The following is a 55,411-nucleotide window of genomic DNA, read 5'->3' as shown; positions in this document are numbered from 1 at the left end:
GTGTCGGTGGACAACCTGTTCAACAAGTTCTACTGGCGCGACGCGGGCGAGCAGCAGGGCGACGCGTACCTGTTCCCCGGCGCGCCGCGCACCGCGCGCGTGTCGTTGACCTATGATTTCTGATCGACGGCGTCGATCAGCCAATGGAGAACCTGGCATGACCCGGATCACGCTGATGCTCGAGTACTTTCACCCGTGGACCAATGCAGCGGGCTTCTATTTGGCCCGCGACGAGGGGTGGTTCGCGGAAGAGGGGCTCGACGTCGAAATCGTCGTTCCCGATCCGGCGCGCGGTGACGCGCTCGGGCATCTCGCGCGACACGACGTGGACTTCGGCGTGTTTCCGAGCAATCGCCTTTTCGTGCAGCGCGAGGCGGGTCACCCGCTCGTGAGCATTGCGGCGATCAACCATCGGGCGCTGGAGACGATCCAGACCGTGGCCGCGACGGGCATCGCCCGACCCCGTGATCTCGCCGGACGACGTCTGGCAATGAATCCGACGCCGCGCGGGATCGCGATGGTGCGCCATCTCGTGGCACATGACGGCGGTGATCCGGATGCGGTGACGATCGTCGACAGCGGCGTGCGTGAACTGCCGCCCGAGAGCTTTCTCGAGGGCGTGGCCGATGCGTCGTTCGGCAGCTATTGGGCATGGGATACGCTATTCGCATCGAGCGTACCGGACGGCGAACGCCGCATCTGGCCCGTCGATGAAATCGGTGCGCCGGCCTATCACAGCTACCTGCTCGGCGCGCACGAGGATACGCTGGAAACGCGCGGCGAGCTGGTGCGCGGCTTTCTGGCGGCGGCGCGACGCGGCTATCTCGCTGTCGCGCGGGAGCCGTTGCGAGGACTGCCGTCGCTCGAACGCGTCATTCCTTATTTTCCGACATCGCTGCTGCGCCGCTCGCTGCCGCTGATCGGTTCGACATGGACGCACGAGGGCGTGTGGGGCGTGCAACGCGAGGCGCTCCTGAATCCCTACGCGCAGTGGCTCGGCACACATGGCGTCTTGCGCGATGCCTCGCAGAGCCGTTACGCATTCACCAACGCGTTCCTGCCCGACGACACCGGTCGCTGAGCTTGGGCCGCGTCAGGCGGCCGCCGGCGTTTTATTCAAGACAAGGTAACTGACACATATCATGTCCGCACTCGAAATCATCGGCGTCGCCGTCAGCGCGCTCGCCATCTGGCTCACGGCGCGTCGCAAGATGCTGTGCTGGCCGATCGGGCTCGCGTCGGTGGCGCTGTATGGCTGGATTTTCTTCGACGCCAGGCTGTATTCGGATGCGCTGCTGCAAGGCGCGTTCGCCGCGCTTCAGCTGTACGGCTGGTGGCGCTGGCTGGCGCAGCAACGGCACGGCGACGATGCGGGGCGCGATGGCCCGCGAACCGTCGCGCCCGTCGGCGGCGTGCGCTTCGCACGGCTCGCGCCCGACCTGATCGCGGCGGTGAGCCTGAGCGCATTGCTCGGCGCGGCGATGGCTCGCTATACCGACGCCGCGCTGCCGTGGATAGACGCATCGCTCGCGGCATTCAGCCTCGTTGCACAACTCTGGACCGCGCGACGCTACATCGTTTCATGGACGTTGTGGATCGCCGTGGATGCTGTCTATGTCGGTGTATTCATCTACAAGGGCCTGTATCTCACGTCGGGGCTCTACGCGTTGTTTCTGGTTCTGGCGGCGCTCGGCTGGCGTGACTGGTCGCGTGCGGACACCGCACGGGAGACGTCGTACGTTGCATCGGGAAGCCGCATCTGATGGCATGCGATAGGACGAATCCAATGAAGTACCACACCGGACGCGCTCCGACGCCTTCCGTGAAGGCAGAGATGAACACGGGCGCACGCGATACGGGCGTGCTGGACGTACCGCCGCAATTCACCGTCGACGGCGAGACGTCGGTGCGCGATTGGCCACTCGTTACGCGTGATGACGTCGAACGGCTGTTCGCGGATTACGCAGACCTCGCGCCGCTCGCGAAGATTGCCTGGCATAGCCCCCGGCCGTTTTCGGCAGCCGTGCTTGCGCATACGCTCGATGGCCGCACATGGTTCGTGAAACGTCACCACGCCCGTCTGCGCAGCGCGCGTGGCCTCGCAGAGGAACACGCATTCATCGCGCACTTGCGCAACCGCGGCATGCCGGTACCCGACGTGCTGGCGGATCGTGCGGGCCGCACGGCGATTGCGTGTGGCGACTGGACGTGGGAGGTTCACGCGGCTGCGCCAGGGATGGACGCGTATCGCGGCGTGATGTCGTGGAAACCCTTCTTTCATCCGACCCACGCATGGTCGGCCGGCCGCACGCTTGCGCGCCTGCATCGGGCCGCGGCCGACTACGACGCCCCCGCCCGCGCATTGCAGCCGCTCCTGTCGAGCTTTCGCGTCCTTGGCAGTGCGAGCCTCGACGCCGCGCTCGACCGTTGGGTGGACGCCCAACCGGGACTCGCGCGGTCACTGGCATCGCGCGACTGGCGTGCCGATGTTGCCGAAACCATTGCGCCTTTGCACGCACGGCTCGTGCCGTTGCTGCCGGCGCTGCGACCGCTTTGGACGCACGGGGACTGGCACGCGTCGAATCTGCTTTGGACCGATGCATCTCCCGGCGCACAGGTACGTACGGTACTTGACTTTGGCCTGGCGGACCGGACTTGCGCCGTCTACGATATCGCACTCGCGATCGAGCGCAATACGATCGACTGGCTCGCCGCGCCTGCGGCACGCGCAGTCCAGTACGAGCATATCGCCGCGTTGCTCGACGGATACGAGTCGCTGGCGCCGTTGAGCGAGGCGGAGCACGAAGCGCTGGTCGCGCTGCTGCCGATCGTCCATACGGAATTCGCGTTGCTTGAAGTCGAGTACTTCGAGGATATTCTGGCGGATGCCGCAGGTGTCTCTGCCGCGTATGACGGCTATCTGATCGGTCACGCACGCTGGTTTCGGAGCCACGACGGGCAGCGGCTGCTCGCATGGCTACGGGCGCGGCGTCACAAGGAGGTGGGCAGATGAGTGGTGGAGCGTCCTTTGGACTGGAAAACCCGGCGGCAGATGCCGCTCGACGCGCACGTATCCTGGTCGGCCCGGACGAGCTTGCGGCTTGTCTCGATGAACCGGACGTGGTCGTGCTGGATGCCCATGTGGAGTTGCCGCCGCCGCGCTTCGACGGAGATTACCGGGTGACGAGCGGCCACGACGGTTGGCTCGCCCAGCGCATTCGGGGCGCACGCCATGCCGATTTCACGAGTGGTTTGAGCGCGCCGCACGAGACGCTTTCATTCATGCGACCCGCGCCGGCGGTGCTCGCGCGCGAACTCGCTGCGCTTGGCGTGACCAGCACGTCGCGCGTGGTGGTATACGACCGTGGCGACGGCTTGTGGTCTGCGCGGCTCTGGTGGATGTTGCGCTGGATCGGTCTCGATGCCCGGGTGCTCGATGGCGGCTGGCGAGCGTGGCGAGCGGCGAACCTGCCGGTCGATACGGGGCCAGCGAGCGCGGTGAAGCGAGGCCGCCTCGACGTGCGCGAGCGTGCGGGCATGTGGGCCGACCGTGCTGACGTGGAAGCAATGCTCGCAGGCTCGGTACGCGCCTCGCTTGTTTGCGCGCTGTCGGCCGAGGTCTATGCCGGAACGGCGCCGAGCCGTTATGCCCGGCGCGGACATATTCCGGGGAGCGTGAACGTCCCCGCGCGGAGTTTGCTCGACGCTACCGGGCGTTACGAAACGGCGCCCGGTCTGCTGCGCGCGCTGGGTTCGCTGGATGCCGCGCACCCTGTCTGCGTGTACTGCGGCGGCGGCATTTCCGCCGCGGTGAATGCCCTCGCACTCACGCTGGCGGGGTACGACAAGGTCTCCATCTACGATGGTTCGTTACAGGAATGGGCGGCCGATCCCGCTTTGCCGCTCGTCTCGGTATTCCGATAACGCTCGGCATGCGCGAGATGCACTCGTCGAGTCAATTGACGAGGGCAGGGTCGCATTGGCGCGCCCGGCCACACACCCGATGCTCGCCCGCTCATGCCGCGCGGGCGTGCCGGTTCGGCGGATACGGCAGCCCGAGATGCTCGCGCAGCGTCGCGCCTGCGTAATCGCGCCGGTACACGCCGCGCTCCTGCAGGATCGGCACGACCCGGGCAGCGAACTCGGCGAACGCGGCGGGCGTACCGCCGCGTACGATGAAGCCGTCCGTCGCACGCGCGTCGACCCACGCCTGCAACCCGTCGGCGACCTGCTCGGGCGTGCCCGCGAAACTCGGGCGCGGCGTGGCGGCCTCGAGCGCGACCTCGCGCAGCGTCAGGCCGCGTTCGGCGGCGTCGCGCTTGATCGAGTCGGTCGTGCTGCGGAACTGGTTGCTGCCGAGGTCGCCGAGGTCGGGAAACGGCGCATCGAGTGCGTACTGCGAGAAATCGTGGTGATCGAAGTAGCGGCCGAGATAGTCGAGCGCGTTGTCGATCGTCACGAGCCGCGCGCGGCGAGCCGTCGCTGAACGTCCGCGTAGAACGCCTGCGCGAGCGGGATCGTCTCCTGGCGCGTGTAGATTGCGTCCGCGTGTTCCGCCGCGACGCCCTTGCCGTCGTCCGACGCGCCGGCCTGGAACAGGATCGGGCGCCCTTGCCGCGAGCGGCCGATGTTCAGCGGGCCGGCCACCGAGAAGAATTCGCCGACATGATTCAGCGTGTGCAGCTTGGCCGGATCGAAGAACACGCCGCTTGCCTTGTCGCGCACGAATGCATCGTCTTCCCACGAATCCCAAAGCCCTTTCGTCACCGTCAGGAATTCCGACGCGATCCGGTAGCGCAGCGCGTGCTCCGGGTGTGCGCCACGCGAGAAATTCTTCGCTGAACCTTCGAGCGGCGACGTGACGACGTTCCAGCCCGCGCGGCCGTCGCTCAGATGATCGAGGCTCGAGAACTGTCGCGCGACGGTGAACGGATCGCTGTACGACGTCGACAGCGTGCCGACCAGCCCGATCCGCTCGGTGACGAGCGCGAGCGCCGACAGCAGCGTGAGCGGCTCGAAGCGGTTCAGGAAATGCGGAATCGACTTCGCGTTGATGTGCAGCCCGTCGGCGACGAACAGCAGGTCGAATTTGGCCGCCTCCGCCTGCCGCGCGAGCGTGCGGACGAAGTCGACGTTGATGCTCGCGTCGGCGACCGCATCCGGATGGCGCCATGCGGACATGTTGCCGGATGCGCCCTGGATGATGGCGCCGAGATGGATCTGGCGGGGAGTAGTGTGGATCGGTTGACTCATGGTGGCGGTTCGGTGAGGACGGGCAAGGTTCATGCGAGCGCGGCGAGCGGCGGCGCGGCATGCGCGCCGGCCAGCGGCGGCAGTGTCGGCAGCGCATCGAGCAGCGATGCGGTGTACGGGTGCGACGGCGCGCCGAACACGCGCTCGACCGGGCCGCTTTCGACCACCCGGCCGCCGCGCATCACGAGGATCCGGTCGGCGACGTGATGCACGACGCCGAGATCGTGCGAGATGAACAGCATCGCGGTGCCGTGCTCGGCCTGCAGATCGGCAAGCAGATCCAGCACCTGCGCCTGGATCGACACGTCGAGCGCGCTGACGGGCTCGTCCGCGACGAGCAGCGCCGGGTTCGACGCGAACGCGCGCGCGATCGCGACGCGCTGCCGCTGCCCGCCGGACAATTCGCGCGGGTAGCGGTCGATGCAGCCGGCGCCGAGTTGCACCTCGTCGAGCAGTTGCAGCACGCGGCGGCGGCGCGCATCGCCGCGGATACCGGCCGCGTCAAGGCTTTCGCCGACGATCTGCCCGACCGGGTAGCGCGGGTCGAACGAGCTGTACGGGTCTTGCGCGATCAGCTGGAGCCGGGCGCGCCGCGCGCGCCGTGCGGCTTCCGGCACACCGCTCCACGGCTGGCCGTCGAGCGCGACGGAGCCGCTGTCCGGCTCGACGAGCCCGAGCACGATGCGCGCGACCGTGGACTTGCCGGAACCGGATTCGCCGACGATGCCGAGCGTCTCGCCGCGTGCGAGCGTGAACGACACGCCGTCGACCGCGGCCGGCGCGGTGCGATCGCCGTAGCGTTTCGTCAGCGCGTCGACGGCCAGTACCGGTGCATGCGCATCGATGCGCTTCGGCGGCAGCGGAACGCGCGCGGCAGTCGCGAGCCGGAACCCGCGCGATGCCGGGGTGGGAATCGCCGCGAGCAATTCGCGCGTGTACGGATGCGCCGGCGCGGTCAGCACGTCGCGCGCCGGCCCCTGTTCGACGACCTGGCCGGCGCGCATCACGAGCACGCGATCGGCGAGCTCGGCGACGACCGCGAGATCGTGGCTGATCAACAGCACCGCGTCGCCGGCATCGCGGCGCGCGCGCAGCAGCGACAGGATCTGGCGCTGCACGGTCATGTCGAGCGCGGTGGTCGGCTCGTCGGCGATCAGCAGCGATGCGCCGCCCGCGATCGCGGTGCCGATCAGCACGCGCTGCCGCAAGCCGCCGGACAACTGGTGCGGATACTGCGGCAGCCGCCGCTCGGGGTCGTCGATGCCGACCGCGCGCAGCAGGTCGGCGCTGCGCGCCACGACGTCGCGCCCGCGCGTGTCGCGCAGCGCCTCGGCCACGAGGTCGCGCACGCGCCACAGCGGATCGAGCGACACCAGCGCGTCCTGCAGCACGTAGCCGATCCGGCGCCCGCGTATCGCGCGCCAGTCGCGCTCGCGATGGCCGCGCGCATCGGCGCCGGCGATCTCGAAGCGGGCGGCGTCGAGCACCGCGTGTGGTCCGTTCAGCCCGACGAGGCTGCGTGCGGTGACCGACTTGCCGGAACCCGATTCGCCGACGAGCGCGACGCATTCGCCGGCATGCACGGCGAGCTCGAGCGGCCCGACGACGGGCCGCGTGCCGTGCGCGCCGCGAAAGCCGATCGTCAGGCCTTCGATGCGGACCAGTGGTGCGGCGCGCGCCGGCGTTGCCGGCGCAGTGGATGCAATCGTGCTCATGCTGCCTCCCGGCGTTCGAAGCGGGCCTGCCAGTAGCCGCCGAGCGCATTCACGGCGATCACGGCCGCGGTGATCGCGAGGCCGGGCCACACCGCGATCCACCACGCGTTGTACAGATAGTTGCGGCCCTCGGCGAGCATCAATCCCCATTCCGCCGCGGGCGGCTGCGGCCCCATGCCGAGGAAGCTCAGTCCCGACGCGCCGATGATCGCGGTGCCCAGTCCGATTGTCGCGAGTACCGGAACCTGCGCGATCGCGTGCGGCAACACGTGCCGCCACACCAGCACCGCCGGTGCGAGGCCGAGCGTGCGCGCGTGCTCGACATGGCCGGATGCCGCGACGACGAAGGTCTGCGCACGCACCACGCGTGCGAAGCGCGGCACCGACGCGACGCCGAGCGCGAACACGAGATTGACCGCGCCGGGGCCGGTGAACGAGATCAGCATCAGCGCGAGCAGCAGGTCGGGGAAGGCGGACACGACGTCGAGCACGCGCGTGATCAGCTCGTCGAGCCAGCCGCGCGCGAGGCCTGCGAACAACCCGAGCACGGTGCCGCACACGGTCGCGACGCCGATCGCGGCCGCGCTGATCGACAGCGAGTAGCGGGCGCCGTACACGACCCGCGAGAAGATGTCGCGGCCGAGCTGGTCGGTGCCGAGCCAGTGCTCGGCGCTGCTGCCGAGCTGCGCGGACAGCGGATCGGCCGCCAGCGGGTCGTAGTGTGCGAGCCACCCGGGTGCGACGACGGCAACCACGTTCAGCAGCAGATAGACGGCGGCGAGCGCGAGGCCCGGGTGGCGGCGCAGCCAGCCGGCGGCGCCGGATGTCGCCGGGGCGCGCAACGCGAGATCGACGGGAGTGGACATCGAAGCCTCCGGTTCAGCGGGCTGCGCGGCGATCGCGCAGCCGGGGATCGATCAGCAGGTACAGCAGGTCGACGGCGGTGCTGAGCGCGACGTAGATCGCCGCGGACAGGATCGCGATCGCGAGGATCACCGGCATGTCCTTCGACAGCACGGCGTCGACCGTCACCTTGCCGAGACCGGGCCGGCCGAACACCTGTTCGGTGATCACCGCGCCGCTCAGCAAGCCACCGACGAGCCAGCCGGCGAGCGTGACGGCCGGCAGCGCCGCGTGGCGCAGCGCATGGCGCACGCGCAGCGCGAGCCCGCCCACGCCCCACGAACGCACCGTGAGCGCGTACGGTTCGTCGAGCGCGCGCTCGATGCCTTGCCGCAGCACGCGGCCGATCACCGCGCCCTGGGCGAGCCCGAGCGACAGCGCGGGCAGCACGAGCGACGCGAAGCCGCGATCGCCGGCCACCGGGAACAGCTTCAACGTGAAGCTGAACACGAACAGCAGCATGATGCCGAGCCAGAACGAAGGCGTCGACGCGAGCAGCAGCTCGATGCCGGACGCGGCACGCCCGGCCCAGCGGCGGCCGGCGGTCAGCACCGCGAGGCCGACCGAGAACGCGATCGTCACGACGAGCGCCGCGCCCGTCAGCTTCAGCGTCGGCCACAGCTGGCCGAGCACGAGCGGCGCGACGTCGGTGTTCAGGATGTACGAGCGGCCGAACTCGCCATGCAGCACGCGCCACAGGTAATGCACGTATTGCAGCGGGAGCGGCTCGTCGAGTCCCCATTCCTGGCGGATCGCCGCTTCGATCTCCGGCGTGCTCAGTTGCTCGCCGATCAGGATGCTCACGATATCGCCCGGTGCGAGATGCACGGCCGCGAACGACAGCGTGACCGCGGCCCACAGCACGAGCGCGCCGGTCGCGAGCCGCGTCGCGACCGGCGAACGCGGCCAGCGGCGCCAGGCAGCCGGCGGTCGTGCGGCCGGCCGCGCGTCCGGCACGGGGACGGGAGCGGAAGGCGAAGGGTTCATGTGAAATCTCCTGTCGGTTCGGCGCGGTGTGCGGGGCAACGCGGTCGACGCGCGCCCGCTTACTTCTTCACCCACACGTCGTACGGGTTCTCGGGCATCTGCGCGAACGAGCGGAAGCGCAGCCCCTGGACCGCCTTCGCGGCGGCGATCTGGTCTTCGGGCTCGTACAGCGGCACCGCGTACGCCTGCTCGTTGATCGCGAAGTGCTGCAGTTCGCCGTACAGCTTCTTGCGTTCCGCGACGTTTTGCGTGCGCGCGGCCGCCTGCAGCCAGCGGGTCAGCTCGGGCGCCGCGGCACGGCTGTAGTTCAGCGCGCCGCCGCGATCGACGGGCAGGTAGTGGCCTTCGATGTCGATGCCGTCCGGCGGCGTGTTCGAGTTCGCGATCGAGCCGAACTTGCCGCTCTTGCGCGCTTCGACGTACGTGCCGTCGTCGACGTACTGGATCTTCAGGTCGACGCCGAGTCGCTGCCGCGCCTGCGCCTGCAGTGCCTGCAGCAGCACGTCGCGCTGGTCGCGCACCGTCGCCTGCGCCTGGATCACCGCGATCGTCAGCCGTTCGCCGTTCTTCGTGCGGTAGCCGCCGCTGTCGCGGACGTTCCAGCCGGCTTCGTCCAGCAGCTGATTCGCGAGCTTCGGATTGTTGCCGTAGGTCTTCTCGATCGACGCGTCGTAGAACGGATCGATCGGCGACGTGATGCCCCATGCGCGCGTGCGTTCGCCGCGATAGATCGACTGCACGATGCCGCTCGTGTCGAGCCCTTCGAGCAGCGCGCGGCGCACTTTCACGTCCTGCGTGGGACCGTACGCGACATTCAGGAACAGCGAATAGGGCGTGCCGGTGTTCAGTGCGCTGCGGTAGGTGAAATCGGCGTTCTTGCGGATCAGCGCCGCGTCGTTGCCCGACACGCCTTCGATCACGTCGACCTGGCCCGACAGCAGCGCGCCGGTGCGTACCGACGATTCGGGCAGGAACCGGTAGACGACCCGGTCGAGATACGCGGGGCCCTGGTGGCCCGCCGTCGGCGGCGCCCAGCGATAGTCGGGATTCTTCGCGAACTCGATTTCCTGTCCTTTCACGTAGCGGCGCAGGATGAACGGGCCGGTGCCCGCGATATCGGTGCCGCCCGACTTCAGGCTTGGCCGCTCGAACGCGTTCGGCGACAGCAGCGGCAGCCGGCCGGCGAACGTCAGGAACGGCGCATACGGCGCGTCGAGCGTGATCGCGACCGTGCGCTCGTCGGGCGTCTTCACGTCCGCGACGTGCGAGATCAGCCGCGCGAGCTGGCTGCCGGCCGAGTACGACAGTTCGCGCGCATTCAGGAAGTTGCGGGCGACGGCCTTCGCGTCGAACGGCGCGCCGTCGGTGAACTTCACGCCGTCGCGCAGCGTGAACGTGTAGGTCTTGCCGTCGGCGGAAACCTTGTAGCCGGTCGCGAGCCACGGCACGTAGCTGCCGTCCGGCTTCTGCGCGAGCAGGCTTTCGTACGCGTTGCGCAGCAGCAGCTCGACCTTGTCCTGGCCGTTCAGTTGCGGATTCAGCGTGCGCGGCTCCGTCTCGACGCCCCAGGTCAGCGTGCCGCCGGAGACGGGCGTGCCCTGTGCGAAGGCCGCGTACGGCAACGCGAGCGCGAGCAGCACTGCGGCCGAAGCGGTGCGGCGCGAAGCGCGGAGAGTGGAATCCGGAAATGCGAATGTCATGCGTGGAAGCCTTTTACGAAGGAGGTAGCAGGGGGGGGTGCGAAGCCCGGCGGACGGGGCGTCACGCGTTCGCGTGGAGCGGCGCGCCGTGCGCGTTGGTATCGTCCGCCGCCGGGTCCGGACAGAGATCCGGGATCAGGATTTTGCGCAGCCAGACGAGCGGCGTGCCGAGCGCGTTCGTCGAGCGATCGAACGGCACGTAGCCATTGCGTTCGTAGTACGGCTGCAGCCACGGATGGTTGGTCGCGGTCGCGAGACAGGTCGCGGGTGCCTTGAGCTGCGCCGCGAGGAACTGCGTCTCGACGTGCGCGAGCAGCGCGTTTCCGAACCCCCGCCGCTTGAGCGCGGGGGCGACCGCGAACCAGTGCAGGAACGGATACGGCGTGCGATGGCGTTCGCCGGATACCCACGGAAACCGCACGGTCAACGTGGCCGCGAGGGTCGGACGGCCTTCCGGTGTCGCGTGTTCGAGCACGAACGTGGTTTCGCGCGCGACGGTCTGCGCGACGCGTTCGATCGGCGAGCGCGTGATCGTGAAATGCACGCCCTGCGGCACGAGCGGCGCATACGCATCCTGCAGCAGCACATAAAGGGCCGGCACGTCGGCGGCGCCGGCGATGCGGATCGTATCGGTCATCGCGCGGTGCCCTCGAAGTCCGGTTGCCGTGCCGTCGCGCGCTCGCGCGAACCGTGCGCATCGGGCTGGTGCCGCGCCGCCGCCGCGCCGCGCTCGTCGGCCGACGCGCCGGCCAGCAGCCGCAGCGACGCAATTCGCGGTGCGGCATCGGCGAGCGGCGTGTCGACGATGAATTCGGCAACGCCGTGGCGGCGATGCAATGCATCCAGTTCGTGCAGCACGTCGTCGCGCGTACCGTGCGCGATCCGTGTTTCGCGCGGATCGATCCGGTGCGGGCCGCCGCCGGCTTGGCGGATGTAGGCGTGCGCCTGTTCGAGGCTGCCGACGTTGACGGCGGGCGTGTCGCCCACCTGCACGCGAAAGCCCTGATGTCCGTGCGCGAGTTGCGTGGCGGCGTCGCGGGTTGTCGCGACGATCGCGGAGACCGCGAGCAGCGGCGTGCGGCCGCCGGACGCGCTTCGATACGCGTCGAACGTGCGTTCGAGATCCGTTGCGGACGCATTCAGGTGCGACGCATAGACGAACGTCCAGCCGAGCCGTGCGGCGAGTTCCGCGCTTTGCACGCTCGCACCGAGCAGGAACGGTCGTGCGGGTACGGGCGGCAGCGGCGTCGCGTGCGGTGTCGCGCTGTCCGCGTCCGATGTGTCGGGCCGTGTGCCGTCGTGTCGAAGATGACGATTCAGCGCGTCGGCCAGATCGGCGAACGACGCGCGCCGGGCCGGATCGTAGCCGGCCTGCAGCGCGCGCGTCGACAGCGGCAGGCCGCCCGGCGCCTTGCCGATACCGAGATCGACGCGGCCCGGTGCGAGCGACGCGAGCAGGTTGAAGTTCTCGGCGATCTTGTACGGACTGTAGTGCTGCAGCATCACGCCGCCCGAGCCGACGCGGATGCGCCGCGTATGCGCGAGCACGTGCGCGATCAGGATCTCCGGCGACGGGCACGCGAGCGCGGCGGTGTCGTGATGCTCGGCGAGCCAGTAGCGGTGATAGCCGGCGGTGTCGGCGAAGCGCGCGAGCGATACGCTGCGCGCCAGCGCGTCGGCGGCCGTTTCTCCCGGCGCGACCGGGCTCTTGTCGAGCACGCTCACGCGGAACGGCAACGCGGACAGAGCGGACGGAGCGGACGAATCGGAGTCGGAGCGGATGGCGTCGAACGTCATGATGAAGCGATCGGCGCGAGTCGGAGCGGCCTGATCAACGGGTTTGGCATGCCGAATTATTTTGCGCCGCCGTTCGCACGGTCAAACAATCAAGAAGAATATCGAAAGCCGAAAATATTCGTTCCGGCCGCCCGGGGCGCTTGCGTTATGGTCGGTGGCTGCGCGCCCCGCGGCGCGTTCCCGGCGCATGCGGGACGGTCCGGCGCGAGCGTGCTCGCCGTCGCGATGCCGGCATGCGGCCGCCGATCAAACGAAATCACGAGGAGTGCAGATGAACGATCCACGCGAACGAAACGCGACGCGCAGCGCACGCCATCGCGCGACGAGCGGAGCCGCGTCATGAGCGGCGCACGCAGACGACTGAAGACGCTCGTCGGCGCGGCGAGCGTGCTGTACGCACCCGGCGACCCGGATGTCGCGCACGGTGTGCGACGCGCGGCGTCGCTCGCACGCAAGGCGGAGGCCGAGAAGATCACCGGCCTCTTTACCGCCGACCTGCTGCAGGCCGATGCGGCCGGCCTCGCCGGCACCACCGGCAGCCAGGAGCCGATCGTCGCGCTGGCCGCGCTGAGCCAGGCGACCTCGGCGATCGGCCTCGTCGCGACGGTATCGACCACGTATCACCATCCGTACAACCTCGCGCGGCTGATCGGCACGCTCGATCACGTGAGCGGCGGGCGGGCCGCGTGGAACGCGGTCACGTCGTCGGTCGGCGAGGAGAATTTCGGCGATGCGGCGCTGCCCGACCCCGAACGGCGTTACGCACGGGCGGCCGAATTCGTCGAAGTCGTCAACGCGCTGTTCGATGCGAACGATCCGGACGCGACGCGGCGCGCTCAGGGCGGCGGCATTTCGGTCGACCCGCGCAAGCTCGGCGCGATCGACTACCACGGCGAGCACTTCCAGGTGCAGGGGCCGCTGAACGTGCCGCCGTCGCCGCAGCGCAGGCCGGTGCTGTTTCAGGCCGGGCAGTCGGCCGGCGGCGTAGCGCTTGGCGCGCGGTACGCGGAGGTCGTCTACACGTCTCAGCCGACGCACGACGATGCGCGCGCGTTCGTCGGCGCGCTGCATCGGCAGGCCGCCGCGTTCGGCCGCGGCGACCGGCTGCCGCTCGTGATGAACTCGTTTCATTCGGTGATCGGCGAATCCGATGCCGACGTCGCGCGACGGTTGCGCGACAAGCATGAACGCATCGATTACGAACAAGGCAGGCTGAAGCTCGCCGACATGCTCGGCGGCGGCGTCGACCTGCGCGACCTGCCGCTCGACCAGCCGTTGCCGGCGTCGCTGCTGCCGGCCATCGACAGCGTGCATCGCCGGCGCGGGCGGGTTGCGATCTTCGTCGGCTATGCGCGCCAGCGGCTGACGCTGCGCGAGCTGATCGTCCGCGCCCAGGAGACCGGCCACTGGTTCGTCGCCGGCACGCCTGAACAGCTCGCCGACGCGATCGAGGCGCGCTATCGCGCGGGGCTCGTCGACGTGCTGTCGCTGCACGGGCTCGGCCAGCCCGACCAGGAAGACCTGCTGCTCAACGGCTTGCTGCCCGAGCTGCGGCGTCGCGACCTGCTCGATACGGACTACGTGGGCGGCGATTTCCGCGCGAACCTGGAGCTGCCGGCTTTGCAGCGCGAAACGGCGCTGGCGTGAGCGGGCGAACGGCCGAACGGTGCACCGTGCTTCTCGTTCGGCGGTGCGCCGTTGCGCCATATCGCGCAATCAGATATCCATCGAAAAAATAACCATTTGGTACACGCTTGCGCGCGCTTTACAGTCTGGCCTCCTGCCGGCTGCAACGCCGGTCGTTTCGACGTTATTTCAGAAATTCGCCACATGAATCGTTTGATGCGTTCCAGGGTCCGCCGTGCCGCGGCCGCGCTGTTCGTACTCGGCCTCGTGCCGGCTTCCCATGCAGCCCAGCCGACGTTGCGCGTCGGCATCGACGCCGAGTCGTATCCGCCGTTCTTCTCGAAGGACGCGGCCGGCAAGTGGAAGGGCTGGGAAATCGACCTGCTCGATGCCGCGTGCGGCAAACTGAACGTGCGCTGCGAGCTCACCGACATTGCGTGGGACGGCCTGATTCCGGCATTGCAGAACCGCAAGATCGACGTGATCTGGTCGTCGATGACGATTACCGGCGAACGGCAGAAGGCGATCGATTTCAGCCGTGCCTATTACGAGTCGCCGACGGTGTTCGTCGGCGCGAAAAGCGACCGGCGCCGCGTCGATTGCGCGGTGCCCGCGAGCTTCAAGGGCCGCGTGATCGGTGTCGAGGCCGGCACGAACTTCTCGGCGTTCCTCGACTCCCGCTTCAAGCCGGACGCGCAGATCAAGGCCTTCGACAAGTTCGACAACGCGCTCGCGGATCTGGTGTCCGGCCGGGTCGACTACGTGCAGGAAGGCAAGGGGCTGTTTACGGCATTCCTCGCGTCGCGCGACGGCAAGGACTTCGAGATCAAGGCGACCTGCGCGGACAATCCGGTGCTGGGCCTCGGCATCGGCGCGGGCGTGCGCCAGGGCGATGCGCTGCGCGGCAAGCTGTCGACCGCGATCGCGCAACTGCAGCAGGACGGCACGTGGGATGCGATCACCGCCCGCTATCCGAACCTGAAGGGCACGATCGAGAAGGGCCGCTGACGCGATGGCCGCGGACGATTCGCTGCTCGCGTTGCTCGCATTCGGCGACGGCGGCTATGGCCGCGTGTTCGCGGGCGCGTTCGCGCTGACGTTCGGCGTCGCGGCAGCGTCGTTCGGCACCGGCGTGCTGCTCGCCATCGCCGGCGCGCTCGGCAAGCTGTCGCGCCACGCGCCGCTCGCGTGGCTCGCGCGGCTCTACACGACGCTGGTGCGCGCGCTGCCCGAGCTGTTGTGCCTGCTGCTCGCGTTCTATGCGCTCGCGCCTGCCGTCGAGGCCGCGCTGCACCGCGGCGGCCTCGCGCCCGACGGCTTCGCGTTCCCGCCGTTCCTCGTCGCGGCGCTGTCGCTCGGGTTCATCCAGGGTGCGTATCTGACCGACATCTTCCGCGCGGCGCTCGTCAATGTGCCGGCCGGGCAGATCGAAGCCGCGCACGCGTACGGGATGACGCCGTGGCAGACGTTCGCGCGCATCCGGCTTCCGGCCGCCGTGCGGCTCGCGTTGCCGGGCACGGGTAACGTGTGGCTGAACGCGACCAAGGATGCGTCGTTCATCAGCGTGCTCGGCTCGTTCACGGATCTGCTGAAGGCGAGCCAGCTCGCGGCCGGCGCGACGCGCCACTACGTATTCTTCTATCTCGTCACGGCCGCGCTGTTCCTGTTGCTGAGCATCGCGTCGACGGGACTCTTCGCGGCGCTCGAGCGCCACGCGAACCGTGGCACGAGGCGCGCAACCGCATGATCTTCTCGCTGCCATTCCTGCTCGACACGGTGATGCCGAAGCTGCTCGCCGCGGTGCCGACGACGCTCGCGCTGACGCTCGTGTCGGGCGCGGCCAGCGTGCTGCTGGGCGTGCCGCTCGCGCTCGCCGCTGGCGCGCGCCATGCGCCGCTGCGCTGGTCCGCGCGCGGCTGGCTCATGCTGATTCGCGGCACGCCGCTGCTCGTCCAGCTCTATTTGCTTTACTACGGATTCGGGCAGATCGTGCCGCGCGAATGGATGCGCGACAGCTGGGCGTCGCCGCTGCTGCGCGACGCGTTCTGGTACGCGATCGTCGCGTTGAGCGTGAACGAGAGCGCGTATGTCGCGACGATCCTGCGCGGCGCGATCGCCGGCGTGCCGGCCGGCGAGATCGAAGCCGGGCACGCGTACGGCATGACGCGCGTGCAGGTGCTGCGCCGCATCGTCGGCCCGCGCGCGTGGCGGCTCGCGCTGCCCGCGCTCACCGGCGAGGCGATCCTGCTGCTGAAATCGACCGTCCTCGCGTCGACCGTGACGGTGTTCGACGTGATGGGAACGGCCAATACGCTGCGCTTCGAGACGTTGCGCGTGTACGAGCCGCTGGTCGGCGCGGCTGTCGTCTATGTCGTGCTGGTCGCGCTGCTCACCATTCCGGCCGCTCGTCTCGAGAGGCATGTCAATCGCCACCTGACGCGCACCCCCGACGCTCGCGTCCCCGTACGCCGCCGCCGCGCGTCGCCGGACGCGTGGGCGGCCCCCAACTGATTCCTGGTAACGAACCTGACGATGTCCGATCCTCGCCCCTTGCTGTTTTCCCTGTATGAACAAGCCAGCGTCGGCTGCGGCGGCGCGCCGAGCCTGTGGACCCATCCCGCCGACGAACGGCTGCGCGCGAATACGCTCCCGTTCTGGTCGAACCTCGCGCGCACGGCCGAGCAGGCCGATCTCGACATGCTGTTCTTCGCGGACGTGCTCGGCCTGTACGACGTCTATGGCGGATCGGCCGACGCAGCGGTCCAGTGGGCGGTCGAGGCGCCCGCGAACGATCCGATGATGCTGATTCCGGCGCTCGTCGCGCAGACCGAGCGGCTCGCGTTCGGCGTGACGGCGAGCACGACCTACGAGCACCCGTTCGCGCTCGCGCGCCGCTTCAGCACGCTCGATCACCTGAGCAACGGCCGGATCGGCTGGAACATCGTGACGTCCTACCTGACGAGCGCGGCGCGCAACTTCGGGCTCGACCGGATGATCGGCCACGACGAACGCTACGCGCGCGCGGAGGAGTTCCTCGACGTCGTGTACAAGCTGTGGGAAGGGAGCTGGGCGGACGATGCGGTGGTCGCCGACAAGCAAGCGCCGCGCTATGCGCGCGGCGACCGCGTGCGGCCGATCGCGCACGAAGGCACGCACTACCGCGTGCAGGGGCCGCACGTCTGCGCGCCGTCGCCGCAGCGCTCGCCCGTGCTGATCCAGGCCGGCTGGTCCGGGCGCGGGCGCGAGTTCGCGGCGAAGCACGCGGAGGTGGTGTTCGTCGCGAAGTCGAATCCGCACGAGATTCGTGCGGGCCTCGACGAGATTCGCCGGCTCGCGACGGAGCGCGGCCGCGCGGCGGACGACGTGAAGTCGCTGACCGTGCTGCGGATCGTGACCGCGCGCTCGTCGAGCGACGCGAAGGAGAAATACCACACGCTGCAGCAGCACTATCACCAGCACGCGCAACTCGTCAGCTATGCGGGCGACACCGGCATCGACATCGACCGCTATGCGGACGACGAACCGCTGACGACGCACACGGAAGGGCTCACGTCCTACGTGGTGCGGCCCGACGGCAGCGGCAAGCCGCTCACCGCCGGCGACGTGCGGCGCAAGTTCGCGAGCGTCACGCGCGGCACCGACCTGATCCTCGTCGGCTCGCCCGACGAGGTCGCCGATCAGCTCGCCGAGCATGCGCGCCAGTCGACGACGAGCGGCTACATGCTCAATCCGCTGATCAGCCCGGGCACGCTCGACGATTTCGCCGAGCTGATCGTGCCGGAACTGAAAAAGCGCGGCCTGTACCGCACGACGGCGCCGGCCGGCACCTTCCGCTCGCGGCTGAGCGGCCGCGACCGCCTGCCGGACACCGCGCACGGCGCGTCGTTCCGGCAAGCCGCCATCCGCATCTGACGGACGGTGACGCGCCGGTCGATACGGAACGACTATCAGGGGAGGGGCGTGACGTGAACCACGACGTGCTGTTCCGGCTGCAACCGCGCCGTGCCCGACAGGGGCTTCCGGCATGAATTCGACGGCGAACGAGAATGCCGGTTCGGTGCGCGAAGGCCGAACAAGTCGATCGGCGTCGTCGCCCGTCCTGAGCGCCGCCGGCATCGCGAAGCGTTTCGACGCGACCGTCGCGCTGTCGGCGTTGAACCTGACGATCGACGCGGGCGAAGTGGTCGCGCTGATGGGCGCGAACGGCGCGGGCAAGTCGACCTTCGTCAAGATCCTGAGCGGCGTGCTGCGGCCGGACGGCGGCACGCTGACACTGCGCGGCCAACCGTACCGGCCGGCGTCGCCGCACGCGGCCAAGCGGCTCGGTGTCGCGACCGTACACCAGTCGGTCGCCGACGCGGTCGTGCCGACGCTGTCGATCGCCGACAACCTGCTGCTCGACCGGCTGTGCGATCGGGCGTCGCCGTGGCGCGCGACGCCGGCCGCGCGGCGTGTCGCGGCGCGACCGCTCGCCGCGCGGGTTGGGCTCGACGTCGACCTGGCCGCGCCGCTCGCGTCGCTGTCGCTGGCGGACCAGCAACGCGTGACGTTGGCGCGCGCGCTCGGCGCTCAGCCGTCGCTGCTGATACTCGACGAGCCGACCGCCAGCCTGTCCGCACCGGAGGCCGAGCGGCTCTTCGCGCTGCTGGACGCGCTGCGCCGCGATGGCGTGGCAATCCTGCTGGTGTCGCATCGGCTCGGCGATTTGCGGCGCATGGCCGATCGCGTGGCGATCGTCCGCGACGGCCGCATCGTCGCGGATCTGCCCGCGCCCGTCGATCTGGATGCGGCGGTGCAGACGATGATCGGGCGGCCGTTGCCGAACACGCGTGAGCCGGTGCCGGCCCGCGCCGCGCCGCGCGAACCGGACGCGGCATTCAGCATGCGGCGCATCCGGCTGACGCCGGCCAGTACGCCGTTCGACCTCGACGTGCGGCGCGGCGAGATCGTCGCGATCGCGGGGCCGGTGGGCGGCGGCAAGTCGCGCCTCGCCAATACGATCTTCGGCGCCGCGCGCGCGGTGGCCGGCGACATGACGCTCGACGGGCGGCCGTGGCGGCCGCGTTCGCCGGCGGATGCGATTCGCGCCGGCGTCTTCCTGGCCGGCGAGGACCGCTGGCGCACGTCGCTGTTTCCCGACAGCGTGCCGTTCGCATCGATCGCGGGCACGATCGGCTTTCCGTTTCTGGCGCGCTGGTTCGCGCGCGGCCCGGTGGGCAGGGCGCGCGAACGCGCGGCCGCCGCGGCGGCGATCGCGCGGTTCGGCATCCGCTGCACCGGCCCGGACGATCGCGTGGCTCACCTGTCCGGCGGCAACCAGCAGAAAGTCGTGCTCGCACGCTGGCATGCCGAACCCGCGCGGCTGTTGCTGCTCGACGAGCCGTTTCAGGGCATCGATGCCGGCGCGCGGGCCGATATCGTCGATACGTTGCGGCGTCATGCGCAGGCGCGCGCGACGATCGTGTTCGTCAGCGATCTCGAGGAAGCTGCCGAGATCGCGGATCGTATCGTGCGGTTCGATCGCGCGACGCTCGATGACCCGCCTCCGACGTCCTCCACCTTGCGTGACTGCTCATGAAAACCGTGACTTCTTCCGCCGGGCACGATGCCGCGCCCGTCGAACGACCGCGCGCCGCGGCGGCCCGCGTCCGCGACGCACTCGAGCGCACGGGCATCCTGCTCGTGCTGATCCTGCTGGTGATCGGGTTTGCGCTCAGGGAGCCTGCGTTCCTGAACGTCGACAATCTGTTCAGCATCCTGCAGTCGGTATCGATCGTCGCGTTGCTCGGCATCGGCGTGACGATCACGCTCGCGGCCGGCGGTTTCGACCTGTCGGTCGGCAGCGTGGCCGCGACCGCGCAGATGGCGGCCAGCTATGTGCTGGTCGTGTGGCACGGCGGCACGCTGGCGGCGGTGTTCGCCTGCGTGACGCTCGGCGTGGCCGCCGGGTGGTTCAACGGCGTGCTGATTACGCGCCTGCGCGTTCCCGACCAGCTCGCGACGCTCGGCACCTTGTTCCTGATGGCCGGCCTGCAATTGATTCCGACCGGCGGCCGTTCGCTCGCGACCGGCTCGGTGCTGCCCGACGGCACGGACGCGACCGGCGTGTTCCCCGACGCCTTTCTCGCGCTCGGCCGGCTGCGCGTGTTCGACGTGGTGCCGCTGCCGGTGCTGCTGCTCGCAGCGGTTACGGCCGTGGCCTGTGTCGCGATGGAGGCCACCCGATGGGGCCGCGTGATCTACGCGATCGGCGGCAACGAAACGGCCGCGCGGCTCGCCGGCGCGCCCGCCGCGCGCTACCGGGTCGCCGCGTACGTCGTATCGGGGGCGATCGCGTCGCTGGGCGGCGTATTGATCGCCGCGCGGGTCGGTCGCGGCGACGTGAGCGCCGGCCACTCGCTGCTGCTCGACGCGGTGGCCGCCGCGCTGATCGGTCATGCGGTATGGGGCGCGAAGCGGCCCAACGTGTTCGGTACCGTCGTCGGCGCGGTATTCGTCGGCGTGCTGCTCAACGGGCTGACGATGCTGAACGCGCCGTACTACATGCAGGATTTCATCAAGGGCGCGCTGCTCGTGCTCGCGCTGGCGTTTACGTTCGGCATTGGGCGCCGCACGGATGCGCGAGCGTGATGCGCATGCCGCGATGCGCCGCAGCGGCTCGCTTTGATCGGCCGGCTCACGGAGCCGGAACGGTTTGTCATCCTAAGTCATATCCATTTCCGAATCGCTCGGTTTGAGTTTGCGTGCGGCGCTGATAGATTGGGCCGATATCGTCCTATCTGGAGACAGGCCCGCCATGCGCTCGTTGCTTCGCCGGAAATCGCGCGTCGATCTGAAGATCGGTGCATGCATGCTGTGGTTCGCGACCGCGCTGGGCGTGCCCGCCGCGCAGGCCGGTCCGCTCAAGGGCGCGCCCGCGCCGTTCGACAAGGGCGGCGTGAAGATCGCGCTGGTCAACTATCTGTCGACCGGCGACTTCTTCCAGGCCTACGAGGCCGGTGCGCAGAAGCAGGCGCGTGCGCTCGGCGTCGATCTGCGCATTTACGAGGGCCGGCAGGATGCGGCCGAGCAGCGCGAGCAGATCCAGCAGGCGATCAGCGTCGGCGTGTCCGCGATCATCGTCAATCACGGCCTGCCGGAATCGCTGAAGGACGTCGTGCAGCGTGCGCTGGACAAAGGCATCAAGGTCGTCGCGTTCGACGTCGACCTCGGCAACCCGAAGGTGCCGCAGATCGAGCAGAACGATCGCGACCTCGCGAACCTGCTGCTCGGGCAGGCCGTCAAGGACAACGGCGACGCGTTCTCGGCCGGGTACGTCTACGTCGCCGGTTTTGCGCCGCTCGACCGGCGCGATGCCGCGTGGCGCGACTTCAAGCGCGCGCACCCGAAGGTGCGGGAGAAGGCGCGCTGGGGCACCGTCGACAATCCGATCGCGCAGTCCGTCGCGAATCAGGCGGCCGCGGCGTATCGCGCGAATCCGGATATCCGTGTCGTCTTTGCGCCTTACGACGAGTTCGCGCGCGGCGCGAAGCTCGCCGCGGACGAAGCGAAGCTGGCGTCGAAGATCCGCATCTACAGTGCCGACATCTCGACGGCCGACATCGAGGCGATCCGCGCGCCGAACAGCGCGTGGGTCGCGACCGCCGCGACCAATCCCGCGGTCGTCGGCGCCGTGTCGGTGCGCGCGGCGGCACTGCTGGTGGCCGGCCAGGATCCGGGCGCGCGCATCGCGGTCAAGCCGACGCTGATCACGCGCGACGATCTCGTGAAAAACGACATTCGCACCGTGGCCGAACTCGGCGCGAAGTTTCCTGCGTTCCGCGCAAGCGACGCGGCGACCGCCGCATGGATTCCGGCGGCCGACTAATCGCCTCGGCACGCGGCGAATCGATCCGTCGCCCGCGTGCAGCCTACCCCTGACTCGACCATGACGACACTCAACGACTATCTCGCACAAAAACGCGATGCGTGGCACGCGAAGCAGCAGGCGGCCCGCAACGATCCCGATTTCAAGGCGACGCCGCTGAAGGCGACCGTGCGCGCGCTCGGTCGCAGCGGCGTGCGCGAGATCCGGATTCGCGACTTCCAGGTGATCAGCGACAGTCCGCCCGACTTCGCGGGCTACAACCTCGGGCCCGCGTCGCCGGAGTTGCAGCTTGGCGTGCTCGGCAGTTGCCTCACGCATATCACGTTGATCCAGGCGGCCGAGCGCGGCCTGAAGATCGATTCGATCGCGGTCGAGGTCACCGGCGACCAGCATCCGCTCGCACAGCAGCCGGGGTTCGAGCATGTCCCGGTATTCCCGCACAACATCCGCTATACGCTCGACATCGTGTCGCCCGAGCCGTCCGAGGCCATCCGCGCGCTGCATCAGGCGGTCGAGGCGGTCTGCCCGATCTTCAACCTGCTGAGGCTGCCGCAGGAGATCGACGGCGAATTGCGGCATACGCAGGGTTGACGCGCGGGAGCGGCGATGCGTCTGCGGCCATTCCTGCTGTTTGATTTGCCTTCAGCATGAAGCAAGAAATCTGGCCCGATTTTTAACGTCCATTGGGTGTTCGGGCGGGACACCGCAGATCCTGGGTTGGAGGACGGGGCGGCAAGCCTTGCGGGCATTGGCTCACGGGACGGGCACGATCCAAACTTAAACGATTTGTGACCCCTTTCCGCCGCAAAATTTTGCACAATGGCGGCAGCGCGGCATTGCGCCGCGATTCGCCCCGGGCAGGCCGGCTTGCCGGACCTGGCCGGCCGGAACCGCCGTTCGAGACCGAAGACCGCCGCCGACGTGCCGCCGCCGCCGCCATGGACCACCCCAAACGCATCCTGATCGTCGAAGACGACGCCGACATCGCCGACGTGCTGAGCCTGCACCTGCGCGACGAGCGCTACGAAGTCGTGCACAGCGCGGACGGCACGGAAGGGCTGCGCCTGCTCGAGCAGGGCAACTGGGACGCGCTGATCCTCGACCTGATGCTGCCGGGCGTCGACGGCCTGGAAATCTGCCGGCGCGCGCGCGCGATGACGCGCTACACGCCGATCATCATCACCAGCGCGCGTTCGAGCGAGGTGCACCGGATCCTCGGCCTCGAACTCGGCGCCGACGATTACCTGGCGAAGCCGTTCTCGGTGCTCGAACTCGTCGCGCGGGTCAAGGCGCTGCTGCGGCGCGTCGACGCGCTCGCGCGCGATTCGCGGATCGACGCCGGCACGCTCGACGTCGCCGGGCTGTCGATCGACCCGATCGCGCGGGAAGCCGCCGTCGACGGCACGCGCATCGACCTCACGCCGCGCGAGTTCGACCTGCTGTATTTCTTCGCGCGGCATCCGGGCAAGGTGTTCTCGCGGATGGACCTGCTCAATGCCGTGTGGGGCTATCAGCACGAAGGCTACGAACACACGGTGAACACCCACATCAACCGGCTGCGCGCGAAGATCGAGGCCGATCCGGCCGAGCCCGTGCGGATCCTCACCGTGTGGGGGCGCGGCTACAAGCTCGCCGCGCCGGACCAGCGGGACACGTGATGAAGCTGACCCTCACCCAGCGGCTGTCGCTCGTGTTCTCGATCCTGCTGCTCGCGTGCTCGGGTGCGTCGGCGTGGCTGCAGATCCGCGCGAACGACATGCGCGAGAAGGAAGTCGTGCAGGGCCTGTCGCGCGATCTCGCCGCGCACATCGCCGGCAGCACGCCGCTGATGGACGCGAACGGGCTGCGCCCGGACGCCGTGCGCACGCTGTTCGGCCAGTTGATGGGCGTGAACCCGAGCGTCGAGGTGTACCTGCTCGACAACGCGGGGCGCATCAAGGGCGACGACGCGCCGCCCGGCCACGTGAAGCGCGAGCGCGTCGATCTCGCGCCGGTGCAGCGCTTCATCGCGGGCGAGCCGCTGCCGATCCTCGGCGACGATCCGCGCAGCCCCGACGCGCGCAAGGTGTTCAGCGCCGCGCCGCTGCAGCGCGCAGGGCAGCCGCCGTCCGGCTATATCTACGTGGTGCTGCTCGGCGAAGCGCACGACCGGCTGGCCGCGCGCGTCGACGCCGGCAACGTGCTGCGCACGACGCTGTGGTCGATGGCGGTCGTCGCGCTGCTCGGCCTGCTCGCGGGCCTGATCGCGTTCAGCTTCATCACGCGCCCGCTGCGCCGGCTGACCGACGCGATGCGCCGCTTCGACGCGAACGCCGCGCCCGATGCGCAGCCGCCGGTGCCGCGCTCGCCACCGGGGCGACGCGGCGACGAGATCGCGGTGCTCGAATCCGCGTTCGCGCAGATGGCCGACCGGATCGGCGACCAGTGGCGCGCGCTGACGCGCCAGGACCAGCAGCGGCGCGAACTGATCACGAACATCTCGCACGACCTGCGCACGCCGCTGACGTCGCTGCACGGCTATCTGGAGACGCTGTCGCTGAAGTCCGACACGCTCGCCGAACCCGAGCGCCGCCGCTACCTGTCGATCGCGCTCGCGCAGAGTTCGAAGGTCGGCCGGCTCGCGCAGGCGCTGTTCGAGCTCGCGCGGCTCGAGTCGGGCGGCGTGCAGGCCGAGCGCGAGCCGTTCTCGCTCGTCGATCTCGTGCAGGACGTATTCCAGAAGTTCGAACTCGCCGCGCAGTCGCGCGGCATCGCGCTGCATGCGCGGATCCCGCCGCGCGTGCCGGTCGTGTGGGCCGATCTCGGGATGATCGAGCGCGTGCTGACCAACCTGCTCGACAACGCATTGCGGCACACGCCGCAGCACGGCGAGGTCGAGGTCGCGCTGACGCCGCTCGACGATCGCGTGGTGGTGACCGTGTCGGATACCGGCGAAGGGATTCCGCCGGCGCGGCGCGAAGGGCTGTTCCGGCGGCCGCAGCGGCCGATCAGCGGCGGCGCGGCGACGAGCGGCGGGCTCGGGCTGCTGATCGTGCACCGGATGCTGGCGCTCAACGGCAGCGGCATCCGGCTCGTCGATCGGGACGGGCGCGGTGCGGTGTTCGAGTTTGCGCTGGCGGTGGCGAATCCGGCGGCGGGTGAGGCGCGCTGAAGCTGACGGAAGCCAACTGAAGCCGACCCGCGCCGTTGGCGCGATTTCCGCCCGAATGCATGCGCGGAAATCGCGGCGGGCTGCCCCCGGCTCGTCGGTCGTCCGTGGCTTCGAACGATGGGGCGATCAATGCGTTTCGGTCGGACGATGTCGCGATTTCCGCATCAGGATGTCACGCTGAAAGCGCTCGGTGCCGAGCGCTGCCGTGCGAGTCGCCAACGTCAAGGCATCCTGAGCAATCGCTCGAATTCCGCCGGTATGGCCTCGAACTTGTTCACGCCGTCTGGCGGCCACGAATTGGGGCTGCAATCGCCGAGATCCACTTGGGATGGCGTCGCGGCGGGCCGGTAGCCGCGCAGGGTCAACGGCAAGTCGGTGCCGTCGCAGCGCAGGCGTGCAAGCAAGACGCCGGTACGCTTGTTCACCACCGCAGCCTCCCAGCATTCATCGGCACAGCCGCGCGACTGGTAGACGAGCTTCTCGCCTGGATGGGTCCACTTCAGTTCGAACGGCCCCGAAGTCTGCGCATGCGCGGATGCGCAGACGAGCAGCCAGGCAACAGACTTGACGCCACCGAGAAGTGCCAGGCAACGGCTATGCAACGGTTTCATGATTCGCCCTGTTCAACGCGCAAGATCGGCACGGCGGCTGGCGAAAGCGCGCCTTCTTTCGGCTGAAAAAAGGAACACGGTCGGTTTGCGCTGCCTCGGTGACGACTTCACCGATCCTGGTCCACGCCACCGGCGGTGCTCGCTGTCACCCGCCACGCTTGCGCCGCACCTCGCTCGGCGTCGTGCCGGTCCAGCGCTTGAACGCGTGGCGGAACCCCACCGCGTCGCTGAAGCCGAGCGTCAGCGCGATGTCCTCGGTGCTGAGCGTGGTGGTGCTCAGGTAATCGATCGCGAGCGCCTTGCGCACACTCGTCAGCAGTTCGCTGTACGACGAGCCTTCGGCGTCGAGCTTGCGGCGCAGCGTGCGCGACGTCATGCACAGCGTATCGGCGATCGCGTCGATGTCCGGAAACTGCCCGGGCGTGCGCGTGAGTTCCTGGTAGACGCGCCGCGTGACGCCGGCCTGGCTGCGCAACTCGTCGAGCAGGCGCGCGCAGTGCGACGACACCTGCGCGGCGGTGATCGGGTTCGCGAGCTGCGGCGCGCGCGCGAGCCACGCGGCCGGGTAGCTCAACGCATGGTGCGGCTGGTCGAATGCGATCGGGCATTCGAGCGCATCGGCGAGCTGCGCCGCGTGCGCCGGCTCCGGCTGCGCGAACTGCGCGCGGGCCGGCACGCACCACGCGCCCATCACGTCCTTGATGATCGTCACGTGCAGCGCGAACTGCATGTCGATCAGGAAGCGGTACAGCGGCAGGTCCGGCCCGGGCAGCGCGGCTTCGTGCGGATCCGGGAACAGCCACGACGCGGTGTCGCCCTGTTCGACCCAGCGGATCGCGAGCATTCCGTTGGCCAGCTGGTGATATTTGACGGCGGAATCGAACACATGCGCGAGCGATTCCGAGCACAGCATCGCGTAGCCGTACATCCCGTAGCTCGACGCATGCAGCCGGTGGCCGACCTGCACGCCGAGATCGGTGCCGTCATAGCGGCCGATCGCGTTGCGCGCGGCGGTCAGGAACTGCAGCGGCGACGTGAGCGTGAACGGGTCGGCGACGGCGTCCGGCGCCAGGCCGGTGCCGTCGAGCACCGCGGCCGGGTCGAGGCCGAGTTCCTGCGCGACGCCGACGAGCACGGCCAGCTTGGCCGGCGAGAAGCGTTTCTCGCGCGACGCGGGGGCAAGCGGCGCGTCCGGCGGCGGGGCGGCGCCGGCGGCCGTCGGGGTCAAGAGCGCACTGCGCGGCATGGCTGGTTCTGCGTCCGATTCGATACCGTTCCGGGTTCGCGATTCTGCGCCGGAACACGCGGGCGCGCCATAGGGTTCACCCTGATGCGTACGGGCTTGCACGGTCCGGCAACGGCAAGCCGTCGCGCGAGCGCAAGCCGCGGCTGACCGCCCACCGCGCGTCCGCGTGTCCGTTTCGATCATCTTTTCGACCGCCCGGATCATTTCCAAAGAACGGTTGGCGGGCGATAGTTCCCGCTCAGGCGACGGCCCATGCGCATCCGGTGCGCGGGCCGCCGTGCGAACGGCGCTGCCCGGTGCCGTCCCCCGAGGAGCAGGACAATGACGAAGAGACACTGGATCGGCTCGTACGGCTCGATCCCCACCGAGATCGACCCCGATCGCTTTCCTTCCGTAACCGCGCTGCTGGACGACGCGATGCGCCGCTTCGCCGAGCGTCCCGCGTTCCGCGCGCTCGGCCGCACGCTGACCTACGCCGACGTCGACCGCCTGTCGGCCGCGCTCGCCGCGTACCTGCAGCAGGTCGTCGGCGTGCGCAAGGGCGACCGCGTGGCCGTGATGCTGCCGAACGTGCTCGCGTTTCCGGTGGCGACCGTCGCGCTCGCGCGGCTCGGCGCGATCCAGGTCAACGTGAACCCGTTCTATACCGCGCACGAACTCGAGCACCAGCTCAACGACGCGGGCGTCGAAGTGGCCGTGGTGTGCGGCGGCTCGATGGGGACGTTCGCCGACGTGGTCGGCAAGACGCGCATCCGGACCGTGCTGGGCGTGGGGCGCGGCGATCTCGGTGTCGTCGATGCGCCGGCCGGCGCGTGCGACGCGTTGCCGCCGGGCTCGATCCCGCTCGCGGATGCACTCGCCGCCGGCGCATCGCTCGTATTCGAGCCGGTCGCGCTCGGCGGCGCCGATCTGCTGCTGCTGCAATACACGGGCGGCACGACCGGGCTGTCGAAGGGCGCCGCGCTGTCGCACCGCAACCTGGTCGCGAACATCGAGCAGTTCGCGGCGATCGTGTCGGGCGCACGGCAGCCGGGCGAGGAGGTCGTCGTCACGGCGATCCCGTTGTATCACATCTTCGCGCTGACGGTGAACTTCCTGTCCTACTTCGCGATCGGCGCGGAGAACTGGCTCGTCGCGAACCCGCGCGACATGGACGGCTTCATCGACGTGCTGAAGGCCGCGCGGCCGACGGTGTTCGTCGGCGTCAACACGCTGTACGCGGGGCTCGCCGGCCATCCGCGGCTGAAGGAGGTCGACTGGTCGCGGCTGAAGCTGTCGGCCGGCGGCGGCGCGGCGGTGATCGACGTGATCTCCGCGCGCTGGAAGGCGGTGACGGGCAACTTCATCCGCGAAGGGTACGGGCTGTCGGAAACGTCGCCGGTGGTCACCTTCAACCCGCAGTCGATCGACGCGTTCACCGGCACGACCGGCCTGCCGCTGCCGTCGACCGACGTGAAGCTGCTCGACGACCAGGATCGCGAGGTCGCGATCGGCGAAGCGGGCGAGATCTGCGTGCAGGGGCCGCAGGTGATGGGCGGCTACTGGCAGAAGCCGGAAGCGAATGCGGCGGCGTTCACCGCGGACGGCTACTTCCGCACCGGCGACATCGGCGTGTTCGACGCGGCCGGCTTCCTGAAGATCGTCGACCGCAAGAAGGACATGATCATCGTGTCGGGCTTCAACGTGTACCCGAACGAGGTGGAAGCGGTTGCCACCGCGTTGCCGGGCGTGGCCGAATGCGCGTGCATCGGCGTGCCGGACGCGCGCACCGGCGAGGCCGTGAAGCTGTTCGTGGTGCTCGCGCCGGACGCGGCCGTGACCGAAGCGGAGCTCGTCGCGCATTGCCGCGCGAACCTCGCGGCGTACAAGGTGCCGAAGCTGATCCGCCTGGTCGAGCGGCTGCCGAAGTCGACGGTCGGCAAGATCCTGCGCCGGGAACTCAGCCGCGCCGACTGATGGCGCCGACGCGTCGCGCGCCCGGCGGCGCGCGGGCCGGCGCGCCGAAAGCCGAGAAAGCCGAGAAAGCCGAGAGAGCCGAGAGAGCCGAGAAAGCCCCGAAAGCCCCGAAAGCCCCGAAAGCCCCGAAAGCCCCGAAAGCCCGGCCCGGGCCGCTCAAGTACAATGCGAGCGGTTCGACCGACGGGGACGCGATGACCGGTTCAGACTCACCTTCCGCCCGGCCCGGGCAGGCGCTGCCGTCGCCGAGCGCGACGGTGCCGATTTCGCTCGTCAACGGCTTTCTGGCGAGCGCGGGCGCGCAGCGCGACGTGGTCGAGCGTTACCTGCGCGGGGCCGGCATCCCGCTCGAGCTGCTCGGCGAGCCGCACGCGCGCGTGACGGAAGAGCAGTTCTCGACGCTGTACCGCACGCTCGCGATCGACCTCGACGACGAGATGCCCGGCATCTTCTCGCGCCCGCTGCGCGGCGGCACGCTGAAGTACCTGTGCCTGAGCCTGCTCGATGCGCGCAACCTCGAAACGGCGCTGCACCGTTTCGGCCAGTTCTTCCATATCCTGCTCGACGACTTCTTCGTCGAATCGAAGCGCGACGGCCTCGTCGCGCAGGTGCTGCTGCGGCCGAACCCGGCCGTCGGCCCGATCGGCGCGCTCGGCCAGGAGCTGATGCTCAAGCTCGTGCACGGCGTGTGTTCCTGGCTGATCGGGCAGAAGATCCCGCTGCTGCGGATCGAGTTCGCGTGCCCGCGGCCGCGCCATGCGGTCGAGCACCTGTACTTCTTCACCGGCTCCGTGCAGTTCGACTGCGAACGCACGCTGATGCGCTTCAGCGCCGACTACCTCGACGCGCCGATCCGGCAGAGCAAGCGCAACCTGCGCAAGTTCCTCGCGCGCGCGCCCGGCGACTGGATCTTCGAATCGTTCAGCGAACAGCTCGTGTGCCATCGCGTGCGGCAATACTTGTCGGCGGCGCTGCCCGACCTGCCGGTGATCGAGCAGGCGGCCGAGCATCTGCATTGTTCGGTGCGCACGCTGAGCCGCCATCTGGCCTCGGAAGGCACGACGTTCCAGGCGCTCAAGGACGAACTGCGGCGCGACATCGCGATCCAGCGGCTCACCGACACGCTCGACACGATCGCGGCGATCGGCGCCGATATCGGCTTCGACGATCCGAGCGCGTTCCATCGCGCGTTCCGCCACTGGACGGGGAGTACGCCGGGGACTTACCGGCGGCGCGCGTAGCGCGGGTCGTTCAAACCCGGTTTCGATCCCGCTCCCATAACCGGCATCCTTCGCGCGCTCCCATGGACGGCTCCCCGTCGTCAGGCGTCAGCATGCGTGCGGTGTGTCGTTTTGCTTTTCGTATCGGCAATAGCGCATCGCGAAGATTCTCCACATCGCGTCGTTCGAGGTCACGAGCTGGCGGCGTCACATCGCGCGCGACGCATTCGACGGACGGGGCGAGCGCGTCGGCCGCGCGCTTCACACGCAAGCACGGCGGCCCGGTCAGCGGCTCGAACTCGCCGATACGCCGGACTGCCTGCCGACCGAAGTCGTGTGGATGATTGTCGGCAGCCACGCAAACGCGATCGTGACCAGCGTCACGCCGACGACGAGCATCGGCACCACCATCGGCCACGCGCCCAGTTGATAGCGCGGATCGGTGAAGACCGCTGCCGTCTGTCCCACGCTGAAAGCGAAGAACATCATGATGAAGCCGGACCACGATACCGCGCGGCCGGCCAGATGGGGCAGGCTGCTGACCGCCCCTGCCTGCCCGCAGGGCTGATGGATGCCGTGGCCGAGGCAATACACGCCATGCCCGAGGAGCAGCGGCCAGATGCTTCCGGGAAGCAGCGCACACCCCAATGCCTGAATCACCGCGCCGGTGAGGCTCAACGTTGCGCCTTGTCGCACCGTTCGCAGCATGCTCTGACGTCGCAGCAACAGGCGGCAGCCATACGTACTCAGCACATAGACGAACGTACCGCTCGCCGGTATCCAGCCATATCGCTGGGGCGACAGGCCGAGATGCCGGATGTAGATTGCGGGCGAGAGCAAGAGAAAGCAGAACATGCCGGTGTACGTCGAGGCGGCCAGCAGCGCCCATACCCTGAACGTGGCATTGCCGAATATCTCGCGCACGTCGCGGATCGAGCCGCTAATCGAGCCGCGGATCGAGCCCCGGCCCGAAGCGACTCGGGTGAAGCTTTCCTCGAAGCCGTACCAGCACATGACGAGCAGCCCGAACGCATACAGGCTCATCCCCGCGAGCACCCATCGCCATCCGGCCTGCTGCGTGACATACGCACCGAGAATCGGCGCGAGGAACGCCATCATCCCCATTCCCATGAAACCGCGCGCCATCACGTACGGGCCGTCGGCTGCCGAATACCGGTCGCGCACGGTCGCGCGCGCGCATACCAGGATCGCGGCCATCGCAAAGCCCTGCATCGCGCGAGCGGCGACCAGCATCGCCGCGCTCGACGCGAGCGCAGCCGCGAGCGCTGCCAGCGTGTAGAGCGCAAGGCCGCTCAGCAGCACGGGGCGGCGGCCGTATCGGTCGGCAAGACTGCCCATCGGCAATTGCCCGATACCGAATATCAATGCGAAAACCGTCAGGCTGACGCTGGCCGACCCCAGCGTCGCGGCGATTTCAGGCAGCGCCGGCAGGTAACTGTCGGTCGCCACCGGCTGGGCCGCCAGCAGAAGCGGCAACATGAGCGCGAAGTTCAGGCGGGCAGGGCGCGTGGTGTCCGGCATGACGGTTTTCGGCACGGTATCAGGCATCGGGTGAAGACGGCGGCAAAGCAAGTGCGCTCTGCCAGCGAGGGTGCAGCAGCAAGCCGGAACTGCCCGGCGGACGGGGCGCCGGACACGACGCCCCGTCGAGCGCCGGCTAGCTGCCCAGCGATCCCGGCACGTGTTCGTGCACGACGCGATGGCGCGCCATCGCAGCGACGCGCAGCCGGTCGTATTCTGCCTTGTCGACCGGTCGAGCGTTCGCTTGCCCCAGGTCGTTCATATGGACACGATGGGTCTCGCGTGCGCTCGCGGCCGCGAGCGACGCAATCACGGTGATGCCGAACGCGATCCCGCCGACGATCAGCCACACGTGGTGTGCGCCGGGCGGCGCGACCGCCGTGAACAGCGCGGGCAGCATCGCCGTGGCCGCGGTGCCGAGGTTCTGCGCGATCGCCATCGCGGAGACGCGCGTGCGGGTCGGGAAGAGTTCCGGGTAAAAGCACGGAAATACCGCGTTGTAGCCCTGGTACACGACCCCCCACATGAGCATCGACATCGCGAACGCGAGCGGCACGTTGCGGATGCTGATCGCATACAGGTAGGCGAACGCGAGCAGGCCGGCCGCCAGCGCGCCGACGATGATCGGCGGCCGGCGTCCGACCTTGTCGGACAGGTTGCCGACGAACGGAATCACGATCATCGCAACGATATTGCCCATCACCGTGATCCAGAGATAGATGTCTTTCTGGAAGCCGATGCCATACGCCGGCTGGACCGCATAGGCTGCGCCGAAGATCGTGGCGACGACCGGAATCACGTTCATCATCGACATGCAGGCCACGCGCACCATGTCGGGAAAGTGATGCCGGAAAGCGTCGGCGACGGGCGAGCCGGCTTGCGCCTGGTTGCGTACCGCTTCATCGAAGGCCGGCGATTCGTCGACCTTACGGCGAATGATCAAACCCGCAACGATGACCAGCGCGCTCAGCAGGAACGGAATGCGCCAGCCCCAGCTGTCGAATTGCGCGGACGGCATGTAGTAGGCGAGCGGCAGGAACACGGCGGCGGCCAGCACCTGGCCCGCCTGCACGCCCTGCAGCGTGAAGCTGACGAAGTATCCGCGCCGACCGAACGGCGCGTGTTCCAGGATCATCGAGCTCGCGCCGGTGATCTCGCCGGCCACGGCGAAACCTTGCAGCAGGCGAAGCGTCACCAGCAAGGCCGGCGCGATCAGCCCGGCTTGCTGATAGGTCGGCAGCAGGCCGACGCCGACGGTCGAGATGCCCATCAGGAACATGCAGAACAGCAGGACGGTTTTGCGTCCGCGCGTGTCGCCGAGATGGCCGAGCACGAACGCGCCGATCGGGCGCGACACGTAGCCGACACCGTAAGTGGCCAGCGACGCGATGATGGCGGTCGTGGGGCTGCCGTGCGGAAAGAAGATCTGCGGGAAGATCAGCGCCGATGCCGTGGCGTAGATGAAGAAATCGTAGTATTCGAGCACCGAGCCGATCCAGCCGCTGATGGCGGCTTTTCTCGATTGGTGCCTGCCGCGAGGCTCGTCTCGCAAGGTCGTGGTCATCGTCGTCTCCAGATATTGATATGTGTGCCGGGCAACGCGGGTGAAGCGGGGAGTCGTCACTGCCCGATGTGGCGACTCCGGTGTGTGACCTGACCGGGGCCCGTCGATCCGTCGCACGGCGAACCAGCGCGGTGCGCCACGCCGTGTACCCGCGAACGGTTGCGCATGGGCGTCGGTCCCGCATCGGCGGCCGATGCGGGAATCGGCCTATGCGTCGCCGAGCGCCGAGACCGCGGCCCGCAGCGCCAGCAGATAGCTCTGGACTCCGAAACCGCAAATCTGCCCGCTGACGATTTCAGCCAGCACGGAGTGATGCCGGAACGGCTCGCGCGCATGAATGTTGGACATGTGCAGTTCGACGATCGGGCACGTGAGGATGGCGAGGGCATCGCGAATGCCGTAGCTGTAATGCGTCCATGCCCCGGCGTTGATCAGCACCGCATCCTGGCGTTCCTCGAAGGCGCGATGAATGCGCTCGCACATCGCGCCTTCGCTGTTCGTCTGGAACGATTCCACCTGTACACCCAGTTCGCTCGCCAGCCCTTGCAGCCGCGCATCGATCTGCGCGAGCGTGATCGTCCCGTACTGTGCCGGGTCGCGCTTGCCGAACATGTTGTGATTGATGCCATGCAGCATCAGGATCTTCTTCATGCGAATCTCCATCGCGTGTTCAATCAAAGGGCACGGCCAGCCGATCGATCACCGAGCTGGTCTCGGGGCGTACGCCGCGCCACCACGCGAACGCTTCGGCTGCCTGTTCGACCAGCATGCCGACGCCGTCCGCAATGCCGTGTACGCCGGCGTTTTTCGCGAGCCGGAGAAACGGCGTCAGACGCTTGCCGTAGGCAAGTTCGTAGGCCGTGCCGGCCGGACTGAACACGCTCGGCGGGACCGGCGGCAGGTCGCCGGTCAGGCTCGCCGACGTCGCGTTGACGACCAGGTCGAAACGCCCCATCCGTGCGAGGTCCGCGTAGCCGCCGGCAACGAGCGGACCGCGTCCGGCGACCTGCGCGACCAATGCGCGCGCCTTGTCGACGTCGCGATTCGCGATGACCAGTTCAGCCGGTCCGGCTTCGAGGAACGGCAACAGCGCGCCGCGTGCCGCGCCGCCCGCACCGAGCACCAGGACACGCTTGCCGGCCATCGGCAGCCTGAGGTTCGCCTCGATATCGCGAACCAGGCCGATGCCGTCGAAGTTGTCGGCCAGGATGCGGCCGCCGTCGAACTTGAGCGCGTTGGCCGCGCCCGCGAGCTGCGCCCGCTCGCTGCGTTCGTCCGACATCGCGAACGCGTCGAGCTTGAACGGCGCGGTGACGTTGATGCCCTTGCCGCCGCCGTCGAAAAACGCACGGACCGTGGCAGCGAAAGCGCCTGCCGGCTCGACGGGCCCCTCGATCGCCGTATAGCTGAGGTCCTGCCGCGTTTCCTGCGCGAAGAGGCCGTGGATCAATGGGGATTTCGTGTGCCCGATCGGATTGCCGATCACCGCGTACTGGTCGGTCATCATTGGCTCGCTTTTGAATAGAGGACGCCGTCGGCCTGCATCGCGTCGATTTCGGCCGCATCGAACCCGAGGGCGCGCGCGACTTCCGCGTTGTGCTGCCCGAGATCGGGCGCGACGTCGCGTATCGTCGTATCGCAATCGGAAAACCGGAACGGCAGGTTGGGCAGGCGCAGCGTCCCGTAGCGCGGATGCTGTTGCTCGACGACCATGCCTCGCGCCTGGATCTGCGGATCGTTCAATACCTCGTCGATGCGCTGCACCTTCGCGCACGGAACGTCGATGCCGTCGAGCAGTTCCAGTACCGACGCGACGGAATGCGCGGCCACCCACGGCTCGACCACCGACAGAATCTCCGCGCGGTGCGCGTTGCGCCCGGTGCTGTCGTGAAACCGCGTGTCGGCGCCGAACTCCGCCGGGCCGCCGTGCGTCGCGATCAGCTCGGCGAAGCGTTTCCACGCATCGTCGACCTGCGCGGCGATCACGAGATCGCCGTCCGCGGCGCGGAATACGCCGTAGAGGGTCGAGGTCGGCATGTCGTGCCCGGTCTGCTCGGGCAGCACGCCCTGCAGCGTGTAGCACTGCACCGCGTATTCGTGCATCGATACCAGCGTGTCGTACAGCGCCATGTCGATGTGTTGCCCGCGGCCGCTCTTCACGCGCCCGAGCAGCGCGGCGTTGATGGCCGCGACCGCATGAATGCCGGTATACATGTCGCCGAGCGAGATGCGCAGCAGCGGCGGCCGCTCGCCGGGCGTGCCGACCATCTGCATGATGCCGCTCTTGGCTTCCGCGATCAGCCCGAAGCCCGCGCGATGCGCGTCCGGACCGGTGTGCCCGTACGCCGAAATCGAACAGTAGACGAGGCCCGGATTGCGCGCGGACAGTTCGGCATAGCCGAGCCCGAGCTTGTCCAGCGCGCCCGGCCGATAGTTCTCGATGAACACGTCGGCCGAGTCGCACAGCCGCTGCATGAACGCCTTGCCGCGCGCATCCTTCATGTTGACGCTCACGCCGCGCTTGCCCATGTTGAGCTGCAGGAAGTAGCCGCTTTGCTGGCCGTCGAGCACGGTCGCGTGCTGGCGTCCCGCGTCGCCCGAGCCGGGGCGCTCGACCTTGATGACTTCGGCGCCGAGCGCCGCGAGACAGCGCCCGACGTACGGCCCGGCAAGGAAGTGGCTGTAGTCGACGACGCGAATGCCTTCGAGTGGGCGAGCCTGCATCACAGTGCCTCCGGGCGGCGCGGCACCATCAGGCGATGCTCGCCGCGTTGAACGACCTGACCGTCCTGATTGATCAGCTCCGACGGCAGCACGACGATGCCCCAGTCCGGGCGACTCTTGCTCGCCCGCATCGAGCCGACGCGGAACGTCACGTGCAGCACGTCGCCGACCTTGATCGGCAGCAGGAAATCCCAGCTCCAGCCGAGCGACATGCCCGGCAGAAAGCGATAGTCGCTCTGCGTCTTCAGGCCGTCGGCGATGGACAGGCCGAACAGCCCGTGCGCGACGAGGCAGCCGAAATGGCTCGCGTTCGCGTATTCCTCGTCCACGTGGACGGGCGTATGGTCGCCGGTGAGGTCGGCGTACGCGAGAATGCGCTCCTTGGTCACGGTGTAGCTCGGGCTCGTGCACGTGTCGCCCTCGCGGGCGTCGTCCCAGTATTTTTCGACGATCGTCATGGTCATGCCTCCGCGCGCGGGTTGATCGCCAGCGCCTGCGCAACGCAGGAAGCCGGCCTGGCCTGGATCAGCTCGACGGCGAGCCCGTCGGGCAGGCGAAGCCAGTTGCGCCCTTGCGGCATCTCCGTCACGCCGAAGCGTTGCGCCGCGGCCAGCGCGGCCTCCAGGTCTTCGCACATCACGCCGAGATGCGCGAGCCGGCCTTCCGGGCCATCGTGTTCCGGCGCGTGGATGAACTGCAGGCCGCCGAGCGTCCAGTACTGCCGCGGCGCGTCGAGCGTGCCGTCCACTTCGCGCAGGGTCATGCCGAGCACGTCCTCGAAGAAGCGGATGTGCCAGCGGATGTCCTTGACCCAGATCGCGACGTGTTCGAGATAGGCTTTCGTGGCATTCATGCGGCGGCCTCCTGCCGTTGGCGGTCGGCCATCGCGCGTTCCAGCCCCTTGATGCAGGCGACGAGCGTTGCATTGACGGGGGTCGGCACGCCGTAGCGCTGCCCCCAGCGCACCACCGAACCGTTGATGAAATCGATTTCGGTGATCGAGCCCTTCTCCAGGCTTTGCAGCATCGACGTCTTGAAGGACGCGGGCAGCCCCTCGGCGGCGAGCGTCCAGGCCTGCTCGGGATCGGTCATCGACAGCTTGACGCCGGCCGCCTGCGCCGCCGCGATCGCCTCGGCGACGGCCGCGAGCGACGTCGCCTTCAGCAGCGGTTCGTCGTAAAGCTGCCCGTAGGTGAGGCCGGTCAGGCCGGTCAGCGCACCCGTCGCGACGTTCACCAGCAGCTTGTCCCACATCGTGCCGACGATGTTGTCGCTGATCGTCGTGGCGAGGCCGGCGGCATCGAACGCGGCGGCGATCGCCTGAACGCGCGGCGTGATGCGGCCGTCGAGCTCGCCGATATAGGTGTATTTGCCGATCACGCCGGATTCGATGTGGCCCGCGCCGCGCAGCACGCCACCGACGTAGGTCTTGCCCGCGAGGACGCGCTCGCGGCCGACGACGTCGATCAGGATGTCTTCGTGTCCGAGGCCGTTCTGCAGCGACAGCACGGTGGTATCCGGCCCCACCAGCGATTGGGCGCCGCGGATGGCCGCGTCGGTGTGGAACGACTTGACCAGCACCACCACCAGGTCGGCCACGCCGACATCGGCAGCCTGGGTCGTCGCGTGGACGCGTACGTGGCGGGTGCCGCCCGCGTCGTCGACGCGCAGGCCGTCACGGCGCATCGCATCGACGTGTGCCGGCGAGCGGTCGATCAGCCAGGTCTCGTGGCCGCCTTGGGTGAGGGTGGCGCCGATCGCGCAGCCGAGTGCGCCGGCGCCCAGAATTGCTATTTTCAATGGCTTCTCCTTTGTCGACCAGAGTTCGCGCTTTGGCGCCTTACTCTGGTCCCATGCAAAGCTGACGTATGGCATCACGATAGGAGTCGCCGCTCATGCCGACAATGCAATGGATACAATGTCGTCATTGCCCTGGACAATAACGCCACGATGCCTGCCGACCTGCCCGACCTGAAGCTGCTTCAGCTTTTCGATCTCCTGTACGACGTGCGCAGCGTCACGCGCGTCGCCGAGCAACTGGGCCAGAGCCAGCCGACGGTCAGCATCTGGCTCGGGCACTTGCGGGAACACCTGCACGATCCGCTCTTCATCCGGACACCCGGCGGCATGGCGCCCACGCCGCAAGCCGACGCGCTGATCGGGCCATGCCGGGAAATTCTCGAATCCCTGCGGCGCTTCACCGCATGGGAGATCGCGTTCGATCCGGCGACGGCCCAGCGACGCTTTCGCATCTGCATGACCGACGCGAGCCACATCACGCTGCTTCCGAGGCTGCTGGCCCATGTCCGGGCGCAGGCGCCCGGCGTCCGGCTGGAAGCCGCGCGGATCGACGGCAATACGGAACGCGCGCTCGAATCCGGCGAAGCCGATCTCGCGATCGGCTATGTGCCGTGGCTGGGTGGCGGCATTTATCAGCAGAAGCTGTACGACCAGGACTGGGTATGCCTGGCCAACCGGCATCATCCGCGGATTCGCGGCCGCCTCGGGGCAAGGCAGTATCGTTCCGAAGGACATGTCGCCATTACCGCGGGAACCGGGGCGCAACTCCTCGAACAGGCGCTGCGGCAGGCGCGCATCGAGCGGGACGTCGTGCTGGAGTTGCCGGGTTTCCTGGGCTTGGGGGCGATCGTCCAGACGACCGACCTGATCACGACGCTACCGCGTCATATCGGCCAGACCCTGGCGCAGGCGAGCGATCTGGCGGTTCATGCGTGTCCGATCCCGGTCGACGGGTTCGCGGTACGGCAGCATTGGCATGCGCGATATCACCATGAGGCCGGCAACCGCTGGCTGCGCGGCGTCGTGATTCAGCTGTTCGGTGCATCGCATTGACTTGCGGGTTCGGCGGTCGTGATGGCCGGCGGACCGGCTGGCGCTCGATTGGATGCGAAACGTCCGGCAAGGCGTGTTTTTCGACGTTTTACGTCGAGGTTCGGCGCGGTTGAGATTTTTTCAGTCGCATCGAGGCGATATGATTTCTCCAGCCCCAACACCGTCGGCCGATCCATGAAGCGCGCCAGCATCGCTGCGACGCGGCCCAGCAAGCACAAGAGAGTCGTATGCCGGACACGCCAATCGTCATCGTCGAACACGCCCGCAGGCGAGCCGCTCAAGTCCGGGCCGGCGACGTCCCCGCCGCCTTGCAGGGTGGTCCCAAATGGGTGTGCAGGATCGTGCCGGATCATGCACCGAGGTCCTGCGAAGGGCACCGATCCGTCGCAGGCACGGCTGAAACGCTCGGCCGACTGAAGCCCGCGAACGTCGCGTTGACGGACCCTGTCCCGAGCGCCGGCGGCTGGCTGGCGCGCTCGTCGACCGACGGAGCCGGCCGGTGTCGCGCCTACGCGCATCTCGGTGCGAACCGGATCCTCGAGATGGTCGGCATGCCGGGCGTCGGCCCGTGGCTCGACGAGCACGACACCTGGTGGCCCGGCGCGTACGAGTTGCCGCTGCTCGAACAGTTGTCCGCGAACGAGTCGCCTCTGCGCGACCTGCTGGGTGCGACTGCACCCGCCCATCTGCTGATGAGCCTGACCGAAGTCGACGGCACCGCGCTCGTGACCGAATCGGACGATGGCATCGAACGTCCGTTCCGAATTCCCGCGGGTGTGGATACGATCCATTTCGCGCCCGTATGTATCTGCGGGCCGGCGGCGCAGTGGCGCGAAACGCTCGTCACCGCGTTCGACCGTGTCCGGCATCTGGTCGGGCTCAGGTCGGCCCGCCCTTTCTATCTTTGACGCAAGCCCCCGTTCTCCGGCAAACCACGCGATGACCGACGCACTCGACTCCTTCGACCGCAAGATCCTGAATATCGTCCAGCGTGATTGCAGCGCGACCGCGGATGCCATTGCCGAACGGATCGGCCTGTCCACGTCGGCCGTGCAAAAGCGGCTGAAGCGCATGCGCACCGAAAAGATCATTTCGGCGGAAATCGCGGTGGTCGATCGCGCGGCGGTCGGCCGGCCGATGACGTTCATCGCGGCAATCGAGATCGAACGCGAAAACTACGAGACGGTCGCCAGGTTCCGCGAGTGGTCGAAGGCGCACGACGAGATCCAGCAGATCTACTACGTGACCGGCTCCGCCGACCTGATCGCGATCATCACCGCACGCGACGTCGAGGCGTACGACCGGCTGTCCGCGCGGATCATGCAGAGCAATCCGATGATCCGCCGGATCAACACGAATGTCGTGCTGAGTGCGGTCAAGGTCGGGCTGTTCGTGCCGGTCGACAAGGACGGCGACGACGAACCGCCGGCCGCCTGACGGACTGGTTTCGCGCGGGACGGGCGATCCGTCCGTCCCGCATGACGAATCGCAACGGGTGACGGCTTGAATCGGGCGAAACGCATAATTTGAAAATCGATTCGCATAACTAACCTGTGTCGTGTGGTCAATGAACAGGAGATGATCGAGATGGAACTCAAACTGGCACTGGTCGGTTTCGGCGGAGTCAATCAGGGACTGGTCGAACTGCTCAAGAAGAAGCGCGCGATGCTGGGTGCGGCGGGACTCGACGTATCGGTGACGATGGTCGCCGACCTGCGGCTCGGGATCGCGACGAATCCTCGCGGTATCGCGCTGGACGTCCTCGACGAAACCGCCCGGCGGGGCGTCGATGCCGAAGCGCTGCGTCGCGATCCCGGCACGCTGGTGTCGCCGGACGTCGGCCTCGGTGCGGTGCTGAAGGCCATCGCGTCGGAGCACGTGGACGTCGTCATCGAGGCGACCTTCACCGATCCGAACACCGGTGAGCCCGCGCTGTCGCATTGCCGTACCGCGCTCGAATGCGGCAAGCACGTGATCACGACCAACAAGGGGCCGATCGCGCTCGCGCAGCCGGCACTGGCGCGGATCGCCGCGCAATCGGGGGCGCGCGTGATGTACGAGGGCACGGTAATGAGCGGCACGCCGGTGCTGCGGCAGCTCGCGACCTCGCTGCGCGGCTGCGACATCCGCGGCTTCGCCGGCATCCTGAACGGCACGTCGAACTACGTGCTCGGCGAGGTCGAGGCCGGCGCGAGCTTCGATGCGGCGATCCGGGATGCGCAGCAGCGCGGCTATGCGGAGGCGAACCCGGCGGCCGACGTCAACGGCTCGGACGTACAGCTGAAGGTCGTCATTCTGGCGAACGCACTGTGGAATGCCGGCCTCGAGCGCGCCGACGTGAGATGCCGCGGCATCGTGGAATTGACCGAGCACGACGTGCGCGCGGCGGTGGCGGAGCGCATGTCCTGGCGGTTGATCGGATCCGCCACCCGCCATCCGGACGGCACCGTTAGCGCGAGCGTCGAGCCGCGCAAGCTGCCGGCCGGCCATCCGCTGCTGGCCGCGAGCGGCGTGACGAACGCGATCACGTTCGACACCGACGTGCTCGGTGGCGTGACGATCAGCGGGCCGGGTGCCGGGCGCGAGGAAACGGCGTTCGCGATCCTCTCCGACCTGATCGAACTGGCGGACCGGATTGGCGCGGCCTCGCACGAGGTGGCCGCATGAGCGCGCGCGATGCGGTGATGAGCGACTGCACGGGAGCCGGCGTGGCCGATGTGCGATCGCCGTATGACGGCTCGATCGTCGGCCAGGTTCGTCTGTCGCGAGCCGATGCGGCGCCGCTCCTCGTCGAGCGCGCGCTCGACGGCGCGTGCGCGGCCGCAACCATGTCGCGCAGCCAGCGGGCCGACCTCCTGTTTCGCGCGGCCTCGAGCGTGGAGGCACAAGCGGAGACGTTCGCACGCACGATCGCGCTGGAGGCGGGCAAGCCGCTGCGGCAGGCCCGCAAGGAAGTCGCGCGCTGCGTGAACACGCTGCGCCTGTCGGGCGAGGAAGCGAAACGACTCAACGGCGAGACGATCCCGTTCGACGGGTATCCCGGCTCGGAGGATCGCAGCGGCTACTACACGCTGGAGCCGCTGGGCGTGATTCTCGCGATCACGCCCTTCAACGACCCGCTGAACCTCGTCGCACACAAGCTCGGGCCGGCGCTCGCGACCGGCAATGCGGTCATCCTGAAGCCCTCGTTGCTCGCGCCGCTGTCCGCACAGGCGCTCGTCGAGGTCCTGTGGGAAGCCGGTGCGCCGCGCGCCGCGCTGCAGATCGTGCACGGCGGCGCGGATCTCGCGTCCGCGCTGGTGCGCGACCGGCGGATCCGGATGGTGACCTTTACCGGTGGCCCGCAGACCGGCGAGGCCATCACGCGCGATGCGGGACTCAAGAAGATCGCGATGGACCTGGGCGGCAATGCGCCGGTGATCGTCATGGCCGACTGCGACCTGAAGGATGCCGCCGAATCGTGCGTGTCGGGCGCGTTCTGGGCGGCGGGACAGAACTGCATCGGCACGCAGCGGATCTTCGTCGCCGAGGCCGCGTACGAGCCGTTCGTGCGGTATTTCGTCGAACTGACGGGCAGGATGGTCGTTGGCGATCCGCTGGACGATGCGACCGACATGGGGCCGATGATCGGCGAGGAGCAGGCGATCCGCATCGAGCAGTGGGTCGACGAAGCCGTGTCGCGCGGTGCGACGGTGCTGACCGGCCATCGGCGACGCGGGGCGCTGTATGAACCGACGGTGCTCGCGGATGTGCCGCACGACGCGCGTGTCTGGACCGACGAGGTATTCGCGCCGGTCGTAACGATCGAGAAATTCACCGACCTGCAGCAGGCGCTCGACGCGGCCAACGCGTCGGAGAGCTGCCTGCATGCAGGCGTGTTCACCAACCGCCTGGAAGTGGCGCTCGGCGCGGCCGAGCGCCTGCAGGCGGGCGGCGTGATGATCAACGATTCGTCCGATTACCGCTTCGACGGCATGCCGTTCGGCGGATTCAAGCATGGGTCGCTGGGCCGCGAAGGCGTTCGGTTCGCGATGACGGACATGACGCAGCCGAAGGTGGTCTGCTTCAGGCGCAACCGGCGGCTGTCGGGCTGATGCGCAAGCGCCGGCGCCTGACTGGCCGGCGCGGCGCGAACCGCAGCGGTGTGAGCAACGTATCGAGGAAGGAGTCGAGGATGCCAGCAGCAATTCCTGCATGCAAACCGGCGGCGGACGCGCTGGTGGTCGAGGATATTCACAAGTCGTTCGGCGGTGTCGAGGTGCTCAAGGGCATCTCGTTGATCGCGAAGAATCACGAGGTCGTGTCGATCCTCGGCAGCAGCGGGTCGGGCAAGAGTACGTTCCTCAGGTGCATCAACCTGCTGGAAATGCCCGACCGCGGCCGGATCTGCGTGAATGGCGAAACGCTCGCGCTGAAACAGGCGGGCCGCGACGGCGCGCTCGTCGCGGCCGACGCGCGGCAGGTGATGCGCGTGCGCCGCAGGCTCGCAATGGTGTTCCAGCAGTTCAATCTGTGGGCGCACATGACCGTGCTGCAGAACGTGATGTTCGTGCCGGTGCGCGTGCTCGGCGTGCCGAAGCGCGACGCCCGCGACAAGGCGATCGCGATGCTCGAACGGGTCGGGCTCGCCGGCAAGTGCGAACACTATCCGAACCAGCTGTCGGGCGGCCAGCAGCAGCGCGTCGCGATTGCGCGTGCGCTCGCGACCGACCCCGACGTGATGCTGTTCGACGAGCCGACGTCGGCGCTCGATCCGGAACTCGTCGGCGAAGTGTTGAAAGTGATGCGCTCGCTGGCCGACGAGGGACGCACGATGCTCGTCGTCACGCACGAGATGGGGTTCGCGCGCGAGGTCGCGAACCGCGTCGTGTTCGTCCACCAGGGACGAATCGAGGAAGACGGCAGTCCTGACGAGGTGTTCGCGAGCCAGAAATCGCCGCGGTTCCAGAAGTTTCTGTCCAGCATCATTTGATGCGGATTCAATGCCAACCGGAGAGGAAACCATGAAAAAGCTGCTTCAGTCGCTGTGCGTGGGCGCGGCATTGCTCGGATCGGTCGCGCAGGCCGAGCAGGTCGTGCGGGTCGGCACGCTCGCCGATTACGCGCCGTTCGAATACAAGGATGCCTCCGGCAAGCTGCAGGGCATGGAGATCGACATCGGCAAGAAGATGTGCGACACGATGAAGGTCAAGTGCCAGTGGGTGACGATGGATTTCGACGCGCTGATTCCGGCACTCAAGGCGAAGCAGATCGATGCGGTGCTCGCGCAAATGTCGAAGACGCCGGAGCGCGAACAGTCGGTGGACTTCACGCGCATCGTCACGACGGCGCCCGTGCAGCTCGTCGCGAAGCAGGGCTCCGGCATCACGGACAACGCCGCCACGCTGCGCGGCAAGACGATCGGCGTTCAGACGGCCTCGACGCACGAATCCTATCTGCGCCGCCGCCTGCCGGCGAGCAAGTCGGGGATCGACGTGAAGGTCTATCAGACGCTCGACGAGGCCTGGCTCGATCTCGAGGCCGGGCGCGTCGATGCGGTATTCGCCGACAACACGGTCGCGTACGACTGGCTGACGAAGGCCGGCAGGAAGGCAGGCTTCGACTTCGTCGGCAAGCCGATCGCCGATGCGGAGATCTTCGGCGACGGTACGGCGATCGCGGTGCGCAAGGGCGACGCGCCGCTGAAGGCGCTGTTCGACAAGGGCATCGCGCAGGTGCAGGCGGACGGCACGTTCGCCGCGGCCAACAAGCGCTATTTCCCGTTCAGCATCGCGCCGCAATAACCGCGCAGCGGGACCGCGCGGGCGCCGGACGGCGGCCCGCGGTCCCGGCCATACACGGAGCGACATTACGATGGATATCCTGGTGAACTACGGCGCGCAGATCGCGGCTGGTGCGCTCGTCACGCTGGAGCTGGCGGTCGCCGCGCTGTGCGTCGGCATGCTGCTCGGCATCGCCGGTGCGTCGGCAAAACTGTCGAGCCTCGGGTGGCTCAGGCATGCGACCTATGCGCTGACCAATTTCCTGCGCGGCATTCCCGAGTTCCTGATCCTGTTGATCTGCTACTTCGGGCTGTCGCATTTTCTCAACGCGCAATTCGATGGCGCCGTTGTCATCAGCCCGTTCTCAGCCGGCGTGATCGCGCTCGCCGTGGTGTTCGGCGCGTACTCGTCGGAGATGTTCCGCGGCGCGTTCAGCGCGGTGCCGGCCGGACAGATCGAGGCCGCGCGCGCGTACGGGATGACACGCCTGCAGACGCTGTGGTACGTGCGGCTGCCGCAGGCGTGGCGCATCTGCCTGCCGAGCCTGAACAACATGTGGCAGAACCTGCTGAAGGACACGTCGCTGGTGTCGATCGTCGGGCTCGAGGACATGTTGCGCAAGGCCAACATCGCCGCGCAGTTCACCAAGCAGCCATTCGTCTTCTACGTGGCGGTCGGAATCGTCTATTTCGGCTTTCTCGCCGCGTCAAACCCCGTGTTCGCGTGGCTCGAGCGCAGCGCGGGCCGCGGTTACGCAACACGCACCTGAGGAGGGCCATCTGATGAACGACTTTGTTTCCCTCATCGGGCAGTCCGGCCCGGACGTCGCGCGCGGCATCTGGATCACGCTCGAGCTGCTGGTGCTGTCATGCACCCTTGCGTTCGCGCTCGCGGTGCCGCTGGCGGTCGCGCGTACGTCGGCGTGCCGCTGGCTGTCGACACCGAGCCGGCTGTTCATGTCGGTGTTTCGCGGCACGCCGCTGCTGGTGCAGATTTTCGTGCTGTATTACGGGCTCGCGCAGTTCTCGATCGTGCGTGCATCGCCTCTGTGGCTGCTGGTCGGCGGATCGTTCTCGTGTGCGTTGTGCGCGCTGACGCTCAATCTCTCGGCCTACATGGCCGAAGACATCCGCGGCGGGATCGCAGGCGTTCCCGCCGGCGAGAAGGAGGCCGCGCTCGCGTTCGGGATGAGCCGCTTCATGCTCACCTGGTTCGTGATCGTGCCGCGCGCGATCGGCATCGTCGCGCCGACGCTCGGCAACGAGATCGTGCTGCAGCTGAAGTCGACCGCGCTTGCCAGCACGATCACCGTGCTCGACCTCACCGGTGTCGCGCGACGCATCTCCATCGAAACCTATACGACCGACGCGCTGATGCTGGCCGGCATCGTCTACGTCGGTATCACGGCGGTGCTTTCGACCGTGCTCAAGCGCGTCGAAGGTCTGCTGAATCGCCATCTGGGCGGCGTGCGTGCCTGACGGGCGCCGCATGAACGCGACACAACGAACGATCCGAGGACGACATGGGATACAAGCTTGAAACGCTGGCGCTCGCTGCGGACCGCGACGTGACCGACGAGAAGTCGGTCGCGCCGGCGATCCACTATTCGGCGGTGTTCAGGGCAGCCGGCAGCGAGGAATTCGCGGAGATGTCGAGCGTGCCGCAGCATCCGCGCAACTACACGCGCTACGGCAATCCGGTTCACGAGCGTGTGAAGGCGGTCATGGCGGAGCTCGAGGGCACCGAGACCGCGCTCGTCACGGCATCCGGCATGGGCGCGATCGCGACCGCGATCCTCAGTGTCGTGAAGGCCGGCGATCACGTCGTCGGCCAGACGCGTCATTACATGAGCACCACGAAGCTGCTCGACGACATGCTGCGCCGGTTCGGCGTCGAGGTGACGTTCGTCGACCAGACCGACGTGGCCGCGTTCGATCGCGCGATCCGGCCGAACACACGGCTGATCGTGCTCGAGTCGCCGGTCAATCCGCTGCTGCTCGTGACCGACATCGCCGCGGTGACCGAGATCGCCAGAGCTCGCGGCATCCTCACGCTCGCGGACAACACGTTCGCGTCGCCGATCAACCAGCAGCCGCACCGGCTCGGTGTCGACATCGTCGTGCACAGCGCGACCAAGTATCTGGGCGGCCATCACGACCTGACGGGCGGCGTGATCTGCACGAGCCGCGTGCTCGCCGAGCAGATCTGGCATACGCACATCACGCTCGGGTCGGTGCTGTCGCCGATGGACGCGTGGCTCTTGCTGCGCGGGCTGCGCACGCTGCCGATGCGCGTCGAGCGGATCAATGCGAACGCCCAGGCGCTCGCCGAATTCCTCGAAGCGCACGCGAAGATCGAGCGCGTGTTCTATCCGGGCCTGCGCAGCCATCCGCAGCATGGGCTCGCGTGCCGGCAGATGCGCGGTTTCGGCGGCGTGGTCGCGTTCGGCGTGAGGGGAAGCTACGGCGAAGCGCAGCGCTTCGTCGAGGCGCTGCGCCTGCCGCTGAATGCAGGCAATCTCGGCGGCGTCGATTCGCTCGCGATCCATACGGCATCGATGTGGGCGGGCACGATGTCGGCGGAGCAGATGCGCGCTGCCGACATCCCGCTCAATTTCATCCGCTATTCGGTCGGCATCGAGCACATCGACGACCTGAAAAGCGATATCGCGCAAGCATTGGCGCAGATCTGACACGGACCCGCGCGCACGCTCGGTCGACGCCCCACGCGCGTCGCACCGGCCTTTGAATCGATGCGGGCACGAGCTGCGCGGATTGCAACGACGGAGCACGGACTATGCAAGACATCACGGTACTTGACGGCGGCATGGGGCGCGAACTGGCGCGGATGGGGGCGCCGTTCAGGCAGCCGGAATGGTCGGCACTCGCGCTGATGGAAGCGCCGCATTACGTCAGCCTTGCGCACGACGCATTCATCGCGGCGGGTGCCGACGTGATCACCGCGAACAGCTATGCGGTCGTGCCGTTCCATATCGGCGAAGCGCGGTTCCGTCGCGACGGTGTCGCGCTCGCGGCACTTGCCGGACAACTCGCGCGGCAAGCGGCGGACCGCGCAGCGCGGCCCGTGCGCGTCGCGGGATCGCTTCCGCCGACCGGCGGTTCCTACCGACCCGACCTGTTCGACGCGGCGCGCGCGGATGCGATCCTGGCGACGCTCGTCGACGGGCTCGATCCCTACGTCGACCTGTGGCTGGCCGAGACGCAGAGCCTGACCGACGAGATCGGCGCGGTCCGGCGTGCGCTCGGTGCGAATCCGAAGCCGCTCTGGGTCTCGTTCACGCTGCGTGACGACGTCGACGCAGGCACCACGCCGGTACTGCGATCGGGACAGACGCTCGACGAAGCGATCGATGCCGCCGTGTCCGCGCGCGCGACCGCGCTGCTGTTCAACTGCAGCCAGCCGGAGGTGATGGGTGCGGCGATCGAGACGGTGCAGCGCACGCTCGCGAACACCGGAACGTCGCTCGCGATCGGCGCCTATGCGAACGCGTTTCCGCCTCAGCGCGCCGATGCGCGCGCGAACGAGGAACTCGACGGCCTGCGCGGCGACGTCGATCCGCCCGGCTATGCAAGATGGGCGGAGCAGTGGCTTGGCCTGGGCGCGCGGATCGTCGGCGGGTGTTGCGGAATCGGCCCCGGCCACATCGCGGCATTGCGCGACGCGGTCGATGCGCGCGGCGCCGCGCACACCGGGTTCGGCCAATGAAGATCGACGGCCTGGACCAGAAGATCATCGACGCATTGTGTGCCGATGCGCGGATACCGCTCGCGGTATTGGCCGACCGGATCGGTCTGTCCAGGCAGGCGGTCCGCAACCGGATCGACCGGCTCGAAGCGCTGAACATCATTGCGGGCTATACGGTGCGGCTCGCGTTGCCCGACGATGTCGTGCCGGTGCGCGCCGTGATGCTCGTGTATCGCCGGGACCGGATGCGCGGCGCGGACGTGCTCGCCGCACTGGAGCGGATCGCCGAGGTGCGCGATTGCGCGGTCCTCAGCGGCGAGGTCGATTTGCTGGTGCAGATCGAGGCCGCCACGCACGAGCGCATCAGCGACATCTGGGCAACGATCAGCGCGCTGGACGGCGTGCAAAACATGACGACCAGTTTCGTGCTCGACTCCGTCGTCCACAAGCGCTGACTGAACCGGCGCAACGGGAAAAGGGCAGGCGGGGGAGGCTGCGCGTCGTCCGGTTCGGCGTCCGCGACGGCGTATCGAAGCCACGCGGCGCCGGAGCGGCTTGCTGCCGCTCCGCGCGCGTGGCCGTACTCAGGCTTTCAGTGCGCCGAAGATTTCATTGAGCATCGACTTCGCATCGCCGAACAACATGCGGTTGTTGTCCTTGTAGAACAGCGGATTGTCGACGCCCGCATAGCCGGACGCCATGCTGCGCTTCATCACGATCGACGTCTTCGCCTTCCACACTTCCAGCACCGGCATGCCGGCGATCGGGCTCGACGGGTCGTCCTGCGCGGCCGGGTTCACGATGTCGTTCGCGCCGATCACCATCGACACGTCGGCTTCGGGGAAGTCGCCGTTGATCTCGTCCATCTCCAGCACGATGTCGTACGGCACCTTCGCTTCGGCCAGCAGCACGTTCATGTGCCCCGGCATGCGGCCCGCGACCGGGTGGATCGCGAAACGCACGTCGACGCCCTTCTCGCGCAGCAGCTTCGTCAGCTCGAACACCGTGTGCTGGGCTTGCGCCACGGCCATCCCGTAGCCGGGCACGATGATCACGCGCTTCGCTTCGCGCAGCAGTTCGGCCGTCTCCGCCGCGCTCACCGCGACCGCTTCGCCGGCCGGCAGCGCGGCGCCGCCGCCGGCTGCCGCCGGTGCGCCCGCGCCGCTGCCGAAGCCGCCCGCGATCACGCTGATGAAGTTGCGGTTCATCGCGCGGCACATGATGTACGACAGGATCGCACCCGACGAGCCCACCAGCGCGCCGATCACGATCAGCAGGTCGTTGCCGAGCATGAAGCCGGTGGCGGCTGCCGCCCACCCCGAGTAGCTGTTGAGCATCGACACCACGACCGGCATGTCCGCGCCGCCGATCGCCATCACCATGTGCACGCCGAACAGCAGCGAGATCACGGTCATCACGACGAGCGGCAGCATGCCGTCCTGGATGCTTTCCGCATGCAGGAACGCGCGGCCGTAGTAGATCACGATCAGCAGCGCGGCCAGGTTCAGCCAGTGCCGTGCCGGCAGCAGCAGCGGCTTGCCGCCGATCTTGCCCGACAGCTTGCCGAACGCGATGATCGAGCCCGCGAAGGTGACGGCACCGATCAGGATGCCGACATAAATTTCCACTTCGTGGATCGCCTTCTCGGCGCCGGTGAACTGCAGCGACGTGTCGATGTAGCTCGCGAAGCCGACGAGGCAGGCCGCGAGACCGACCAGGCTGTGCATCAGCGCGACCAGTTCCGGCATCTGCGTCATCTGCACCTTCTTCGCCGCGTACAGGCCGACCGCGCCGCCGACGACGAGTGCGGCGATCACGTACGGAATGCCCGCGGCCGACACGCGCGGCCCGGCCACGGTGGCCAGCACGGCGATCAGCATGCCGATCATGCCGAGCAGGTTGCCGCGGCGCGCGGTTTCGGGGTTCGCGAGGCCGCCGAGGCTCAGGATGAACAGGATCGCGGCGCCGATATAGGAGACGGTAGTCAGGTTGGAAGTCATTATTGTCGTCCCCTTATTTGCGGAACATCGCCAGCATGCGGCGCGTGACCGCGAAGCCGCCGAACATGTTGACGGCCGTGAGCGTGAGCGCGCCGACCGCGAGACCGAGGATCAGCCCGGACGGGCGATCGCCGGCGTTGGCCAGCTCACCGAGGGGCGGTGCGACCTGCACGAGCGCGCCGATCGCGATGATCGACGAGATCGCGTTGGTCACGCTCATCAGCGGCGTGTGCAGCGACGGCGTGACGTTCCAGATCACCATGTAGCCGACGAAGCACGCGAGCACGAACACCGTGAAGTGCGACAGGAAGCTCGCCGGCGCGAACTGGCCGACCAGCAGGAACGCCAGCGCGCCGATCGCGAACACGATCGCGAGCGCCTTGGCCGACATGGGCTCGCCGCTGTGGCCATGACCTTTCGACTTCGCCGGCGCCGCGACTGCCGCGGGTGCGGCCGCTGCAGGCTTGGGCGCGACGGCCGCCTGCTTGATCGGCGGCGGCGGCCACGTGACGTTGCCTTCCTTGATGACGGTGAGGCCGCGGATCGCGTCGTCGTCGAAGTCGACGTTGATCGTGCCGTCCTTGGCCTTGCACAGCTCCTCGATCACGCGCAGCAGATTGGTCGCATAGAGCGTCGACGACTGCCGCGACAGGCGCGACGCGAGATCGGTATAGCCGACGATGGTCACGCCATGGCGCACCACGGCTTCGCCGGGCACCGTGAGTTCGCAGTTGCCGCCCTGTTCGGCGGCCATGTCGACGATCACGCTGCCGGGCTTCATCGACTGCACCATCTCGGCGGTGATGAGCTTCGGCGCCGGCTTGCCGGGGATCAGCGCGGTCGTGATGATGATGTCGGCGTCCTTCGCCTGCTGCGCATACATCGCGCGCTGTGCCTGCTGGAAGCCCTCGCTCATCACCTTCGCGTAGCCGCCGCCGCCCGAGCCTTCCTCTTCGTAGTCGACCTTGACGAACTCGCCGCCCAGCGACTTGACCTGATCGGCGACCTCGGCGCGCGTGTCGTTCGCGCGCACGATTGCACCGAGGCTCGCGGCCGTGCCGATCGCGGCCAGACCGGCCACCCCGGCGCCGGCGATGAACACCTTCGCCGGCGGGATCTTGCCGGCCGCCGTGACCTGGCCGTTCAGGAAGCGGCCGAACGCATGCGCGGCCTCGATCACCGCGCGATAGCCGCTGATGCCGGCCATCGACGTGAGCGCGTCCATCTTCTGCGCGCGCGACAGCGTGCGCGGCAGCGAGTCGATCGCCAGCACGGTGGCGCGCTTCGCGGCCAGCTGCTGCATCAGCTCGGGGTTCTGCGCGGGCCACACGAAGCCGATCAGCGTGCCGCCTTCGCGCATCAGCGCGACTTCGTCGGCGCTCGGCGGGCGCACCTTGAGCACGATGTCGCTGCCGGACCAGAGCTCGGCCGCCGTGGCGGCGATGCTCGCGCCGGCCGCGCGGTACGTGTCGTCGTCAAAGTTCGCGCCGGCACCGGCGCCGCTTTGGACGGCCACCGAAAACCCCAGCTTGATCAGTTTCTCGACCACCTCGGGAACGGTCGCAACGCGCCGTTCGCCGGTGGCTGTCTCCAGAGGAACCCCAATCTGTAATGTCATAGTGTGAAAGATGGGTGATGGCCATCGCGAAGCGCTCGGGCCGGTGCGTCAAGGTAACAGAATCATGTGCGTATTTAGTGGCTCGCGCGAGGGTTCGCATTAAAAATGGAACGACCGTTCGCTGGGCGCGAATAGAGTATGCCCGATAACAAAGGCGCCATCGAGGACACAAAATCGTCGAACGCGTCTTCTGCCGTGCTGTTGCGTTTTATCCACGCGCGGGCGATATCGCGTCGACCGAATGGAGGTTGACGATGCGGTCGGACCGCTGCCTCCGCCGCAGCGGCGCTGCCGCGTGAGCCGGCCGCCGCGCTGTGGGCTGCACGGGCCTCCCATGACCGGCGTCCTTCGCCGGTTCCCATGGCCGGCTTCCGGTCGATGATCTCGCCGCTCGTTGCCCGGTCGGCTCGCCTTCCTTCGGATGATTTCGTCGGCGTACACGGAAGCTGGAGATTCGGGCAGGCGTCGAATCGTTTCGCTTACACGCATGCCGGCATGATCGGGCCGATCGCGAAACGCCTGGGTACCGTTCAACAGCGGTTTGAAGCAATCCGGACCGACCGGTAGGTCAATGACCGGGCGCTCACCGCAGGCGGACCCGTCAGCGCATCGTGACGATCGTCGGATCAATTCAGCAGGCACCATATCGCGAGGAACGGCGTATCGCCGGCGCGCATCGCATGCAGCGCGCCGGGCGGGTTGTGGATGCCGCCACCGATACCGGGATCGAACCATTCGCCGTTCTGCTGCCGGAATTCACCGGCGGTCAACAGCACGTACGCTTCCTCCGGCGCGTGACCATGATCCGGATATCTGACGCCGGGCATCATCAGCGAGAAGCCGAGCTGAATGTCGTCGCGGCTCTCCGCGCCGCCGGGCCCGCAGATCATCGCGTTCGCGTGCCCGTCGATGTAGTTGGGGCTGCCGTCCTTGCCCGACGTGCGACGCGACCATCCGACCACGGGTTCGAGCGACCCGATCAGCCGTGCAACCGTGGCGAACGTCGGGCTGACGTGCGCGACCGACTCGAGCGCCGGGGCGAGCCAGGCGCAGGCGGGGTAGCGCTCCGCGAGCCGCGTTCCGTTGTCCGACGGCGTCTGCAGCCGCGCGAATACTTTCGGCGCGAATGCGCGCGCGGCGGGGGGAAGCCGGTCCGACTGGAACAGTTCGCCGGCGATCCGGACGAAATCCGCGATGTGCTTCGGGCGTTCACTCATGCTGGTCTGTGCTCCGGTGCTCGCTGGCTTGATGAGACGAAAGTCTATGCAGAAACGTGCCGGCCCGGGCAGCGAAAAAGGGCGGCCGATTTGGCGCCGGCCGCCATGTGCTCGGCGCGGTTGCCGTCGCACGCGCTCAGGCCGGCGTCCTTCGGCGATGTTCATGATCGTCTCCCGGTTTTCGGCTTTGCCGGCCGTTCGAGCCACCGCCCGGCCCGTCCGGCCGGCACGCCGATTGCGCATCGTTTATGCTGGAAACGGCACCCGAACCGCCCCGCCCCGGACGCCCGTGTCCGCCATCGCCCCGCGCATCGCGTGGCCGGTTTTGTCACCATGTGGGCCGGATATGACAATGGAAAACCGCCGGCACGGCATTACGATGGGCCACGACGTCGCCTGGCGCTGGCCGGTTTTGCCGCAGCCGCCCGGGCCGCGCGCCTCATTCACCGCCTGATTTGGAACATCGACCATGAGCTATAACGCCCCTGTCAAGGACATGCTGTTCGTGCTGAAGGAACTCGCGGGCATCGACACCGTTGCGCAGTTGCCGGGTTTCGAGGACGCCGGCTATGACACGGCGCAGGCCGTGCTCGACGAATCCGCGAAATTCTGCGACGAGGTGCTGGCGCCGCTGAACGTCGAGGGCGACCGCAACCCGAGCAGCTGGAAGGATGGCGTGGTGACCGCGACGCCGGGTTTCGGCGCCGCATTCCGCCAGTTCGTCGAAGGCGGCTGGCAAGGTCTGCAGCATCCGGCCGAATACGACGGCCAGGGGCTGCCGAAGCTGATCGCGACTCCGTGCATCGAGATGCTGAACGCGGCGAACCTGTCGTTCGCGCTGTGCCCGCTGCTCACCGACGGCGCGATCGAGGCGCTGCTGACGGCCGGCACCGACGAACAGAAGCAGCGCTACGTGCCGAAGCTGATCTCGGGTGAATGGACCGGCACGATGAACCTGACCGAGCCGCAGGCCGGTTCGGACCTGGCGCTGGTGCGCTCGCGCGCCGAGCCGCAGGGCGACGGCACGTACAAGGTGTTCGGCACGAAGATCTTCATCACGTGGGGCGAGCACGACATGGCGGACAACATCGTCCACCTGGTGCTCGCGCGCACGCCGAACGCGCCGGAAGGCGTGAAGGGCATTTCGCTGTTCATCGTGCCGAAGTTCCTGGTCAACGAAGACGGCTCGCTCGGCGCGCGCAACGACGTGCACTGCGTGTCGATCGAGCACAAGCTCGGGATCAAGGCGAGCCCGACCGCGGTGCTGCAGTACGGCGATAACGGCGGCGCGATCGGCTACCTGGTCGGCGAAGAGAATCGCGGCCTCGAATACATGTTCATCATGATGAACGCGGCGCGCTTCGGCGTCGGGATGCAGGGGATCGGCGTGGCCGACCGTGCCTACCGGAAGGCGGCCGAATTCGCGAAGGAGCGCGTGCAGAGCCGCCCGGTCGACGGGTCGGCCAAGCAGTCGGTGACGATCATCCATCACCCGGACGTGCGCCGCATGCTCGGCACGATGCGCGCGCTGACCGAGGGCGCGCGGGCGCTCGCGTACGTCGCAGCCGCGCACAGCGACATTGCCCACCGCCATTCGGACGAGGCGACGCGCACGCGTCATCAGGCAATCTACGAATATCTGGTGCCGGTCGTGAAGGGCTGGAGCACGGAGATGGTGAACGACGTGGCGAGCCTCGGCGTGCAGGTGCACGGCGGGATGGGCTTCATCGAGGAAACCGGCGCCGCGCAGTACTACCGCGACGCGCGGATCCTGGCGATCTACGAAGGCACGACCGCGATCCAGGCGAACGACCTGGTCGGCCGCAAGACGATGCGCGATGGCGGCGCGGTGGCGAAGGCGCTGATCGCGGAGATCGGCGACACCGTCGCGGCGCTCGGCAAGGTCGACGGCGCGGCGGCCGCGTCGATGAAGGCGCAGCTGGAGAAGGGTGCGCGCGCGCTGTCGACGGTGGTGGACTACGTGGTCGCGAACGTGAAGCAGGACCCGAACGCGGTGTTCGCGGGCAGCGTGCCGTACCTGAAGCTGGCGGGCGTCGTGCTGTGCGGATGGCAGATGGCGCGTGCGCTGCTGGCGGCGCACGCGAACCGCGCGAGCGACACGGCGTTCTTCGATGCGAAGATCGCGATCGCACAATGCTATGCGGAACACGTCCTCGTGCAGGCAGGCGGGCTCGAAGCGTCGATCGTCGGCGCGAAGGGCAACGAGAGCGTGCTCGCGTTGACGGAAGACCAGTTCTGACCGTAACGGTCGGGGCGCAGGAGGAGACAGGATTTTGACCACACAGGACTTGCTCGCGCAATACGGCCCGCGCGAATCGATGGAATACGACGTCGTGATCGTCGGCGGCGGCCCGGCCGGGCTGTCGGCCGCGA

51 protein-coding genes and 1 pseudogene are annotated in these 55,411 nt (G+C 68.2%); 31 read left to right on the top strand and 21 right to left on the bottom strand.

Annotated features, from left to right (window positions below; translation table 11 throughout):
• From DID99_RS31900 to DID99_RS31880, 5 genes are all read left to right on the top strand, one after another.
• Window positions 1–123, top strand: a 123-nt coding sequence (locus DID99_RS31900; RefSeq protein ID WP_124523786.1) for a TonB-dependent receptor, incomplete at its 5' end; no start/stop codon positions are given.
• 34 nt (window positions 124–157) lie between these two features.
• Window positions 158–1,081, top strand: coding sequence for an ABC transporter substrate-binding protein (locus DID99_RS31895; RefSeq protein WP_124668311.1), 924 nt, complete (start codon window positions 158–160; stop codon window positions 1,079–1,081).
• Window positions 1,082–1,142: 61 nt separating this feature from the next.
• Window positions 1,143–1,763: a nicotinamide riboside transporter PnuC gene (gene pnuC / locus DID99_RS31890; protein ID WP_124668310.1), complete on the top strand. Its 621-nt coding sequence runs from the start codon at window positions 1,143–1,145 to the stop codon at window positions 1,761–1,763.
• Window positions 1,764–1,834: 71 nt separating this feature from the next.
• Entirely contained in the window at window positions 1,835–3,013 is a 1,179-nt protein-coding gene (locus DID99_RS31885; protein WP_124489213.1) for a phosphotransferase enzyme family protein, read from the top strand.
• Entirely contained in the window at window positions 3,010–3,924 is a 915-nt protein-coding gene (locus DID99_RS31880) for a sulfurtransferase (protein WP_124668309.1), read from the top strand. Before DID99_RS31885 ends, DID99_RS31880 begins: the two co-directional genes overlap by 4 nt.
• Before the next feature lie 91 nt (window positions 3,925–4,015).
• Here the strand turns inward: DID99_RS31880 and DID99_RS38385 are convergent.
• The 7 genes and pseudogenes from DID99_RS38385 to DID99_RS31845 all read right to left on the bottom strand — a co-directional run bounded on the left by DID99_RS38385 (window position 4,016) and on the right by DID99_RS31845 (window position 12,355).
• Window positions 4,016–5,253: pseudogene (locus tag DID99_RS38385) on the bottom strand (LLM class flavin-dependent oxidoreductase).
• A gap of 29 nt (window positions 5,254–5,282) precedes the next feature.
• A complete protein-coding gene (locus DID99_RS31870) occupies window positions 5,283–6,968 on the bottom strand; it encodes an ABC transporter ATP-binding protein (RefSeq protein WP_124668308.1) in 1,686 nt (561 codons plus the stop codon).
• A complete protein-coding gene (locus tag DID99_RS31865) occupies window positions 6,965–7,834 on the bottom strand; it encodes an ABC transporter permease (RefSeq protein WP_124668307.1) in 870 nt (289 codons plus the stop codon). The genes DID99_RS31870 and DID99_RS31865 overlap by 4 nt, the downstream gene beginning before the upstream one ends.
• 13 nt (window positions 7,835–7,847) lie before the next feature.
• A complete protein-coding gene (locus DID99_RS31860) occupies window positions 7,848–8,858 on the bottom strand; it encodes an ABC transporter permease (RefSeq protein WP_124668306.1) in 1,011 nt (336 codons plus the stop codon).
• A gap of 59 nt (window positions 8,859–8,917) precedes the next feature.
• Window positions 8,918–10,558 (bottom strand): ABC transporter substrate-binding protein, encoded by a 1,641-nt coding sequence (locus DID99_RS31855; RefSeq protein ID WP_124668305.1) that lies wholly within the window; start codon window positions 10,556–10,558, stop codon window positions 8,918–8,920.
• Between the two features lie 61 nt (window positions 10,559–10,619).
• On the bottom strand, window positions 10,620–11,195 hold the full coding sequence (locus DID99_RS31850; RefSeq protein WP_124668304.1) for a GNAT family N-acetyltransferase: 576 nt from the start codon (window positions 11,193–11,195) through the stop codon (window positions 10,620–10,622).
• The gene (locus tag DID99_RS31845; protein ID WP_124668303.1) at window positions 11,192–12,355 is read right to left on the bottom strand and encodes an MsnO8 family LLM class oxidoreductase; all 1,164 of its coding nucleotides are present in this window, start codon (window positions 12,353–12,355) and stop codon (window positions 11,192–11,194) included. Before DID99_RS31845 ends, DID99_RS31850 begins: the two co-directional genes overlap by 4 nt.
• Window positions 12,356–12,694: 339 nt before the next feature.
• On the opposite strand from DID99_RS31845, the gene DID99_RS31840 reads away from it, so the two are divergent.
• The 11 genes from DID99_RS31840 (at window position 12,695) to DID99_RS31785 (ending at window position 24,999) form a co-directional block, all read left to right on the top strand.
• Entirely contained in the window at window positions 12,695–14,002 is a 1,308-nt protein-coding gene (locus DID99_RS31840; RefSeq protein ID WP_124668302.1) for an NtaA/DmoA family FMN-dependent monooxygenase, read from the top strand.
• A 183-nt stretch (window positions 14,003–14,185) separates the two neighbouring features.
• Window positions 14,186–14,989, top strand: coding sequence for a transporter substrate-binding domain-containing protein (locus tag DID99_RS31830; RefSeq protein WP_124489199.1), 804 nt, complete (start codon window positions 14,186–14,188; stop codon window positions 14,987–14,989).
• Window positions 14,990–14,993: 4 nt separating this feature from the next.
• Window positions 14,994–15,728, top strand: a complete 735-nt coding sequence (locus DID99_RS31825) for an ABC transporter permease (protein ID WP_124668301.1) — start codon at window positions 14,994–14,996, stop codon at window positions 15,726–15,728.
• Window positions 15,725–16,492 (top strand): ABC transporter permease subunit, encoded by a 768-nt coding sequence (locus DID99_RS31820; RefSeq protein WP_044848614.1) that lies wholly within the window; start codon window positions 15,725–15,727, stop codon window positions 16,490–16,492. The genes DID99_RS31825 and DID99_RS31820 overlap by 4 nt, the downstream gene beginning before the upstream one ends.
• Window positions 16,493–16,513: 21 nt before the next feature.
• Window positions 16,514–17,893, top strand: a complete 1,380-nt coding sequence (locus tag DID99_RS31815; protein ID WP_124489196.1) for an LLM class flavin-dependent oxidoreductase — start codon at window positions 16,514–16,516, stop codon at window positions 17,891–17,893.
• 112 nt (window positions 17,894–18,005) lie between these two features.
• Window positions 18,006–19,559 (top strand): sugar ABC transporter ATP-binding protein, encoded by a 1,554-nt coding sequence (locus DID99_RS31810; RefSeq protein WP_124668300.1) that lies wholly within the window; start codon window positions 18,006–18,008, stop codon window positions 19,557–19,559.
• Window positions 19,556–20,611, top strand: a complete 1,056-nt coding sequence (locus DID99_RS31805; RefSeq protein ID WP_124668299.1) for an ABC transporter permease — start codon at window positions 19,556–19,558, stop codon at window positions 20,609–20,611. The genes DID99_RS31810 and DID99_RS31805 overlap by 4 nt, the downstream gene beginning before the upstream one ends.
• Before the next feature lie 166 nt (window positions 20,612–20,777).
• Window positions 20,778–21,848: a substrate-binding domain-containing protein gene (locus DID99_RS31800; RefSeq protein WP_044848611.1), complete on the top strand. Its 1,071-nt coding sequence runs from the start codon at window positions 20,778–20,780 to the stop codon at window positions 21,846–21,848.
• Window positions 21,849–21,908: 60 nt separating this feature from the next.
• On the top strand, window positions 21,909–22,439 hold the full coding sequence (locus tag DID99_RS31795) for an OsmC family protein (RefSeq protein ID WP_044848610.1): 531 nt from the start codon (window positions 21,909–21,911) through the stop codon (window positions 22,437–22,439).
• A gap of 347 nt (window positions 22,440–22,786) precedes the next feature.
• Complete coding sequence (locus DID99_RS31790) at window positions 22,787–23,506, top strand: response regulator transcription factor (RefSeq protein WP_124524332.1); 720 nt, start codon at window positions 22,787–22,789, stop codon at window positions 23,504–23,506.
• On the top strand, window positions 23,506–24,999 hold the full coding sequence (locus DID99_RS31785; protein WP_124668298.1) for a HAMP domain-containing sensor histidine kinase: 1,494 nt from the start codon (window positions 23,506–23,508) through the stop codon (window positions 24,997–24,999). Before DID99_RS31790 ends, DID99_RS31785 begins: the two co-directional genes overlap by 1 nt.
• A gap of 221 nt (window positions 25,000–25,220) precedes the next feature.
• Here the strand turns inward: DID99_RS31785 and DID99_RS31780 are convergent, their stop codons facing one another.
• Both DID99_RS31780 and DID99_RS31775 read right to left on the bottom strand, forming a co-directional pair.
• Entirely contained in the window at window positions 25,221–25,610 is a 390-nt protein-coding gene (locus tag DID99_RS31780) for a hypothetical protein (RefSeq protein ID WP_124668297.1), read from the bottom strand.
• Window positions 25,611–25,755: 145 nt separating this feature from the next.
• On the bottom strand, window positions 25,756–26,856 hold the full coding sequence (locus DID99_RS31775; RefSeq protein ID WP_124572178.1) for an AraC family transcriptional regulator: 1,101 nt from the start codon (window positions 26,854–26,856) through the stop codon (window positions 25,756–25,758).
• A gap of 321 nt (window positions 26,857–27,177) precedes the next feature.
• Between DID99_RS31775 and DID99_RS31770 the strand changes: the two genes are divergently transcribed.
• Together DID99_RS31770 and DID99_RS31765 are read left to right on the top strand one after the other, a co-directional pair.
• The gene (locus DID99_RS31770; protein WP_124668296.1) at window positions 27,178–28,812 is read left to right on the top strand and encodes an AMP-binding protein; all 1,635 of its coding nucleotides are present in this window, start codon (window positions 27,178–27,180) and stop codon (window positions 28,810–28,812) included.
• Window positions 28,698–30,053 carry an AraC family transcriptional regulator gene (locus DID99_RS31765; RefSeq protein WP_124668295.1) on the top strand — a complete coding sequence of 452 codons (1,356 nt, stop codon included), beginning with the start codon at window positions 28,698–28,700 and terminating at the stop codon, window positions 30,051–30,053. The genes DID99_RS31770 and DID99_RS31765 overlap by 115 nt, the downstream gene beginning before the upstream one ends.
• A gap of 264 nt (window positions 30,054–30,317) precedes the next feature.
• On the opposite strand, the gene DID99_RS31760 is transcribed toward DID99_RS31765, so the two are convergent.
• The 8 genes from DID99_RS31760 to DID99_RS31725 all read right to left on the bottom strand — a co-directional run bounded on the left by DID99_RS31760 (window position 30,318) and on the right by DID99_RS31725 (window position 37,662).
• Window positions 30,318–31,574 (bottom strand): MFS transporter, encoded by a 1,257-nt coding sequence (locus DID99_RS31760; protein WP_124668294.1) that lies wholly within the window; start codon window positions 31,572–31,574, stop codon window positions 30,318–30,320.
• Between the two features lie 136 nt (window positions 31,575–31,710).
• Window positions 31,711–33,138: an MFS transporter gene (locus DID99_RS31755; RefSeq protein ID WP_044848446.1), complete on the bottom strand. Its 1,428-nt coding sequence runs from the start codon at window positions 33,136–33,138 to the stop codon at window positions 31,711–31,713.
• 207 nt (window positions 33,139–33,345) lie between these two features.
• The gene (gene aroQ, locus DID99_RS31750; RefSeq protein WP_044848489.1) at window positions 33,346–33,789 is read right to left on the bottom strand and encodes a type II 3-dehydroquinate dehydratase; all 444 of its coding nucleotides are present in this window, start codon (window positions 33,787–33,789) and stop codon (window positions 33,346–33,348) included.
• Between the two features lie 19 nt (window positions 33,790–33,808).
• Entirely contained in the window at window positions 33,809–34,642 is an 834-nt protein-coding gene (aroE, locus tag DID99_RS31745; protein WP_124523946.1) for a shikimate dehydrogenase, read from the bottom strand.
• Window positions 34,642–35,862, bottom strand: a complete 1,221-nt coding sequence (locus DID99_RS31740; protein ID WP_124668293.1) for a CaiB/BaiF CoA-transferase family protein — start codon at window positions 35,860–35,862, stop codon at window positions 34,642–34,644. Before DID99_RS31740 ends, aroE begins: the two co-directional genes overlap by 1 nt.
• Window positions 35,862–36,320, bottom strand: a complete 459-nt coding sequence (locus DID99_RS31735; RefSeq protein WP_044848448.1) for a MaoC family dehydratase — start codon at window positions 36,318–36,320, stop codon at window positions 35,862–35,864. Before DID99_RS31735 ends, DID99_RS31740 begins: the two co-directional genes overlap by 1 nt.
• A 2-nt stretch (window positions 36,321–36,322) precedes the next feature.
• Complete coding sequence (locus DID99_RS31730) at window positions 36,323–36,715, bottom strand: VOC family protein (RefSeq protein WP_044848449.1); 393 nt, start codon at window positions 36,713–36,715, stop codon at window positions 36,323–36,325.
• Window positions 36,712–37,662, bottom strand: coding sequence for a ketopantoate reductase family protein (locus tag DID99_RS31725; RefSeq protein ID WP_124489184.1), 951 nt, complete (start codon window positions 37,660–37,662; stop codon window positions 36,712–36,714). The genes DID99_RS31730 and DID99_RS31725 overlap by 4 nt, the downstream gene beginning before the upstream one ends.
• A gap of 132 nt (window positions 37,663–37,794) precedes the next feature.
• On the opposite strand from DID99_RS31725, the gene DID99_RS31720 reads away from it, so the two are divergent.
• Window positions 37,795–38,715 carry a LysR family transcriptional regulator gene (locus DID99_RS31720; RefSeq protein WP_124668312.1) on the top strand — a complete coding sequence of 307 codons (921 nt, stop codon included), beginning with the start codon at window positions 37,795–37,797 and terminating at the stop codon, window positions 38,713–38,715.
• Here the strand turns inward: DID99_RS31720 and DID99_RS38040 are convergent.
• Complete coding sequence (locus DID99_RS38040) at window positions 38,691–39,068, bottom strand: hypothetical protein (protein ID WP_260444741.1); 378 nt, start codon at window positions 39,066–39,068, stop codon at window positions 38,691–38,693. The genes DID99_RS31720 and DID99_RS38040 overlap by 25 nt on opposite strands.
• A gap of 81 nt (window positions 39,069–39,149) precedes the next feature.
• Here DID99_RS38040 and DID99_RS31715 point away from each other — a divergent pair, with 81 nt between their 5' ends.
• The 11 genes from DID99_RS31715 to DID99_RS31665 all read left to right on the top strand — a co-directional run bounded on the left by DID99_RS31715 (window position 39,150) and on the right by DID99_RS31665 (window position 48,637).
• A complete protein-coding gene (locus DID99_RS31715) occupies window positions 39,150–39,623 on the top strand; it encodes a hypothetical protein (protein WP_257774851.1) in 474 nt (157 codons plus the stop codon).
• Between the two features lie 31 nt (window positions 39,624–39,654).
• On the top strand, window positions 39,655–40,152 hold the full coding sequence (locus DID99_RS31710) for an Lrp/AsnC family transcriptional regulator (protein WP_044848452.1): 498 nt from the start codon (window positions 39,655–39,657) through the stop codon (window positions 40,150–40,152).
• 150 nt (window positions 40,153–40,302) lie between these two features.
• On the top strand, window positions 40,303–41,382 hold the full coding sequence (locus tag DID99_RS31705; protein WP_124668291.1) for a homoserine dehydrogenase: 1,080 nt from the start codon (window positions 40,303–40,305) through the stop codon (window positions 41,380–41,382).
• Window positions 41,379–42,809 (top strand): aldehyde dehydrogenase family protein, encoded by a 1,431-nt coding sequence (locus DID99_RS31700; RefSeq protein WP_124668290.1) that lies wholly within the window; start codon window positions 41,379–41,381, stop codon window positions 42,807–42,809. Before DID99_RS31705 ends, DID99_RS31700 begins: the two co-directional genes overlap by 4 nt.
• An 80-nt stretch (window positions 42,810–42,889) precedes the next feature.
• A complete protein-coding gene (locus DID99_RS31695; protein ID WP_124668289.1) occupies window positions 42,890–43,687 on the top strand; it encodes an ABC transporter ATP-binding protein in 798 nt (265 codons plus the stop codon).
• 31 nt (window positions 43,688–43,718) lie between these two features.
• The gene (locus tag DID99_RS31690) at window positions 43,719–44,498 is read left to right on the top strand and encodes a transporter substrate-binding domain-containing protein (RefSeq protein WP_124489178.1); all 780 of its coding nucleotides are present in this window, start codon (window positions 43,719–43,721) and stop codon (window positions 44,496–44,498) included.
• Between the two features lie 70 nt (window positions 44,499–44,568).
• Window positions 44,569–45,246: an ABC transporter permease gene (locus DID99_RS31685; protein WP_124668288.1), complete on the top strand. Its 678-nt coding sequence runs from the start codon at window positions 44,569–44,571 to the stop codon at window positions 45,244–45,246.
• Between the two features lie 13 nt (window positions 45,247–45,259).
• A complete protein-coding gene (locus tag DID99_RS31680; RefSeq protein ID WP_124668287.1) occupies window positions 45,260–45,955 on the top strand; it encodes an ABC transporter permease in 696 nt (231 codons plus the stop codon).
• Window positions 45,956–45,999: 44 nt separating this feature from the next.
• Entirely contained in the window at window positions 46,000–47,169 is a 1,170-nt protein-coding gene (locus tag DID99_RS31675; protein ID WP_124668286.1) for a PLP-dependent aspartate aminotransferase family protein, read from the top strand.
• A 104-nt stretch (window positions 47,170–47,273) separates the two neighbouring features.
• Complete coding sequence (locus tag DID99_RS31670; protein ID WP_124668285.1) at window positions 47,274–48,203, top strand: homocysteine S-methyltransferase family protein; 930 nt, start codon at window positions 47,274–47,276, stop codon at window positions 48,201–48,203.
• Window positions 48,200–48,637, top strand: coding sequence for an Lrp/AsnC family transcriptional regulator (locus tag DID99_RS31665; RefSeq protein ID WP_044848460.1), 438 nt, complete (start codon window positions 48,200–48,202; stop codon window positions 48,635–48,637). Before DID99_RS31670 ends, DID99_RS31665 begins: the two co-directional genes overlap by 4 nt.
• A gap of 129 nt (window positions 48,638–48,766) precedes the next feature.
• On the opposite strand, the gene pntB is transcribed toward DID99_RS31665, so the two are convergent.
• The 3 genes from pntB to DID99_RS31650 all read right to left on the bottom strand — a co-directional run bounded on the left by pntB (window position 48,767) and on the right by DID99_RS31650 (window position 53,017).
• Window positions 48,767–50,182, bottom strand: coding sequence for a Re/Si-specific NAD(P)(+) transhydrogenase subunit beta (pntB, locus tag DID99_RS31660; RefSeq protein WP_124523942.1), 1,416 nt, complete (start codon window positions 50,180–50,182; stop codon window positions 48,767–48,769).
• A gap of 13 nt (window positions 50,183–50,195) precedes the next feature.
• Window positions 50,196–51,800 (bottom strand): Re/Si-specific NAD(P)(+) transhydrogenase subunit alpha, encoded by a 1,605-nt coding sequence (locus tag DID99_RS31655; protein ID WP_124668284.1) that lies wholly within the window; start codon window positions 51,798–51,800, stop codon window positions 50,196–50,198.
• A gap of 626 nt (window positions 51,801–52,426) precedes the next feature.
• Window positions 52,427–53,017, bottom strand: coding sequence for a dimethylsulfonioproprionate lyase family protein (locus tag DID99_RS31650; protein ID WP_124489170.1), 591 nt, complete (start codon window positions 53,015–53,017; stop codon window positions 52,427–52,429).
• Window positions 53,018–53,486: 469 nt separating this feature from the next.
• Between DID99_RS31650 and DID99_RS31645 the strand changes: the two genes are divergently transcribed.
• Entirely contained in the window at window positions 53,487–55,277 is a 1,791-nt protein-coding gene (locus DID99_RS31645; RefSeq protein WP_124523945.1) for an acyl-CoA dehydrogenase, read from the top strand.
• The last annotated feature ends 134 nt before the right edge of the window (window positions 55,278–55,411 follow it).

The sequence above is a fragment of the Burkholderia sp. Bp8986 genome, from assembly GCF_003854225.1.
Taxonomy (GTDB): Bacteria; Pseudomonadota; Gammaproteobacteria; order Burkholderiales; family Burkholderiaceae; genus Burkholderia.
The sequence above is the reverse complement of the archived record's forward strand: the minus strand, read 5'-3'. Positions and strand labels throughout refer to the sequence as shown.

Bases quoted from the DNA above. Each gene is read 5' to 3' on its own strand.
- DID99_RS31675 (WP_124668286.1), top strand. From the start codon at position 46,000: ATGGGATACAAGCTTGAAACGCTGGCGCTCGCTGCGGACCGCGACGTG.
- pnuC (WP_124668310.1), top strand. From the start codon at position 1,143: ATGTCCGCACTCGAAATCATCGGCGTCGCCGTCAGCGCGCTCGCCATC.
- DID99_RS31800 (WP_044848611.1), top strand. From the start codon at position 20,778: ATGCGCTCGTTGCTTCGCCGGAAATCGCGCGTCGATCTGAAGATCGGT.
- DID99_RS31680 (WP_124668287.1), top strand. From the start codon at position 45,260: ATGAACGACTTTGTTTCCCTCATCGGGCAGTCCGGCCCGGACGTCGCG.
- DID99_RS31855 (WP_124668305.1), bottom strand. From the start codon at position 10,558: ATGACATTCGCATTTCCGGATTCCACTCTCCGCGCTTCGCGCCGCACC.
- DID99_RS31830 (WP_124489199.1), top strand. From the start codon at position 14,186: ATGAATCGTTTGATGCGTTCCAGGGTCCGCCGTGCCGCGGCCGCGCTG.
- pntB (WP_124523942.1), bottom strand. From the start codon at position 50,182: ATGACTTCCAACCTGACTACCGTCTCCTATATCGGCGCCGCGATCCTG.
- DID99_RS31820 (WP_044848614.1), top strand. From the start codon at position 15,725: ATGATCTTCTCGCTGCCATTCCTGCTCGACACGGTGATGCCGAAGCTG.
- DID99_RS31880 (WP_124668309.1), top strand. From the start codon at position 3,010: ATGAGTGGTGGAGCGTCCTTTGGACTGGAAAACCCGGCGGCAGATGCC.
- DID99_RS31850 (WP_124668304.1), bottom strand. From the start codon at position 11,195: ATGACCGATACGATCCGCATCGCCGGCGCCGCCGACGTGCCGGCCCTT.
- DID99_RS31790 (WP_124524332.1), top strand. From the start codon at position 22,787: ATGGACCACCCCAAACGCATCCTGATCGTCGAAGACGACGCCGACATC.
- DID99_RS31860 (WP_124668306.1), bottom strand. From the start codon at position 8,858: ATGAACCCTTCGCCTTCCGCTCCCGTCCCCGTGCCGGACGCGCGGCCG.
- DID99_RS31895 (WP_124668311.1), top strand. From the start codon at position 158: ATGACCCGGATCACGCTGATGCTCGAGTACTTTCACCCGTGGACCAAT.
- DID99_RS31650 (WP_124489170.1), bottom strand. From the start codon at position 53,017: ATGAGTGAACGCCCGAAGCACATCGCGGATTTCGTCCGGATCGCCGGC.
- DID99_RS31670 (WP_124668285.1), top strand. From the start codon at position 47,274: ATGCAAGACATCACGGTACTTGACGGCGGCATGGGGCGCGAACTGGCG.
- DID99_RS31655 (WP_124668284.1), bottom strand. From the start codon at position 51,800: ATGACATTACAGATTGGGGTTCCTCTGGAGACAGCCACCGGCGAACGG.
- DID99_RS31870 (WP_124668308.1), bottom strand. From the start codon at position 6,968: ATGAGCACGATTGCATCCACTGCGCCGGCAACGCCGGCGCGCGCCGCA.
- DID99_RS31730 (WP_044848449.1), bottom strand. From the start codon at position 36,715: ATGAATGCCACGAAAGCCTATCTCGAACACGTCGCGATCTGGGTCAAG.
- DID99_RS31740 (WP_124668293.1), bottom strand. From the start codon at position 35,862: ATGCAGGCTCGCCCACTCGAAGGCATTCGCGTCGTCGACTACAGCCAC.
- DID99_RS31700 (WP_124668290.1), top strand. From the start codon at position 41,379: ATGAGCGCGCGCGATGCGGTGATGAGCGACTGCACGGGAGCCGGCGTG.
- DID99_RS31785 (WP_124668298.1), top strand. From the start codon at position 23,506: ATGAAGCTGACCCTCACCCAGCGGCTGTCGCTCGTGTTCTCGATCCTG.
- DID99_RS31770 (WP_124668296.1), top strand. From the start codon at position 27,178: ATGACGAAGAGACACTGGATCGGCTCGTACGGCTCGATCCCCACCGAG.
- DID99_RS31795 (WP_044848610.1), top strand. From the start codon at position 21,909: ATGACGACACTCAACGACTATCTCGCACAAAAACGCGATGCGTGGCAC.
- DID99_RS31885 (WP_124489213.1), top strand. From the start codon at position 1,835: ATGAACACGGGCGCACGCGATACGGGCGTGCTGGACGTACCGCCGCAA.
- DID99_RS31805 (WP_124668299.1), top strand. From the start codon at position 19,556: ATGAAAACCGTGACTTCTTCCGCCGGGCACGATGCCGCGCCCGTCGAA.
- DID99_RS31845 (WP_124668303.1), bottom strand. From the start codon at position 12,355: ATGACGTTCGACGCCATCCGCTCCGACTCCGATTCGTCCGCTCCGTCC.
- DID99_RS31695 (WP_124668289.1), top strand. From the start codon at position 42,890: ATGCCAGCAGCAATTCCTGCATGCAAACCGGCGGCGGACGCGCTGGTG.
- DID99_RS31735 (WP_044848448.1), bottom strand. From the start codon at position 36,320: ATGACGATCGTCGAAAAATACTGGGACGACGCCCGCGAGGGCGACACG.
- DID99_RS31775 (WP_124572178.1), bottom strand. From the start codon at position 26,856: ATGCCGCGCAGTGCGCTCTTGACCCCGACGGCCGCCGGCGCCGCCCCG.
- DID99_RS31780 (WP_124668297.1), bottom strand. From the start codon at position 25,610: ATGAAACCGTTGCATAGCCGTTGCCTGGCACTTCTCGGTGGCGTCAAG.
- DID99_RS31685 (WP_124668288.1), top strand. From the start codon at position 44,569: ATGGATATCCTGGTGAACTACGGCGCGCAGATCGCGGCTGGTGCGCTC.
- DID99_RS31865 (WP_124668307.1), bottom strand. From the start codon at position 7,834: ATGTCCACTCCCGTCGATCTCGCGTTGCGCGCCCCGGCGACATCCGGC.
- aroE (WP_124523946.1), bottom strand. From the start codon at position 34,642: ATGACCGACCAGTACGCGGTGATCGGCAATCCGATCGGGCACACGAAA.
- aroQ (WP_044848489.1), bottom strand. From the start codon at position 33,789: ATGAAGAAGATCCTGATGCTGCATGGCATCAATCACAACATGTTCGGC.
- DID99_RS31645 (WP_124523945.1), top strand. From the start codon at position 53,487: ATGAGCTATAACGCCCCTGTCAAGGACATGCTGTTCGTGCTGAAGGAA.
- DID99_RS31705 (WP_124668291.1), top strand. From the start codon at position 40,303: ATGGAACTCAAACTGGCACTGGTCGGTTTCGGCGGAGTCAATCAGGGA.
- DID99_RS38040 (WP_260444741.1), bottom strand. From the start codon at position 39,068: ATGATCCGGCACGATCCTGCACACCCATTTGGGACCACCCTGCAAGGC.
- DID99_RS31825 (WP_124668301.1), top strand. From the start codon at position 14,994: ATGGCCGCGGACGATTCGCTGCTCGCGTTGCTCGCATTCGGCGACGGC.
- DID99_RS31710 (WP_044848452.1), top strand. From the start codon at position 39,655: ATGACCGACGCACTCGACTCCTTCGACCGCAAGATCCTGAATATCGTC.
- DID99_RS31815 (WP_124489196.1), top strand. From the start codon at position 16,514: ATGTCCGATCCTCGCCCCTTGCTGTTTTCCCTGTATGAACAAGCCAGC.
- DID99_RS31755 (WP_044848446.1), bottom strand. From the start codon at position 33,138: ATGACCACGACCTTGCGAGACGAGCCTCGCGGCAGGCACCAATCGAGA.
- DID99_RS31760 (WP_124668294.1), bottom strand. From the start codon at position 31,574: ATGCCGGACACCACGCGCCCTGCCCGCCTGAACTTCGCGCTCATGTTG.
- DID99_RS31690 (WP_124489178.1), top strand. From the start codon at position 43,719: ATGAAAAAGCTGCTTCAGTCGCTGTGCGTGGGCGCGGCATTGCTCGGA.
- DID99_RS31810 (WP_124668300.1), top strand. From the start codon at position 18,006: ATGAATTCGACGGCGAACGAGAATGCCGGTTCGGTGCGCGAAGGCCGA.
- DID99_RS31840 (WP_124668302.1), top strand. From the start codon at position 12,695: ATGAGCGGCGCACGCAGACGACTGAAGACGCTCGTCGGCGCGGCGAGC.
- DID99_RS31665 (WP_044848460.1), top strand. From the start codon at position 48,200: ATGAAGATCGACGGCCTGGACCAGAAGATCATCGACGCATTGTGTGCC.